The sequence below is a fragment of the Chryseobacterium scophthalmum genome, from assembly GCF_900143185.1.
In the GTDB taxonomy this organism is placed as follows: Bacteria; Bacteroidota; Bacteroidia; order Flavobacteriales; family Weeksellaceae; genus Chryseobacterium; species Chryseobacterium scophthalmum.
The window spans coordinates 519043-576713 of record NZ_FSRQ01000002.1; the positions used below are offsets into that span (position 1 = coordinate 519043).

At 33.5% G+C, this 57671-nt stretch carries 54 protein-coding genes (2 of these 54 only partly in view); 35 read left to right on the forward strand and 19 right to left on the reverse strand.

The features are described from left to right. From BUR17_RS12620 to BUR17_RS12685, 14 genes are all read left to right on the forward strand, one after another. Window positions 1-1323, forward strand: partial view of a DUF6909 family protein gene (locus tag BUR17_RS12620; RefSeq protein ID WP_074230716.1) — the 3' portion only. It extends 369 nt beyond the left edge of the window; 1323 of the gene's 1692 nt are visible here — the last part of the coding sequence; its start codon lies beyond the left edge, outside the window; it ends in the stop codon at window positions 1321-1323. Between the two features lie 275 nt (window positions 1324-1598). Continuing rightward, complete coding sequence (locus BUR17_RS12625; protein ID WP_074230717.1) at window positions 1599-2072, forward strand: DUF1572 family protein; 474 nt, start codon at window positions 1599-1601, stop codon at window positions 2070-2072. 190 nt (window positions 2073-2262) lie between these two features. After that, the gene (locus BUR17_RS12630) at window positions 2263-4104 is read left to right on the forward strand and encodes a M1 family metallopeptidase (RefSeq protein ID WP_074230718.1); all 1842 of its coding nucleotides are present in this window, start codon (window positions 2263-2265) and stop codon (window positions 4102-4104) included. 95 nt (window positions 4105-4199) lie between these two features. Beyond that, on the forward strand, window positions 4200-4679 hold the full coding sequence (locus BUR17_RS12635; RefSeq protein WP_074230719.1) for a hypothetical protein: 480 nt from the start codon (window positions 4200-4202) through the stop codon (window positions 4677-4679). Between the two features lie 34 nt (window positions 4680-4713). Next, entirely contained in the window at window positions 4714-5262 is a 549-nt protein-coding gene (locus BUR17_RS12640) for a hypothetical protein (protein ID WP_074230720.1), read from the forward strand. 2 nt (window positions 5263-5264) lie between these two features. Beyond that, on the forward strand, window positions 5265-5690 hold the full coding sequence (locus tag BUR17_RS12645; RefSeq protein ID WP_074230721.1) for a hypothetical protein: 426 nt from the start codon (window positions 5265-5267) through the stop codon (window positions 5688-5690). Between the two features lie 88 nt (window positions 5691-5778). Beyond that, complete coding sequence (locus BUR17_RS12650) at window positions 5779-7242, forward strand: DUF5687 family protein (RefSeq protein ID WP_074230722.1); 1464 nt, start codon at window positions 5779-5781, stop codon at window positions 7240-7242. A 169-nt stretch (window positions 7243-7411) separates the two neighbouring features. After that, window positions 7412-8143, forward strand: a complete 732-nt coding sequence (locus tag BUR17_RS12655) for an ABC transporter ATP-binding protein (protein WP_074230723.1) — start codon at window positions 7412-7414, stop codon at window positions 8141-8143. Window positions 8144-8190: 47 nt separating this feature from the next. Beyond that, window positions 8191-8571, forward strand: coding sequence for a hypothetical protein (locus BUR17_RS12660; RefSeq protein WP_074230724.1), 381 nt, complete (start codon window positions 8191-8193; stop codon window positions 8569-8571). Between the two features lie 7 nt (window positions 8572-8578). Continuing rightward, on the forward strand, window positions 8579-9298 hold the full coding sequence (locus tag BUR17_RS12665) for a DUF3667 domain-containing protein (protein WP_074230725.1): 720 nt from the start codon (window positions 8579-8581) through the stop codon (window positions 9296-9298). Between the two features lie 124 nt (window positions 9299-9422). Next, window positions 9423-9983: an RNA polymerase sigma factor gene (locus BUR17_RS12670; protein WP_074230726.1), complete on the forward strand. Its 561-nt coding sequence runs from the start codon at window positions 9423-9425 to the stop codon at window positions 9981-9983. After that, window positions 9970-10572 carry a hypothetical protein gene (locus tag BUR17_RS12675; RefSeq protein WP_074230727.1) on the forward strand — a complete coding sequence of 201 codons (603 nt, stop codon included), beginning with the start codon at window positions 9970-9972 and terminating at the stop codon, window positions 10570-10572. Before BUR17_RS12670 ends, BUR17_RS12675 begins: the two co-directional genes overlap by 14 nt. 28 nt (window positions 10573-10600) lie before the next feature. Continuing rightward, the gene (locus tag BUR17_RS12680) at window positions 10601-11638 is read left to right on the forward strand and encodes an outer membrane beta-barrel protein (RefSeq protein ID WP_074230728.1); all 1038 of its coding nucleotides are present in this window, start codon (window positions 10601-10603) and stop codon (window positions 11636-11638) included. Window positions 11639-11658: 20 nt separating this feature from the next. Next, window positions 11659-12687: a S41 family peptidase gene (locus BUR17_RS12685; RefSeq protein ID WP_074230729.1), complete on the forward strand. Its 1029-nt coding sequence runs from the start codon at window positions 11659-11661 to the stop codon at window positions 12685-12687. Between the two features lie 129 nt (window positions 12688-12816). Here the strand turns inward: BUR17_RS12685 and fumC are convergent, their stop codons facing one another. After that, window positions 12817-14211, reverse strand: a complete 1395-nt coding sequence (gene fumC, locus BUR17_RS12690; protein ID WP_074230730.1) for a class II fumarate hydratase — start codon at window positions 14209-14211, stop codon at window positions 12817-12819. Window positions 14212-14530: 319 nt separating this feature from the next. On the opposite strand from fumC, the gene BUR17_RS12695 reads away from it, so the two are divergent. Both BUR17_RS12695 and BUR17_RS12700 read left to right on the forward strand, forming a co-directional pair. Further along, window positions 14531-16138, forward strand: coding sequence for a fumarate hydratase (locus tag BUR17_RS12695; RefSeq protein ID WP_074230731.1), 1608 nt, complete (start codon window positions 14531-14533; stop codon window positions 16136-16138). Window positions 16139-16318: 180 nt separating this feature from the next. After that, window positions 16319-16609 (forward strand): hypothetical protein, encoded by a 291-nt coding sequence (locus BUR17_RS12700; protein ID WP_074230732.1) that lies wholly within the window; start codon window positions 16319-16321, stop codon window positions 16607-16609. A 99-nt stretch (window positions 16610-16708) separates the two neighbouring features. Here the strand turns inward: BUR17_RS12700 and BUR17_RS12705 are convergent, their stop codons facing one another. Further along, window positions 16709-17575, reverse strand: coding sequence for a helix-turn-helix domain-containing protein (locus BUR17_RS12705; RefSeq protein WP_159437600.1), 867 nt, complete (start codon window positions 17573-17575; stop codon window positions 16709-16711). A gap of 147 nt (window positions 17576-17722) precedes the next feature. Here BUR17_RS12705 and BUR17_RS12710 point away from each other — a divergent pair, with 147 nt between their 5' ends. The 3 genes from BUR17_RS12710 to BUR17_RS12720 all read left to right on the forward strand — a co-directional run bounded on the left by BUR17_RS12710 (window position 17723) and on the right by BUR17_RS12720 (window position 22087). Further along, the gene (locus BUR17_RS12710; protein ID WP_074230734.1) at window positions 17723-19531 is read left to right on the forward strand and encodes an NHL repeat-containing protein; all 1809 of its coding nucleotides are present in this window, start codon (window positions 17723-17725) and stop codon (window positions 19529-19531) included. After that, complete coding sequence (locus BUR17_RS12715; RefSeq protein ID WP_074230735.1) at window positions 19522-19803, forward strand: T9SS type A sorting domain-containing protein; 282 nt, start codon at window positions 19522-19524, stop codon at window positions 19801-19803. The genes BUR17_RS12710 and BUR17_RS12715 overlap by 10 nt, the downstream gene beginning before the upstream one ends. Window positions 19804-20005: 202 nt before the next feature. Continuing rightward, window positions 20006-22087, forward strand: a complete 2082-nt coding sequence (locus BUR17_RS12720) for a T9SS type A sorting domain-containing protein (protein WP_074230736.1) — start codon at window positions 20006-20008, stop codon at window positions 22085-22087. Window positions 22088-22183: 96 nt separating this feature from the next. On the opposite strand, the gene trxA is transcribed toward BUR17_RS12720, so the two are convergent. The 5 genes from trxA to BUR17_RS12745 form a co-directional block, all read right to left on the reverse strand. Continuing rightward, window positions 22184-22483, reverse strand: coding sequence for a thioredoxin (gene trxA, locus BUR17_RS12725; protein ID WP_066678943.1), 300 nt, complete (start codon window positions 22481-22483; stop codon window positions 22184-22186). A gap of 15 nt (window positions 22484-22498) precedes the next feature. Next, window positions 22499-22864, reverse strand: a complete 366-nt coding sequence (locus BUR17_RS12730) for a rhodanese-like domain-containing protein (RefSeq protein ID WP_074230737.1) — start codon at window positions 22862-22864, stop codon at window positions 22499-22501. Continuing rightward, window positions 22865-24274, reverse strand: a complete 1410-nt coding sequence (locus BUR17_RS12735; RefSeq protein ID WP_074230738.1) for an MBL fold metallo-hydrolase — start codon at window positions 24272-24274, stop codon at window positions 22865-22867. A gap of 349 nt (window positions 24275-24623) precedes the next feature. After that, a complete protein-coding gene (locus BUR17_RS12740; RefSeq protein WP_143747585.1) occupies window positions 24624-25793 on the reverse strand; it encodes an autotransporter outer membrane beta-barrel domain-containing protein in 1170 nt (389 codons plus the stop codon). 552 nt (window positions 25794-26345) lie between these two features. Further along, window positions 26346-26972: a helix-turn-helix domain-containing protein gene (locus tag BUR17_RS12745; RefSeq protein WP_159437601.1), complete on the reverse strand. Its 627-nt coding sequence runs from the start codon at window positions 26970-26972 to the stop codon at window positions 26346-26348. 503 nt (window positions 26973-27475) lie between these two features. Here BUR17_RS12745 and BUR17_RS12750 point away from each other — a divergent pair. From BUR17_RS12750 to prfA, 14 genes are all read left to right on the forward strand, one after another. Further along, window positions 27476-29002 carry a helicase HerA-like domain-containing protein gene (locus BUR17_RS12750; protein ID WP_074230741.1) on the forward strand — a complete coding sequence of 509 codons (1527 nt, stop codon included), beginning with the start codon at window positions 27476-27478 and terminating at the stop codon, window positions 29000-29002. 125 nt (window positions 29003-29127) lie between these two features. Next, window positions 29128-30351 carry a 3'-5' exonuclease gene (locus BUR17_RS12755; RefSeq protein WP_074230742.1) on the forward strand — a complete coding sequence of 408 codons (1224 nt, stop codon included), beginning with the start codon at window positions 29128-29130 and terminating at the stop codon, window positions 30349-30351. A gap of 258 nt (window positions 30352-30609) precedes the next feature. After that, window positions 30610-31809 (forward strand): diaminopimelate decarboxylase, encoded by a 1200-nt coding sequence (gene lysA / locus BUR17_RS12760; protein WP_185116691.1) that lies wholly within the window; start codon window positions 30610-30612, stop codon window positions 31807-31809. A gap of 179 nt (window positions 31810-31988) precedes the next feature. Beyond that, a complete protein-coding gene (locus BUR17_RS12765; RefSeq protein WP_074230743.1) occupies window positions 31989-33230 on the forward strand; it encodes an MFS transporter in 1242 nt (413 codons plus the stop codon). A gap of 60 nt (window positions 33231-33290) precedes the next feature. Beyond that, window positions 33291-33773 carry an energy transducer TonB gene (locus BUR17_RS12770; protein WP_074230744.1) on the forward strand — a complete coding sequence of 161 codons (483 nt, stop codon included), beginning with the start codon at window positions 33291-33293 and terminating at the stop codon, window positions 33771-33773. A 3-nt stretch (window positions 33774-33776) separates the two neighbouring features. Continuing rightward, window positions 33777-34190, forward strand: coding sequence for an energy transducer TonB (locus BUR17_RS12775; RefSeq protein WP_074230745.1), 414 nt, complete (start codon window positions 33777-33779; stop codon window positions 34188-34190). 71 nt (window positions 34191-34261) lie between these two features. Next, window positions 34262-34984, forward strand: coding sequence for a hypothetical protein (locus tag BUR17_RS12780; RefSeq protein WP_074230746.1), 723 nt, complete (start codon window positions 34262-34264; stop codon window positions 34982-34984). A 170-nt stretch (window positions 34985-35154) separates the two neighbouring features. Further along, window positions 35155-36594: a tRNA (N6-isopentenyl adenosine(37)-C2)-methylthiotransferase MiaB gene (gene miaB, locus BUR17_RS12785; protein WP_074230747.1), complete on the forward strand. Its 1440-nt coding sequence runs from the start codon at window positions 35155-35157 to the stop codon at window positions 36592-36594. Window positions 36595-36663: 69 nt separating this feature from the next. Continuing rightward, window positions 36664-37095, forward strand: coding sequence for a hypothetical protein (locus tag BUR17_RS12790; protein WP_074230748.1), 432 nt, complete (start codon window positions 36664-36666; stop codon window positions 37093-37095). 84 nt (window positions 37096-37179) lie between these two features. Beyond that, window positions 37180-38472: a sigma-54 interaction domain-containing protein gene (locus BUR17_RS12795; protein ID WP_074230749.1), complete on the forward strand. Its 1293-nt coding sequence runs from the start codon at window positions 37180-37182 to the stop codon at window positions 38470-38472. A gap of 15 nt (window positions 38473-38487) precedes the next feature. Next, window positions 38488-39195: a hypothetical protein gene (locus BUR17_RS12800; protein WP_074230750.1), complete on the forward strand. Its 708-nt coding sequence runs from the start codon at window positions 38488-38490 to the stop codon at window positions 39193-39195. Between the two features lie 19 nt (window positions 39196-39214). Continuing rightward, window positions 39215-39739, forward strand: a complete 525-nt coding sequence (locus BUR17_RS12805; RefSeq protein ID WP_074230751.1) for an LptE family protein — start codon at window positions 39215-39217, stop codon at window positions 39737-39739. A gap of 1 nt (window position 39740) precedes the next feature. Next, window positions 39741-41873, forward strand: coding sequence for a hypothetical protein (locus BUR17_RS12810; protein WP_074230752.1), 2133 nt, complete (start codon window positions 39741-39743; stop codon window positions 41871-41873). A gap of 105 nt (window positions 41874-41978) precedes the next feature. Beyond that, the gene (gene prfA / locus BUR17_RS12815; RefSeq protein ID WP_074230753.1) at window positions 41979-43064 is read left to right on the forward strand and encodes a peptide chain release factor 1; all 1086 of its coding nucleotides are present in this window, start codon (window positions 41979-41981) and stop codon (window positions 43062-43064) included. 345 nt (window positions 43065-43409) lie between these two features. Here prfA and BUR17_RS21010 read toward each other — a convergent pair whose 3' ends face one another. Beyond that, window positions 43410-44243 (reverse strand): M23 family metallopeptidase, encoded by an 834-nt coding sequence (locus BUR17_RS21010; RefSeq protein ID WP_317043315.1) that lies wholly within the window; start codon window positions 44241-44243, stop codon window positions 43410-43412. 161 nt (window positions 44244-44404) lie between these two features. Between BUR17_RS21010 and BUR17_RS12825 the strand changes: the two genes are divergently transcribed. Next, on the forward strand, window positions 44405-45163 hold the full coding sequence (locus BUR17_RS12825; protein WP_074231223.1) for a type III pantothenate kinase: 759 nt from the start codon (window positions 44405-44407) through the stop codon (window positions 45161-45163). Further along, window positions 45163-45705, forward strand: a complete 543-nt coding sequence (locus tag BUR17_RS12830; RefSeq protein WP_074230754.1) for a GNAT family N-acetyltransferase — start codon at window positions 45163-45165, stop codon at window positions 45703-45705. Before BUR17_RS12825 ends, BUR17_RS12830 begins: the two co-directional genes overlap by 1 nt. Here BUR17_RS12830 and BUR17_RS12835 read toward each other — a convergent pair. From BUR17_RS12835 to BUR17_RS12885, 11 genes are all read right to left on the reverse strand, one after another. After that, window positions 45694-46125, reverse strand: a complete 432-nt coding sequence (locus BUR17_RS12835; RefSeq protein WP_074230755.1) for a nucleoside deaminase — start codon at window positions 46123-46125, stop codon at window positions 45694-45696. The genes BUR17_RS12830 and BUR17_RS12835 overlap by 12 nt on opposite strands. Before the next feature lie 55 nt (window positions 46126-46180). Further along, complete coding sequence (locus BUR17_RS12840; protein ID WP_074230756.1) at window positions 46181-46732, reverse strand: hypothetical protein; 552 nt, start codon at window positions 46730-46732, stop codon at window positions 46181-46183. A 57-nt stretch (window positions 46733-46789) separates the two neighbouring features. Continuing rightward, window positions 46790-47335 (reverse strand): energy transducer TonB, encoded by a 546-nt coding sequence (locus BUR17_RS12845; RefSeq protein ID WP_228418722.1) that lies wholly within the window; start codon window positions 47333-47335, stop codon window positions 46790-46792. 115 nt (window positions 47336-47450) lie between these two features. Beyond that, window positions 47451-48371 (reverse strand): helix-turn-helix transcriptional regulator, encoded by a 921-nt coding sequence (locus BUR17_RS12850; protein WP_074230757.1) that lies wholly within the window; start codon window positions 48369-48371, stop codon window positions 47451-47453. A 183-nt stretch (window positions 48372-48554) separates the two neighbouring features. Beyond that, window positions 48555-48959: an SMI1/KNR4 family protein gene (locus tag BUR17_RS12855; RefSeq protein WP_084550602.1), complete on the reverse strand. Its 405-nt coding sequence runs from the start codon at window positions 48957-48959 to the stop codon at window positions 48555-48557. 187 nt (window positions 48960-49146) lie between these two features. Then, window positions 49147-49518 (reverse strand): hypothetical protein, encoded by a 372-nt coding sequence (locus BUR17_RS12860; RefSeq protein WP_074230759.1) that lies wholly within the window; start codon window positions 49516-49518, stop codon window positions 49147-49149. A gap of 18 nt (window positions 49519-49536) precedes the next feature. After that, window positions 49537-50238, reverse strand: coding sequence for an EndoU domain-containing protein (locus BUR17_RS12865; protein ID WP_074230760.1), 702 nt, complete (start codon window positions 50236-50238; stop codon window positions 49537-49539). 8 nt (window positions 50239-50246) lie between these two features. Next, the gene (locus tag BUR17_RS12870) at window positions 50247-51986 is read right to left on the reverse strand and encodes a hypothetical protein (protein ID WP_143747587.1); all 1740 of its coding nucleotides are present in this window, start codon (window positions 51984-51986) and stop codon (window positions 50247-50249) included. Window positions 51987-52101: 115 nt separating this feature from the next. After that, window positions 52102-56190 carry a hypothetical protein gene (locus BUR17_RS20660; protein ID WP_074230762.1) on the reverse strand — a complete coding sequence of 1363 codons (4089 nt, stop codon included), beginning with the start codon at window positions 56188-56190 and terminating at the stop codon, window positions 52102-52104. 285 nt (window positions 56191-56475) lie between these two features. After that, window positions 56476-56907: a hypothetical protein gene (locus BUR17_RS12880; RefSeq protein WP_228418725.1), complete on the reverse strand. Its 432-nt coding sequence runs from the start codon at window positions 56905-56907 to the stop codon at window positions 56476-56478. A gap of 152 nt (window positions 56908-57059) precedes the next feature. After that, window positions 57060-57671 carry the 3' end of a hypothetical protein gene (locus BUR17_RS12885; protein ID WP_074230764.1) on the reverse strand. It continues 1698 nt past the right edge of the window, so only the last 612 of its 2310 coding nucleotides appear in the window; its start codon lies beyond the right edge, outside the window; its stop codon occupies window positions 57060-57062.

The following is a 57671-nucleotide window of genomic DNA, read 5'->3' on the forward strand; positions in this document are numbered from 1 at the left end:
TCAGAAATCTATGATATTCTTACGCATTTAACATTCTTATTTATAGAAGCAGATAAAATTCGTAACCTCGCATTTATTCAGGATGAAAACTGGAAGCCGACAAGAGCTTTCAAAATCATCGAAGAAGTGGTAAAAGGGGAGAAAAAATTCAGCAGAAGAGAAAAAGAAGTGGCGTTAATTCATCTTTCTTCTTTAATAGGAAGAACTTTTGATGAAACTTTAAATGCTTACAATACTTTTGGCGATGATGAAAATCCAGACAGGTTATTCAAAATTATTTACCATTTAGGAAAAGTAAGTCTTGAAGATGCTAAACAAAGCAGAGAGAGAGAAATTTATTTCAGTGCAATTCTTAAAGAAAGAGTAGGACACCATTATTTTGGAGAAAAATGGGCGAATAAAGTGAAAGAAGTTTTATTTGAAAATGATCTTCACATGCGTCCGTTACATATTATTTCGGCAAACATGCATTCCGTAAAAAATATGCTGTACGGGAATGATGCTTTAAAGAAAAAAGATACTAAAGAAGTAGATTACAAACTTTACGGAGATATTTCAGACAAAAAAGATCTTCGTGATAAAGTTTCAAAATACGCTTTGGAAGAAGGTTTAATTTACATCAACGATAAGAGCGGAAGTAATATCGATGTTCAGATCATTGATCTAAGCAAAACAAATCTTAAAAATACTCCTTTCGGACATTTGAAATATGACGGAGATGATGTAATTATGGTTTTCGATTATGCATTTGGCGAACAGGCTTTTGAGGTAATGGATGAATTGTTGAGACCTTTCGAGCAAAAAGGCGAAGTCTATATGATGAAGGTAAAATCAGTTTCTATTATGGGGAAAGCCGGAATTCTTGAAGGTGGAAAAGGAGACATCATGATCCCTACTTCTCATATTTTTGAAGGAACGGCAGATAATTATCCTTTTGAAAACGCTTTGAAATTGGAAGATTTTAAAGATGATGAGTTAAAAGCTTTTGAAGGACCGATGATTACCGTTTTGGGAACATCCCTTCAAAACAGAGATATTCTTCAGTATTTTATGAATACTTCTTGGAAAGCAATTGGTCTTGAAATGGAAGGTGCACATTATCAGAAAGCAATTCAGGTAGCATCAAAGATCAGACATCACATTGCGCCGGATCTTTTTGTGAGTTACGCTTACTATGCTTCAGATAATCCTTTAGAAACAGGAGCTACACTTTCTTCGGGAGGTTTGGGATTGACAGGTGTAAAACCAACTTATCTGATTACTTTAAGGATCCTTGAAAAGATTTTACAAAGCGGAAAGAAAGAAATTACTGCTAAAAAATAATTTATTTTTAAATTAAATATGAACCTCGAATGTTTTGCATTTGAGGTTTTTTATTTAACCACGAATAGCAAAAATATTTTTCACAAATGACACTAATTTATTTGTGCTAAAAATTGTGTTTCTTAATTTGTGACATTTATAATTATTAGCCTTGTCAAGGTTCAAAACCTTGACAAGGCTTCTTGAAAAAAATATACGCAGTCATCTGTGAAAATCTGTGCAATCTGTGAGAGATTTAAAAAATATTATCTTTAGAAATCACAAAATTTAAAACAATGAGCACAACTTCACAATTAAGCAAAAGATTTCGAGAAGTTTTACTGGATGGAAAATGGATTGCCAATACCAATTTTAAGGAACAGCTTTCAGATGTTACATGGGAACAGGCAACTACAAAAATTGATTCTTTAAATACAATTGCAATGCTCACTTTTCATATTGATTATTACATTGCAGGATTGGTGAATGTCTTTGAAGGAGGTGATTTGGAAATCAAAGATAAGTTCAGCTTTGATCTTCCTCCGATTGAATCTCAACAGGAATGGGAAAATCTTTTAAATAAACTTTGGCAAGATTCTGAAAAGTTCGCCACTTTATTAGAGCAAATGCAGGATTCTAAATTAGATGAGGTTTTTGTTGATGAAAAATACGGAACTTATTTAAGAAACATCGACGGGATGATCGAGCATGCTTATTATCATTTAGGTCAGATTACTTTGATTAAAAAGATGATTTTATCTAAATACTAATAACACGAATGTTTTCACTAATGACGCAATTATTAGTGTCTATTTGTATTTTCATTTGTGATATTTGTGTTTAATCTAATTTAACAATCAAAACTAAAACTCATCTAAACTTCAACGAAAAACCTCATCAACGCTCCGTATTTGAGGTTTTTTCAAAAATTACCTACCTTTAGAAAAATAAAATTTATCAATGAGAAAATCGTTTATCATCCTTTTTGCATTTGTTATTTCGCAGTTTCAGGCACAGCAAAACGCCTATTACCAGCAAGCTGCACAATATAAAATGGATATCGACGTCAATGCAGAACAATTTACTTATCAGGGAACTCAAACTTTAAAATACCGCAACAATTCGCCCGACGAACTCAATGTCGTGTATTTCCATTTGTATTGGAATGCTTTTAAGCCTAATTCAATGATGGATCAAAGAGTGGCTTCACAAGGGAAAAATGGAGATTCTAGATTACAAAAAGATGGAATTTCAAGATTGGCTTCAATTCCTAAAAGTGAAGAAGGCGCACAAAATATTCACTGGATTAAACAAAACGGAAAAGAACTGAAATATGAAATTCAGGAAACAGTAATGAAAGTGTATCTGGATAAACCGATCAAAGCACATTCAAAAACAACTTTCACCATGGAATGGGATGCTGTGATTCCTCAGCAGATCAGAAGAGCAGGAAGAAACAATAAAGAAGGTGTTGATATGACGATGACGCAATGGTATCCGAAAATCGCAGAATATGATTATGACGGTTGGGCAACTTTCGATTATGTGGGAAGAGAATTTCACGCGCCGTTTGCAGATTTTGATGTAACGATCAAAATTAATAAAGATTATGTTGTTGGAGCAGGAGGTACGCTTTTAAATCCAAAAGAAGTAAAAGGGTATGATGCATCAGCACAGATTAAAGCTGATCAAAATAAAGCAACCTGGAAATGGACCGCCAAAAATATGCTCGATTTTGCCTGGGCTGCAGATAAAGATTATTCGGTAGAAAGTTTTGATGTTCCTCAAGGTCCGAAAGTATATTTTGTGTATCTGAAAAATGATAAAACGAAAGCTTGGGGTGAAGCAAAATCCTATGTCACCAAATATTTCCAGATTATGAATTCTAAATTTGGGAAATACGCTTATCCTTCTTACGCTTTCATTCAGGGTGGCGATGGCGGAATGGAATACGGAATGTGTACCATGATTTTGGGTGAAGCAAAAAACATTGAGGATTTGATGGGCTTAATGGCTCACGAAGGTTCTCACTCTTGGTATCAGCAAATGTTAGCAACTAACGAACCTGTGAGACCGTGGATGGATGAAGGTTTCACAAGTTATGCAGAAAGCTACGTGATGCATCAGTTATTTCCGCCGAAAGACAACAGACCGAATGCTTTCGTTGAAAAGATTGATGCTTATAGAAAGTTTCTAAAAAAACAAATTGAAGAGCCTGCAGTTTGGTTAGGCGATCATCACGACAACGGAACAGCATATTCTTATGCAAGTTATGTGAAAGGTGAATTGTATTTGGTGCAATTAGGATATATTGTTGGAGAAGAAAATTTATCTAAAATCATGACCGAATATTTCAGAGAATGGAGCATGAAACATCCTACCGATAGAGATTTTCTTCACATTGCACAGAAAGTTTCGGGAATGGATCTGAAATGGTTTCATCATTATTGGATCAATACGACCAAAACCATTGATTACGCAATTAAAGACGTTCAATACGGTGACAAATCAACAACGATCACTTTAATTAATAATGGTCAGATTCCGATGCCTATTGATTTCTCTGTGATGACTGCAGATAAAAAAATGGTAAATTACCAAATTCCATTAAATATGACGCATGCATGGAAAACCGAATATACTTTCGGACCGTTCACGACGTTACCATACTGGCCGTGGACGCAGAAAGAATATACGTTTACCATACCTTATAACAAATCTCAATTGAGCGTTTTAGGAATAGATCCTAGTCAAAGATTGGCAGATGTGAATCCTGAAGATAATTTTGTTGAAGTGAAATAACTTTTAGTTTAAATAAATAATAATCAATCCCCGAAGAGTTTTTCTTTGGGGATTATTTTTTGATAAGTTTGTATATTAAAAATCTATAATTAAAAATGAAAATTTTCCCTTCCAGTATTTACGAATTTAAGCTTAATGATAGTAAAGAAAAAACTTTAGAAAGATTAAAGAGAAGAACAGAAACTTCAGAAAAAAGTATCTCAACATTTATAGATAAGTCTTTTACAGGAAACATAAATCAGAATAAATTTCAGCTTTTTTTATCGAATATTGGAGGAGGCTCGTTTTGTAAATTGACAGGATTTTTGGATGATTCTGAAGGAGAAGTCTTGGTAGAAATCAAACGCAACTTTAAAATGTTACTATGTGTTTTGTATTTTCTTCCTATTTTAGGTTTGATCATTGAATTGATTTCAAATTCTAAAGCATTTCATCTCATTTTACTTTTAGTTTGTCCTTTGCAGATTTTAGCAATAAGATTTATTTTCATTGGTGTCTTTTTTAAAGTTTCATCCAGACAGGTTTTGGCAAGATTTTCAGATGTCCTTGATGCGGGTGCGATGATTAAGAAGTGATTTGTTTCTATATTAGAGAAAAATAAATTATAGAATGAAAAAGATAATTTTTTTGATTTTAATATTTCTATCAACTCAAATTTTTTCTCAAGGGATTACTAAAGAAAATTGTGATGGATATTTAAAACAAACAGGTTTAAAATATTTAGAATGTATTTATAAGTTTGAAAAAACGGATTCAAAAGATAAAATTTATCAATTCTATAAGTGGTCTGCATTTGGGAAAACAATTTTCACCAATGTCGAAAAAAGAAAATCTGGGTATTTTTTGACTTCTCATGAGTTAAATCAGCCAATTTATAACGAAAAAACATCTGAGTTTGAATATCCTATTACTGTATGTCAAAACAGAAAGCTTACCGAAAAAGAATTCAAAAATTTTGAAAATATTCTAAATAAGAATAAATTTTGGGAAAAGCAGACTTATAATTTGAAACCAATCTGTACAGACGGATTCGGAATTGTTTTCCAAGCGCTTCATAATGGAGATTACAGGAATTATTCTAACGGTAACTGTGCTGCGCAAAATGAGTACTTAAATGTATTGTATGCTGAAATTAAAAAACTTTTAAAACTATATTAGTGATGAAAACCTATACTTACTCTATTTGCCATCCGGATAAAAAAGAGATTGAATATAAAAAAGAAATACTCTCGCCGAAAAATGTTTTAGACATAGCAAAGAACTATCCTTGGATGGAGCGGTTGAAATTTTCAGACAGCCTAGATCAGGAATTGGTTTATTACAATCCGTCGTTAGATTTTACATGCATTCAGAATGGGAGATCTTTTTGTTTAACATCGGATTATAATAAAGAAGAGGATTTAGAGTTTTCTTTATGGTATAACAGACCTAAAAATGTAAAAATCTTATTCGGTCTTTTGGGAAGGCGAGAAAAAATGGCTCTTGATGTGGTTTACTCAATTGATTTTGAAACTTCGTTACAACATCTTCAGTATTTTATAGATGGAGAATATGATAAAATTGAAAGTCTTTTTCTTAAACGTTAATTATCGGAAATTGCAACTATCCCCATATTTAGTGACAAATTCTGTAACATTTTTAAACTTTTCTTTACTAATATTCAAAAAGTAAATTATGTTTAAAAGATTTTTGAAGTTGGAATGGAAAAGTTTTTTTAGAGGATCTTCGGTAGGGATCAATCTTGCCATGAAGATTTTCAGAATTATCGGGATTTGCTTCTTCATTTTATGGCTTGCAATGATGTCTTTTATTGCGTACTTCTATGTACAGGAAGAAATGAAGGAAGATCCGTTGAAGGTTATTTCGCGTTTTATGATCATCGGCTGGTTGATCGATCTGGTTTTCAAATATATGATTCAGCAGATTCCGACGCAGAATATCAAGCCTTTTCTTACGCTGAATATTCCTAAAAAAGTCGTTGTTAATTATACTTTAATTAAAACATTTCTTACGCCACTGAGTTGGTTTAATTCTATATTTATTGTAACCTTTTGCGGGATTTTGGCTTTCAATGGTTATGGTTTTCTGGGGATTTTCACTTGGTTTATAGGTGTTTCTTCGTTGTTTTACCTTAATAATTTCATCAATCTTTTATTTAATGATAAAGAAAATATTGCAATCGGCGTAGGAGTTCTGATTGCTGGTTTTGCCGCTTTAAATTATTATGAAATTGTTCCTGTTTTATCTTACTCAGAAAAGTTTTTCTATAATCTTTACGAGAGACCTTATTTTGCGGTAGTTCCAGTAATACTCTTTTTCAGTCTTTGGAAGATCACCTTTAATTACATCCGAAAAAGCTTTTATCTGGATGAAGGTCTTGAAGCTAAAAAAGAAATCGGAAAAACCGAAAACATTGCTTTCCTTAATAAATACGGAGCCATCGGAACTTTTATCAATAACGATATTAAAATGCTGAAACGTAATAAAGTCACAAAAGGCGTTCTTATCGGAAGTTTTATGTTTATTTTTTACGGACTTCTGATGTTTTCTAATGACATCTACAGAACACCAACCATGATGATGTTTATGGGGCTTTTTGTAACGGGAGGTTTCCAGTTTACTTTCGGGCAAAGGGTTCCGGCTTTTGACAGTGCATATTATCCGTTGATGATGACGCTGAACGTTCCTTATAAAGAATACCTTAAAGGAAAATGGTGGCTGATGAATATTGTTACTGCAATTTCGATTGTCATTGCTTTGTTTTACGCCTATTTTGGCTGGAATGTTTACTTCGCATTTTTTGCTGCAGGATTATATAATATTGGTGTGAATTCTCAATTTACACTTTGGTCGGGAGCGTACAATAAAAATTTAATTGATCTTAATTCTAAAGAAAAAAGATTCGGACAAAAAAATACAATCACTTTCAAAGCATTTATTTTAATGATTCCAAAAATGCTTTTACCAATGGCTGTTTACGGATTGATGAATTATTTCTTCGGAATTTCTGTTGCCGTAATTTCTGTCGGAATTTTAGGTCTTTTAGGATTTATCTTCCGTGAAAAAATATTCGATATTATAATTACAAAATATAAAACTGAAAAGTACAGCACTTTGGAAGCGTTCAAAAAAGATTAATTTTTGAAGACCCAAGGCAAAAGTTAAAAGAGCCAAGTTTAAAAAATTAAATATAAGACTTTGGGGACCTCGAAGAGGTCAAACTGAAATAGCCGTGGGTGGAACCCATGGTAATTGAAATGTAAATTAATTATTTAATATCATCACCCATAATCAAACATTCAACAACATGATTACAATACAAAATTTAAAGAAAACTTACGGTACAGCAACCGTTCTTAATATAGAAAATCTTGAAATTACTAAAGGCGAAACCTTCGGTTTGGTAGGAAACAACGGAGCCGGGAAAACAACGCTTTTCAGCTTAATGCTTGATTTGATTCAGCCTACAACAGGATTTGTAAGCGTTGATGGCATTAAAGTAAACGAATCTGAAGCCTGGAAAAACAAAGTCTCTGCCTTTATCGATGAAACCTTTTTGATTGGATACCTTACTCCTGAAGAATATTTCTATTTCATCGGCGAATTGAGAGGGCAGAATAAAGCTTCTGTAGATGAGTTTTTAAAGCAGTTTCATGATTTATTCAACGGCGAGATTGTAAATGCAGGAAAATATGTTCGTGATCTTTCAAAAGGAAATCAGAAAAAAGTAGGAATTGTCGGTGCGTTAATCGGAAAGCCTGAGATCATTATTTTGGATGAGCCTTTTGCTAATCTTGATCCTTCTACACAGATCAAACTTAAAAATATGATCCGTGATTTTGCAAATGAAAACGGAGTAACATTTTTAATTTCGAGTCACGATCTTGCGCATACCACAGAAGTTTGTAATAGAATTGTGGTGGTAAATAAAGGCGAAGTTGTACGTGATATTCAGACAACTCCTGAAACATTACAAGATCTTGAAAAATATTTTGCAGATCAGGTGAAGCCTGTTTCTAATGTGGTGAGTGTTGAGTAATTTGTAAAAATAAATTCTTATTTTTATGAAATCTTAATCACAATACCATGAAGATTTTAAACCTGATTCTTTTTTGCGGAATCTTTTTTATTCCTTTAAAAATATATTCTCAGTCTAATTGCAATATGTCGGTGACGTATTCTGAAATGGCTTTTGAAAAATTTAAAAACGCTTACAAGTCAGATAATTTAGATAATGCGAAAGTCTTTATCAAAAAAGGGGTAGAAGATGCCGAACAAGCTTCTGCATACGCTTTGATTTGCGATTGCCCTTTAGCGAAGAATTATGCTTTAAATGCTGTTACCTTCGGAATAAAAGCAAGTAAAGCTGAAAATTTGGACGAAGCCAAAAAGCAGTCAAAAAAAGCGATGGATATGTCTTTGGATGTAATGACAGCAACACCTAATTGCAACCAGGACAAGAAATAAATATTGAATGACCACAACCTGTAAAAATTGCGGACATATTTTTGAAGGAAGATACTGCAATCATTGCGGTCAGTCTGCAAATACGCATCGAATTGATGCTAAATTTCTTTGGGAAGATATCGAGCACGGTCTTCTGCATTATGATAAGGGAATTCTCTACACCGCAAAACAGCTTTTCCTGAAACCTGGATATATCATCAAAGATTATATCAAAGGAAAAAGAGTTCACCACTTCAAACCGATTTCTCTGTCGATTGTTATGGCAACGCTTTACGCATTGGTGTATCACTTGACAAATGTGAATCTTGTCGTTAAAGATAACGGAACTTCAGGAGCTGTTTTTGAAGAAATTTTAGAACATTATTATTGGTTTGTCTTTATTACCATTCCTATTTTTGCTTTAAGCACAGCGGTGTTTTTTAAGAAAGTAGGATATAACTTTTGGGAATATTTTATTTTTGAAGCACTAAAGGTTTCGCAGCGATTGATTGTGCATATCTTGTTCTTACCCATTATTTTACTTTTTAATGATCCGGTTGCAACAAATTTTATTGTTAAATTATTATTGTTCATTGATCTTGCTTTAATTTTCTGGACCAATTTGCAGTTCTTTAATCATCTTCCTAAATTCAAAGTATTTTACCTTACCATATTCAGTTACTTGTTATATTTGTCAATAACGACGGTGCTTTTAGCCCTGTTTATTCTTGCTTTTTTTAGAGAGTAATTCCTTGTTCAAGTTAATTTAAAACAATTTAATGACGTGTTTTTTTAATGTTGTTTAAAAAAAATAAAAAAGTTTGTAACCTTTTCAAAATTTCACTGTCTTTACTATAGAAACAGAATAAACCATGAAGCTTTTGTTTAAAAATAAAAAAGAAGATTTGCTGAGCCGGCTGAAGAAGCAGGATCCTGCTGCGCAGAAAATCTTTTATGACCAAAGTGTAAAAAAATTCCTGAGTGTGGCAAAAAGCTACGTCAGCGATTTGTATCAGGCGGAAGATTGCGTGATCAAAGCATTTTGTAAAATTTTTAAACATATCGAAAGCTTTCGCGGTGAAGGAAATTTTGAAGGATGGGCAAGAAAAATTGTAGTCAACGAATGTCTCAATTTTATCAAAAGCCGTAAGACAGTTTTCTATCTGGATGATGTTCACGCCTCTGTTTTGGAAGATTTACACGAAGAGGCAATAGATTTTGATTTTAATGCTCAGGAACTTTTAGATCAGCTTCCGGATGCGTACAGAATGGTTTTCAACCTTTATGTGATTGAAGAATATTCGCATCAGGAAATTGCAGATACGCTAAATATTTCTTTGGCAGTAAGCAAAACCCAACTCTTCAGAGCAAAAGAAAAATTGAGAAAGATCTACTTTCAACAACAAAAAAAACTGAAAAATGAACACGTTTAAAAATAATTTAGAATATCAGATCAAAAAGCAAATCGATGAGCGGGAAGTCGCTCCGTCAAGAGATCTGTGGTCGGAAATTCAGGCTCAAACTGAAAATACAGGTTCAAAAAAATCTAAACTGAACTGGGTTTTGCTTGCCGCATGTTTTGTTTTGGTATTTGGCTTGGGAGTAGTTTTGTTTTTTAATAATGAAGCCGAACCAAAAATACAGGTTGCTGAAACGGTTAAAACTCCTTCTTTAAATAAAGAAAGTACAATAACACAACCTGAAAAAATAAATTCACAGGAAACTATTGTAAAAGAAGATCAGGGAAAACTGACTCAGATAAAAAATAGTTCTTCGGAAGAAAAAATAGTTCCTGTAAAGAATAATTTACCATTAATTAAAGAAAATCCTTCAGGAATTGCTTCTCAGATAACACTGAATCCGCCAACGAAAATTATGGCAAAATCTGATTCTGCGAAAATTCAGAAGAAAAAAAGATATGTAGATCCTTCTACACTGCTTTTCTCGGTAGAGCATAAAGATGTCATCGAAAAATCTAAGGATGGAAGCAATGTTGCGACGATCGACCTCAATACAAAATAATCCAATTTAAACTAAAAAATATAATATCATGATTAAGAAATTTATCATCACAGGAATGTTGTGCCTTGTTGCGACCTCAATAAATGCACAAAGAAAATCGTTAAGTTTAAATCTTCAGTCAAAAGAAGATACTACGGTAAGCCCGATTGTAAAAGAGAAAGTAGAAGAGTACGCTGCGAAAATCAATACCATTATTCAGGAAGAAAAGAAACAGATGGAAAGTGAATTGTTGATTCTGCAGGCTAAAAATTTAGATAAAGCAGAATTCGACAAGCAAAAAGCTCAGGTTGCAGACAGCTATTCTCAAAAAATTGATGCAAGAATTGAAAGCTTAGGATTTGATTTAGATCAGGTAATTCAGAAGCAGGTAAGATATTCTCTTTTGAATTCTGATGTAACTTCAAACGAAGAATTAAAAGAAAAATTATTGAAGAAGTTCCGTCCTACAAAAAATCTTGATGGATATTTCTCTTACGGAATCATGACGTTGACGAATGATAAAGCAGATAATGATTTAGATAAAAATTTGGGTTACGCCAATAATCTTGAATTTGGTTTGAAATTCAATTATCAATTCAGCAGAACCAGTCCGTGGGGATTGATTTCAGGTTTAGGTTTTTCCTGGAGAACCGTTCGTACAGATAACAATATGATTTTTGCAAAACAAAACGGAGATGTTTTTCTTACAAAATATGAAGGAAGTCTTGATAAAGCTAAATTAAGAACTGGCTACATTATGGTTCCGCTGGGTTTTCAATATAATTTTTCCAAGCTGAAAAGTGCAGGAATGGATGTTCAGTACAGACCTTATTCAGACGGTTTCAGAGTGGGAGCGAATGTTTATGGCGGAATTAAAATGGCATCGAATAATATTGTGAAAGGAGATAGTCAGGGTTTCAGAGATAAATCAAATTATCAGGTAAATCCTTTTGTTTACGGAGCGCAGTTTACGCTTTCTTATGATAATCTTTCTCTTTTCGTGAAAAAAGATTTCAGCAATTACTTTAAAGACTCTTATTTTCCAAACGACAAAGCTTTGGTTTTCGGAGTTGCTTTGGGATGGTAATTTAAGCTAACAAATAAATAATGAAAAAAGCTTTAGGATTAATTTGCTTGTTGTGTTTTGTGCTGAATGTAAATGCACAAAAGTTGAAAACTTCGCAGGACAGTACAAAAGTATTTTATGATAAAATTTTTAAATCTTTAGAAGTTGCGTATCTATATAAGAAAGATTACGATTGGAAAAAATTAAAGACTGAGACCTTTAAAAACCTTGAAACGGCAAAAGATTTTAAAAGTTCTTTAAAAGAAGTGAAGGTTTTATTTGAGAAAATTGGGGCAGATCATTCTAAAGTAACTTATCAGGGGAAAAATTACGGTCCTTCAGTAGAAATTTCGTGGGAAAATTTTAACAAGCAATGGATGACAAAGTTTGCTACTAAACCACAATTCGAAGCAAAAGTTTTAGATGAAAAGTATGGTTATATTTTGATGCCAAGTATTTCATTTAATGATTTTAGTTCTGAAAATGTTCATAAAATTGCTCAGCCTTTATATGACAAAATAGCAGAATTGAAAACGAATAATAAATTGGAAGGTTGGATTGTAGATCTTCGTTTTAATACAGGTGGAAATTCTACACCAATGTTGTTAGCTTTATATGATTTGTTGGGAGATAATGTGGTTTGGGGAACTCTTGGTATAGATAAAAAGTTGATTAACTCGACTAAATTGAATAAAGGAGTTTACGATCAGGGAGAAAAGAAATCGGCTTATATAAAACCCAAAGGTGAGTTGATCGATAAATCTAAAGTTGCTGTACTTATTGGTGGATTAACGGCAAGCTCAGGTGAAGTGACCGCTTTAGCTTTTAAAGGAAGATCAAACACAATTTTTATAGGAGAAAAAACCTTAGGAAAAACTACTTCCAATATGGTTGTAACACTACCTTTTGATGCAATAATGCCAATGAGTACAGGGTATGATTGTGATAGAAATGGAAATTATTACAAGCAAATACCTCCGGATATTATCATTTCGAAAGAAGATAATTTTGATGATTTAATGCAAGACAAAAACATTCAGGAAGCCATACAATTTTTCACTAAAAAATAATTTCATGACAAACTAACGAATATCTCAATTTGGCATAAGAATTGAGTAATAAAAATCAACATTCACATTAACAAACAAAAACACTCCGCAGAATCTTCTACGGAGTGTTTTTGTTTTATGTTGTGAGCCTTATTTCAAGCTTCCCACCATGTCTTCTGGTTTTACCCATTCGTCAAATTGTTCAGAAGTTACAAAACCAAGATTGATAGCTTCTTCTTTTAAAGTTGTTCCGTTTTTGTAAGCTGTTTTAGCAATCTTTGCGGCGTTTTCATAACCAATATGCGTGTTTAATGCGGTTACCAACATCAAAGATTTGTCAACCAGTTCTTTAATTCTTTCATGATTCGGCTCGATTCCCACTGCACAATGGTCATTGAATGAAATACATGCATCGGCAATCAATTGGGCTGACTGTAAGAAATTGTAAGCCATTACCGGTTTGAAAACATTCAGTTCATAATTTCCCTGAGTTCCTGCAAAAGAAATTGTGGTATCATTTCCTAAAACCTGTGCACAAACCATTGTTAACGCTTCGTTTTGAGTAGGATTTACTTTTCCCGGCATAATAGAAGAACCCGGTTCGTTTTCAGGAATATGAATTTCACCAATTCCTGAACGAGGTCCAGAAGCTAATAATCTTATATCCTGAGCAATTTTATATAAAGAAACTGCCAATTGTTTTAAAGCTCCGTGAGTTTCTACAATAGCATCATGAGCAGCCAAAGCTTCAAACTTATTTTCAGCAGTTACGAAAGGAAGGTTGGTGAATTTTGCAATATATTCCGCTACTTTTACATCATAACCTTTTGGAGTGTTCAATCCTGTTCCTACCGCAGTTCCTCCTAAAGCAAGCTCAGAAAGATGAGGTAGTGTGTTTTTCAACGCTTTAATGCCGTAATTTAATTGGGCAACATATCCTGAGAATTCTTGTCCTAAAGTCAACGGAGTTGCATCCATCAAATGCGTTCTTCCGATTTTTACAATGTCTTTAAAAGACACTGCTTTTTCGTTCAACGTATTTTTTAGTTTCTCAACTGCAGGAAGGGTTACTTCAACCACTTTTTTGTAAGCTGCAATATGCATCGCAGTTGGATAAGTATCGTTGGAAGACTGAGATTTATTTACATCATCATTCGGGTGAACTTCTGATTTGTCGCCTAAAGTTCCGCCATTATTTACATGTGCTCTGTTTGAAACCACTTCATTCACATTCATATTCGATTGTGTTCCAGATCCGGTTTGCCAAATCACCAAAGGAAATTGGTCATTCAGTTTACCGTCTAAGATTTCATCGCAAACTTTTGCGATCATATCTCTTTTTGAAGCCGGAAGAACTCCCAAATCCGTGTTGGTAAATGCTGCCGCTTTTTTTAAATAAGCAAAAGCTTCGATAATTTCGTGAGGCATAGAACCTTCCGGTCCGATTTTGAAATTGTTTCTAGAACGTTCTGTTTGTGCGCCCCAAAACTTATCTGCAGGAACCTGCACTTCACCCATGGTGTCTTTTTCTATTCTGTAATTCATTGTGATTGAAATATTTGTTTCTGTTTAGTTTTAAATTTTAATCATAAACTGAAAACACAAAAATTATCTGTTCAGTTTGTCATTCCGTAGGAATCTAAACGATTTACATTAAATTCTTTGCTGAGATTCCTGCGGAATGACAAACTCGATGTCTATTAATTAAAACTTTCTTGATTTTATGATTAAAAAATCTTCCTATAAAATTACTCAATAATAAAAAACCTCGCAATTTATAATCATTATAAATACGATGATAAGTCGCTGATTTTGCTCATGTTTTTTTTCGTAAGCCGTATTTTTGCACTGAAATAGAAAGTAAATGGATTTTAAATATCAAGATCCGTATCCAATTTTAAAAGATGATACGGAATACAAAAAATTGACTTCAGACTACGTGAAGGTTGAAAAGCATGGGGAAAGAGAAATTTTAACAGTAGATCCGAAAGGATTGGAATTGCTGGCTGAAGAAGCAATGGCAGACGTTTCTTTCATGCTTCGTTCTTCGCATTTAGAAAGTTTGAGAAGAATTATCGATGATCCTGAAGCTACGGATAACGACAGATTTGTTGCTTATAATTTATTGCAAAATGCTGCAGTTGCAGTGGAAGGTGCTTTGCCTTCGTGTCAGGATACCGGAACGGCGATTGTGATGGGTAAAAAAGGCGAAAATGTTTATACCGGTGTAGAAGACGGTGAATATTTAAGCAAAGGAATTTACAATACCTACCAAAAAAGAAACTTAAGATATTCTCAGGTGGTTCCTTTAACGATGTTTGATGAGAAAAATTCTGGTTCAAATCTTCCGGCACAAATCGATATTTATGCTAAAAAAGGAAATTATTACGAATTTTTATTCCTGACGAAAGGAGGAGGTTCTGCTAACAAAACTTTCCTTTATCAAAAGACAAAATCTTTATTGAACGAAAAATCTTTGGAAGCTTTTGTAAAAGAAAGAATTTCAGATCTGGGAACTGCGGCTTGTCCGCCTTATCACTTAGCTTTGGTGATCGGAGGAACTTCTGCAGAAGCCAATTTGGCTGCTGTGAAAAAAGCATCAGCAAAATATTATGACAATCTTCCAACTGAAGGAAATGAAGCAGGTCAGGCTTTCAGAGATTTGGAATGGGAAGCAAAAGTTCAGAAGATCTGCCAGGAAAGTGCCATTGGAGCACAGTTTGGTGGAAAATATTTAACGCATGACGTGCGTGTGATCAGACTTCCTCGCCACGCGGCTTCGTGCCCGGTTGGAATGGGAGTTTCTTGTTCGGCAGACAGAAATATTAAAGGGAAAATTACCAAAGACGGCATCTTCTTAGAGCAATTGGAGCAAGATCCGAAAAGATTTTTACCGGCAACTCCGCCACATTTGGAAGAAGCGGTTGAAATTAATTTGAATAAGCCAATGCCTGAAATTTTGGCTGAATTGTCTAAATATCCAATCAAAACAAGACTGAAATTAAACGGAACTTTGATTGTTGCGAGAGATATTGCTCACGCAAAAATCAAAGAATTATTGGATGCCGGAAAACCAATGCCTGAATATTTCAAAAATCATCCGATTTATTATGCAGGACCGGCAAAAACTCCGGAAGGAATGGCTTCAGGAAGTTTCGGACCTACAACTGCGGGAAGAATGGATGTTTATGTAGACGAGTTCCAAAGTCATGGTGGAAGCATGGTGATGTTGGCAAAAGGAAACAGAACGGCAGATGTTACCAATGCTTGTCATAAATACGGAGGTTTCTACATCGGTTCGATCGGAGGTCCTGCTGCAATTTTGGCAAAAGACAATATTTTGTCGGTTGAGGTAGTAGATTTCCCTGAATTAGGAATGGAAGCGGTAAGAAAAATTGAAGTAAAAGATTTCCCTGCATTCATTATTACCGATGATAAAGGAAATGATTTTTTTGCAAATCTTGCCCATTAAAATTTAGGATTAAAAGGTAGATGTAAGAATTTTAGAGTAGCAATTGTTATCTAATATCTAAAATCTAACTTCTAATATCTCGATTAATTAGTTTAAAATAAAAATAAATTGCAAAATTTAGGTTCTATATCTTTTGATGAAAAAGAAAAAAGCCCTACTTTTGCTTAAAATTTAAGAAACATGATGTTATCAGCATTTTGGCCGTTTTACCAATTCCTTTGGACAATTTATTTCGTATGTATGTTCCTTGTAGGATTCTGGTGTATCTTAATGTTTTTCGGTTTTATCATTCCTTTGTGGTTAACTGAAGGTTTGAAAGAATACTTTGGTAAAGTAAAGCCTTTTGATCCGGAACAGATCAGAAGTAAATTGCTTACTGAGCAAGAAGGTGTTGAAGTAATTTTCAGCCAGCCTAAAGGTCACGGTCCTTTCATTCACGAAAGCCACGGACACGATCACGGACATCATTAATTGATTGTCATTGCTTTCTCACACGAATTCCGAGAAAGTAATATCAAAGCAAAACAACATATATTAAACCACTAAATTTATTTTAGTGGTTTTTCTTTTTTATCCCAATCTCAGTTTTTCCGGTGATACTCCGAATTTTTTCTTGAAGGCTCGGGTGAAATTCTGAACATATTCATAACCGCATTCTATTGCAATTTCTTTAATCATAATTCTATTGTTGACGATCATTTTTTTTGCTTTCAGCATTCTGAGTTCTGAAATGTAATTTACAATAGTCGTTTGATATTGTTCTTTAAATTCTTTTCTCAACTTATTCTGATTGATACCTATTAATTTAGAAATCTCTTCAATTTTTAGATTTTTATGATAGTTTTCATCTAAAAATTTCTTGATCGTTTCAGGAGTTTTAGATAGATCTTCTTCGATATCTTTTTCATTAAACTGTTCGAATATCAGAATTAAAAGTTTGATAATTTTAGCTTCAATAAAGAGTTTCTGCATTATTCCTTTTTTAGAATATCCCAAAATCTCCTTTAAGATCATATGCATTTCCACCGTCATATTTGGTGGAGTCTGTTTATGAAGAAAAATAAAATTATTATTCTTCATGTTTTCCAGAATTTCTGCACTTTCAATAGTAGAATGAGGATCAATTAAATCAAAAATGTATTTATAATTGACCTGTATCTGAATGTATTTTAAAACTTCCTGATTTTCTGTCCATAATTCAGCTCTGTTTTCCGAAGAAGAATAATGAAGGATGTACTGATTCTTTTTGAATTTAAATTGAGTGCCACAATCTGAAGCCTGCAAATTGATGTTCGGACTCAGCAAAAACAACAAATTAAAACTAGATTCTCCTTCAACAAAATGAGATTGTAAGTAATTTTCATTCGTTGCATCTTCATTAAAAATCACTTTAATGTCCTCAGATTTAAATAGTAAGCCTCTTTTCGTCTGTTTCATTGTTCGAAGCGTTTTTGTTTCCATATTACTCAAGTAAGAGCCTGCATCCGATAAGTGAAAATTTGAAAATGATAACTAGGGATTTAAGATGCAAGTTACTTTTGCAAAAGTAAATTAAATTTAGAATAAATAAAAACAATATGTATTATGTTTAGAAATTTATATTCTTCAGTTGCAAAACTCTGTTTAAGTGTTTTTGTGCTATCGATTGCATCAAGTGATTTTGTAAAAGCTCAACAATGGCAAAATGTGGGCTCATCAGCGAATGTTTCTGCAGGCGGAAGCAGTTATAATAATTTAGTGATTGATAATGTAGGGAACTATTATCTTTCGTATTATGATGTTTCAGTTCAGAAAGGTTCAGTTCAGAAATTTAACGGAACTTCATGGTCTTATGTGGGAGGAAGTCCAGGAATTACCTCAAGTTATGCAACTTTCAATTCATTATCGATTAATTCTACGGGAACAGATCTTTATTATACCAATCAAGGAAATGGTTTAGAAGTTCGTAAGTTTAACGGTACTTCTTGGACACAATTGGCAAGCCCGACAACTTCAACGATTAATTATCACGCTTCAGCGGTTGCTCCGTCTGGAACATTGTTTACGTACAGCACTCAAAGTTCAGGAATTGTAAAAAGATTGGTGAATGGAGCTTGGGAACAAGTTGGAAATGCTGGTTTTTCTAATGGAGCCGCATTTGCGGAAATGGTCATTGGCACAAATAATAAAGTGTATACTTGTAATGTAGCGAGTGGAGTAAGGGTTTATGAAAATACAACAACCGCTACAACTTCTGATAATTGGAACTTGGTAGGTGGAAGTATTGTAGATGCATCGTCATCAGGTGAACAGTATACTTCGGATATTGCAATCGATAACAATAACAATTTGTATGTTGCCTATGTCTCAAACTCTGCAAATTCTAGAAAAGTAAATGTAAAGAAATTCAACGGCATTAGTTGGGAGCAGGTTGGGAATGCTTATTTTTCATCAGGAGGAGTTCAGCATGTTGCAATTGCAGTAACATCTGCAGGGAAACCTTATGTTGTAGCAAGTCGTTGGGAAGATGATAATTTTCTGAAAAACACTGCCTATCAATTAGATATAGCTACCAATACTTGGTCTACGTTTGGGGGTAATTTTATTTCTGATGATGAAGCTACTTATAACGATTTGGTGGTTGATAATGTAAATAATTTTCTTGTTTTAGCTTATTCTCAGGATTTTACAAAGGTTAAAAGAATTTCTATTGCCCCTTCAACTCCGGTTTGTAATAATACAGATCCGGGAACCAATCCGGGAGATGTTGGTTGTGTAACCTTTAACTATAGAGGTCAATCGGTCACTTACACTACGGTAAGAGGAACGGATGGTAAAATCTGGCTTCAGCAAAATTTAGGAAGTACAAAGGTGGCAACTTCACTTACAGATTCAGATGCATATGGAGATCTTTTCCAATGGGGAAGATGGGATGATGGTCATCAGCTGAGAAATTCATCTTTATCAGCTACAGCTCCTTCACCAAATAATCCTTCAGGGTTAAATGGAGGAAATGCAGCTTTCCATTCTGCGGCATATAATTCGTCTTCAAACTTTTGGTCTGGAGGAACTGATTCTGATACCTGGACCGCAGAAAACGCTTCCGCTGCAACGGCAACAAAGGGGGCAGACCCTTGTAAAGCAATCGGCTTAGACTGGAGACTTCCAACCGTTGGGGAAATTGACGCAGCTATGACCGCAGAAAATATTTCAGAATATAATTCGGCACTTTCAAGTCATTTAAAACTGATTCCTGCAGGAATGAAGGATTATAGCGGTATTTTCTCTCCTGGAACACGACTTTATCTTTGGTCTTCATCAGCATCACCATATACAGGATCTGGTCAACATTTATATATCAGTGGATTTCAACTTTATCTAACAGCGCAAGCAGAGATGCGGGAATGTCTGTAAGATGTATAAAAGATGTTACCACCGGATTGGGAACTTCAGAAATTAAAAAAGTAACCATCGGAGTTTATCCTAACCCAACCAATGGAATTTTAAATATTAAAACAGATTCTGAAGTTAATGCCGTAAACGTAACCAATGTTGTCGGGCAAAGATTGAAAATTCAGTATTCGAATAATCAAATTAATATGCAAAACTTACCAAGTGGAGTTTATATTGTAGAAATGATATTGAAAAACGGACAAAAAATTTCTAAGAAAGTAATTAAAAACTAACATTCATTTAATATTTGACTCGCTTTAGACGGTTGTTTCTTTTTGAAATTGCCGTCTAATACTTTTATATTCAGATGAATGACAATCATCATGTTTGATATGATAACTAAAAAATGGGAAATGATAACTCTTTGTTTGTTTTCAAGATTAATTTTGCCGAAAATTATAAAATAATTTAGAATAAATAAAAATAGAATTATTTATGTTTAAAAATTTACAATCAAAAATAAAAAGAATGGGAGCCGGATTTGGTGTCCTTTATATCGCAGTAGGTTTACTGAATGCTCAACAATGGGTTGATGTAGGTTCTGCAGGAAGTATTTCCACAGGTGGAAGTAGTTATAATAATCTGGCGATTGATGTACAGGGAAATTATTATGTTTCTTACTATGATGTTTCAGTTACAAAAGGCTCGGTTCAAAAATTTAATGGAACTTCTTGGTCATATGTTGGAGGAAATGCAGGAATTACAACTGCCACAGCAACCTATAATTCGCTTTCATTAGATACGTCAGGAAATGTATATTATACCAATCAATGGGGTTATCCCAACTCAGGAATGGAAGTAAGAAAATTTGACGGAACATCATGGAGTTTACTTTCTCTTCCATTTACAGATACAACAAATTATCAGGCATCAGCAGTGGCTCCGAATGGTATTCCGTATGTGTATGCATCTGTGGGTTCAGGAACTGTGAAAAGATTGGTTAACGGAGCTTGGGAACAAGTAGGTCCTACAAATATTGCAGGTGCAAATCCAACTCATGCAGAAATGGTTATCGGAACAAACGGAAAGGTTTATGTTTGTCATATTGCATCCGGAGTAAGAGTTTTTGAAAATAATTTAACAGCTTCTTCAACGGATGCGTGGTCTTTAGTTGGTGGAGCTTCAGTGGGTAGTGCATTCACAGAGGGTGCAAATGCAACTTCAGATATTGCAATTGGATCAGACAATACTTTGTACGTTATATATTCATCCACAGCAGCAAATAACAGAAGGCTGAATGTGAAGAAATTTGACGGAACAAACTGGGTGCAAGTTGGTAACGCCGATTTTGGAATTTCAAACGACTTGTATAATGTTTCTATTGCGGTTACTCCTTCTGGTAAACTGTACACTGTAGCAAGCGGATGGGCTGTAAATGGTGGGAAAAACACAGTTTACGAATTTGATTCAGCGAACAATACTTGGACAGCTTTTGGTGGAGATTTTGTATCAGATGGTACCGCTTTATATAATGATTTACAATATGACGCAGTAAACAATACTTTGGTCCTTACTTATTCTCAAAATGGAGTAAGAGTGAAGAGGGTTCAATTGCCTACTACAACACCTACATGTAATAACGCAGATCCCGGAATGAATCCAGGAGATACAAGCTGTGTAACTTTTACTTACAAAGGTCAGCAAGTAACTTACACGACAGTAAGAGGATCTGATGGTAAAGTTTGGCTTCAGCAAAACTTAGGAAGTAGACAAGTGGCGACTTCTATGGCAGATTCAGAATCTTTCGGTGATCTTTTCCAGTGGGGAAGATGGGATGATGGCCATCAAAACAGAAATTCTGCTACAACAACAGTTCCGACAATCAATAATCCTACAGGTCTTTCTGGTATTACATCATTTATTTTAGGAAATAATCCTGCGTGGTGGTCAACAAATGCTTCAAATGATCTTTGGAATGGAGCGAATACTTCAGCAATAACCTCAGAAGTAAGTGTTGATCCGTGTAAGGCAATCGGTGCAGGCTGGAAATTACCTTCTCAGGCAGACTGGGTTACTGTTGTAAGTGCAGAAGGGATGTCTAGTGCAGCAAATGCATTTACCAGCAAATTAAAATTACCTGCAGCAGGCTATAGAAGTCAAAGTTCAGGAGGATTCACTTATGTTGGTGAAAGAGGATATTATTGGAGCGGAGATGTAGCCAATTCTGGGGGGAAATATTTATATAATTCTACAGCTTTGGCTAATCCAAATTCTGGTGGACCAAGAGCTCAGGGTCAATCGATAAGATGTATAAAAGAGGTTACTACAGGCTTAGGAACTTCAGATATCAAAAGAAATGTTATTGGAATTTACCCCAATCCTACGAACGGAATTTTAAATATTAAAACAGATTCTGATATCGATAAAGTAAACGTTACCAATGTTGTAGGACAAAAAATGAATGTACAGTTTTCAAATAATACAATCAATATGCAACAGCTTCAGAAAGGAGTTTATATTGTTGAATTACAATTGAAAAATGGGCAGATAATTTCTAAAAAAGTAATTAAAAACTAATTCGGTTTTTAGAATTAAATACTGTTTCAAAAAAAGTAAAGGCTTAGATTATATAATCTAAGCCTTTTTATCAGCCAATATGTAGGCTTAATATTTTTACATATACTGTTCCAACAGTTGCGTCAATCGGTTCACGTCATGTACGCCGCTTTCTTTATATAACAATTCTCCTTTTTTGAAAACTGCTAAGGTAGGAACTCCACGCACTCCATACTGAGAAGCGATTGAAGGATATTGATCGACATCAATTTTTATAATTCTGGCTTTTTCGCCAACATTTTCTTTCACTGTATTCAGAACCGACGACTGTACTTTGCATGGTTGACACCAAGTAGCAAAAAAATCGATTAAGACCGGTCTTTCAGAATCTATTATTTCTTGGAATTTTTGTGACATCGTATTTCGTTTTTATTATTTTTCTTCCTGAATGGCTTTCACATTTTTCCAGGTGGTTCCGTCATAAACCTCAACTCCGTTTTTCTTCAAAATTTCTACAGCCTGATCCGCCTGTATACCTTTGTTGCAGAAAACCACTACTTTTTTTCCTTTCAGATTTTCAATATTATTTTGAAGTTCAGCCAAAGGAATATTCACGGCGTCTTTCGCTGTTGCCTCAGAATATTGTTCTGGAATTCTTACGTCAACCAAAACCATGTCGGAGCTTTTTACAACCTCCTTGATATTGGTTTTAATAGTATTGTCTGATACTGCTTTTGTTTTACAACTATTTAACGCAAATACTGAAATCAGAATTAGCGCACCTATTTTTACTTTCATCTACAATGTTTTAGATTGACATACAAAATCTGAAACAGGAAGTTTTTCTGTTTTTTTGATGCCGTTAAAACCGCCTTCTATTTCTGTGAAATTTCTGATTCCGTGTGAGTTAAGGATGCTTGCTGCAATCATGCTTCTGTAACCTCCTGCACAATGCAAAAAGAAATGTTCAGAATCATCAATGGTAGAAACCCAGTCGCTGATTGTATCCAAAGGTCTGCTGTAAGCGTTGTCGATATGTTCCGCTGAATATTCTCCGATTTTTCTTACATCAATCACTTTTGAATTTTCATTAAATGCTTCTGCAAATTCGGCAGGGGAGATTCTTTTTACTTCGTCGATTTCTTTTGTTGAATTTTTCCAGGCTTCAAAACCACCTTTTAAATATCCTAAAACATTATCAAAACCAACTCTGCTTAATCTTGTTATAACTTCTTCTTCAGTTCCTTCGTCAGAAACCAGTAATAAAGGATGTTTTACATCTACGATAAGACTTCCTACCCACGGTGCAAAATCACCTTTTAAACCGATATTGATTGCATTTGGAATATATCCTTTATGAAAATCTGCAGGTCCTCTTGTATCTAAAATCAAAGCTCCTGTTTCTTCAGCAAAACTTTCAAAATCTTCTACCGAAATAGGGTTTAAACCTCTATCCATCACCGTATCTAAGCTATCGTAACCACCTTTATTCATGGCAACATTCATCCCGAAATATTTGGGTGGCGCAGTTAATCCGTCTAAAACTTCTCTTATAAATGATTCTTTATCAGGCTGATTCAGCGCATAATTTGTTCTTTTTTGATTCCCTAAAATATCTACGGTCTCTTTCTGCATATTTTTTCCGCAAGCCGAACCCGCTCCATGAGCCGGATAAACCGTAATACTGTCATCTAAAGGAAGAATTTTATTGTGTAAACTTTCATATAAAATTCCTGCAAGATCTTCCTGCGTAACGCTTCCCGCTTTCTGAGCAAGATCAGGTCGCCCTACATCACCTAAAAACAAAGTATCTCCTGTGAAAATAGCAGTTTCTGTACCGTTTTCATCAATTAAAAGATAGGTTGTACTTTCCATCGTGTGACCCGGAGTGTGAAGTACTTTTATTTTGATCTTTCCGATTTCAAAAATCTGGTTGTCTTCAGCGATAATTGCTTCAAATTCAGGCTGTGCAGTGGGTCCGTAAACAATAGGAGCATTGGTTTTTTTACTTAAATCTAAGTGACCCGAAACAAAATCTGCATGAAAATGAGTTTCAAAAATATATTTTAAAGTGACATTGTCTTTTTCAAGACGGTCAAGATATGGTTTTACTTCTCTCAGCGGATCTATGATTGCTGCTTCATTTTCTGATACGATATAATATGCGCCTTGTGCTAAACAGCCTGTATATATTTGCTCAATTTTCATCTTTAGGGTGAGAATTTTTTTTGTTCTTTAATCTACAAAAATCGGATTTTATTTTTTAATACCCGCTAAAATAAAATATCTGTTGTAATAGAATAAATCTATAAAGTCTTATTTAGTCTAAATTATAAAATAATATCGGTGTTTTAATGCTTCTTATTTAGCTTTTCAATCCTTGAATTAAAAATTATTTTATGTTAAAGATTTGTTTAAATCAATTGAATACTATGTTTAGATATATGACTTTTGTCTTCAGTTATTACCAAAAAAGAACTTTCAAAGTAAAAAACTCAAGTGTATGTTCTTTTTTACTTTGAAAGTTTTGATAATGGATGATGTATAAGAATTAATTTTAGTTATCCAGTTGTTTCCAGGCAGACCCTGTCCAGCCGAAAAAATGCTGATCTTGAAAAACAATTGTTCCTTCACCACCATTTGGAATAGGAGTGACAGCGCCATCGGTCAAAGCATTGTCGGAATAATCTGTGGAAATTTTTAGAGCACCATCTATATCCAATGTCTCTGCGGGATCTATATTATTAATACCTATTTTTCCTGATGGTGCAGCTTCTGTTCCGGTAAGTTCTGTTCCGAAAATTGCACCTCCAATGTTGAGTTGATTGCTCCCAGAGCTAGAGGTTACATCTTGTTTAGCTCCGATAATGATATTATTGGTCGTACCATCTGCAATTTTATTTCCTGCTGTAAATCCGATTGCTATATTGTGGCTTCCTGTTTTATTATTGATGTTTGATAAAGTGCTGTGTCCGATCGCAATATTTTCATAACCTGTTGTATTAAAAAGAAGGCTGCTTTGTCCTACTGCGATATTTCCATTGCCTGTCGTATTCGCAACCATAGCGTTATTACCTATTGCTACATTTAAGGCTCCTGAAGTGCTATTATATAAATTGTAACTACCTACCGCAACATTATGTGTACCTGTGGTGTTTTTTGTCAAAACCTGATTCCCTAATACTGTATTACTGCTTTTATTACCTGTTCCCCTTCCTACGGTAATGTCATTCACGATTAAATCACCTCCTGTAATGGCTTTAATCTCATTCTTTGAATTTTTTGTATGATAAATTCGCACCTTTTCGGTATTATTAGTTTTCATTACAAAATCACTAGAATTTGTAGTTCCTATAAAATTATCTGCTGAAGCTGTGTTCCCAGAAATAGACCAATTGTTTCCTGTGTTTACTTTTTGCCAAACATCACCATCAAAATAGAAAATTCCTATACTCGTTACATTTTTTGTTTTGAGACTTACATCTGCAATATTTAATGGTGAGGTTACATATACAATAGCGGATTTTTGGTCAACGTTGTAAAGGCTATCCTTTGCTTTTAGTTCGGTTCCTGTAAGCCTTGGAACAATGACTCCATCAATTTTTGAAAAATCTGATGGAGTTGCCATAATGTCTAAGGTTGCTTTTGGGCTTTCGGTGTTTATTCCCACTTGGGCAATCGAAATAATAGAACCTAACATACTTATTATTAGTATTATTTTCTTCATTCTTTTTTATAAATTAAATTACAATACATGATAAATTACAAAAATCCATAATCAAGGTTTGTTTTTTTGAAGATGAGATTTTGAAATGACTTAGAGGTTTGCAAATTTAAATTACTGATAAACAGATTATGTGGTGTGATTTTGTTCTTGTGTGGTATTTATTTGATGAAAATCACAAAATATTGAAAATGTATAAAAATTAATTATTTTAAAAATTTATTTCGGTATCAATAAATAAATCTGTTTTTTTTGATTAGGAATGAAAGGTTGAATTCAAAAAAAAGTATTTTAAGTATACCCGTTGTGCATTTTGTAAATTAAATAATTGATATTTAAACGATTGTATTTCTTTTCTAAATGAAATGCCTTTGTTTATCTTAAAGAAAGCATTTATTGTAAAAACTTTGTCTGTCTTGGCGATTAAAAAAAGCACAAGGATATACAAAGAGTTTAAAAAACTGAAATAAAGTTGAACAAAGCCGTTTCACTTATTTTCGAAAAACAAAGATTCAAAATACACAACGGTTTCTAAGTATATAATTGTATGTTGTGTCACACAAGGTGATTCTGCATTTCTACATCACGTGACCTTTCATTACGAAACGCTTCAGGAGTACAGTACATATATTTTTTAAAATATTTGTTAAAATTAGACTTGTCTGAAAAACCTAATCTCCCTCCGATTTCGTTTACCGTAAGGTCGGTACTCTTTAGTAGCCTTTCTGCCTCCAAAATTATACGTTCTTTAATAATTGTTCCTGTAGACTTTCCAAATTTTGCTTTAGAAATTGTGCTTAGATAATGAGGTGTAATACACATTTCGTTTGCATATTCTTTTGGGAGTTTCCATTCTTTGAACTTCATGTCAATCAGTTCTTTAAAGTTTTGTGCCAATGTACTTTTATGGTTTTTTTTCAGTAAAATAGAATCGGTTCCTAGATTAAAATACCTTTTATACTTTACCAAGGCAGCTTTCAAATAAAGACAAATCAATTCTTTATATTCATTTTTAGACCTGCGATATTCGTTTTTAACAAGATTTGCCAAAGAAATCCATTCTTTAATAGAAGATGCATCAACATCTATATATGGTACATCTCCAAGATTTATCAGATCGCTTTTTATCTTTCGGTTTCCGGTATAGATATGATTGTAAAAAGATTTTGTAAAATTAATCATAAAACCCTTCGCGTTTTTTAATTCTTCCCAAGAATGTATTTGTCCGTAAGTCATTAAAAAAATACGATTTTTTTAATTTTATAGGAAATTGAATCGATTGTGTGAGAGCCAAATCCAGACTCAATGATTAACAATGAATAAAAATCATGACGATGATTATGCCTTAAGCTTTTTACATGAACTGAAAAATCTTCTAAGCTACAGATATTAAAACCTTCTAATTGTTGGATGGTAGGAACTAAATTATTTACCGAGTATGTACATAAGTCATTGCTTTCTTCCACTATCAAAATTTTTTGTTAAAGATGCAGGTTATTTACTTCGGCAATTTACTGATAAGTATTTTATCGACATTTAGAAAATTGAGAATTGATTTAAACTAATGATATTCAAATTCATATAGATCATTTAGCTATTTTTGTTTTTTTATAGAGTATTGCAATAATATAGTTGTTTTTTTAATATTCACTAAAAATCATATCTTTAAATCATAAAAATATCAAATGGCAGACAAAACAAAATTTATCGAAGAACTTTCTACAAGATATACTCCAAAAGGAGAACATATTATTTTAGGAAAAGGAATGTTGGATGGCGAAGTAGTTACTGAAGTCAATGTTACGATTCCTTTAAAAACTATCAACCGTCACGGTTTGATTGCCGGAGCTACCGGAACTGGAAAAACAAAAACACTTCAGGTTTTCGCCGAACAGCTTTCTCATGCAGGAATTCCGTCTTTGGTTTTAGATATCAAAGGTGATTTTTCGGGAATTGCAGAGGCGGGACAAATGAATTCTATCATTGAAGAACGATATGCAAAAACACAGCTTCCGTATAATCCGCAGGCTTTTCCTGTTGAATTGATGAGCATTTCGGGTGGAAAAGGTGTGAAATTACGTGCAACGGTTACCGAATTTGGACCTGTTTTGTTAAGCAAGATTTTAGAATTGAATGATACTCAGCAAAGCATCATGTCGATTGTTTTTAAATATTGCGATGATAAAGGTTTGCCTTTAATTGATTTAAACGATTTAAAGAAAGTTCTGCAATATGTAACCGATAATCCGCAAGGTAAAGCAGAATTGTCTGCCAATTACGGTTCTATTGCTCCAGCTTCTTTAGGGGCAATGTTGAGGTCAATTGTTGCTTTAGAGCAGCAAGGTGCCGCAGATTTCTTTGGTGAACTGAGTTTCGATGTTCACGATTTGTTGGAAACACGTGATGGAAAAGGTGTTGTCAATATTTTAAGAGTTGCTGATATTCAAAACAAGCCACAACTGTTTTCAACATTTATGCTTTCGCTTTTTGCTGAAATTTATATGAGTTTCCCTGAAGAAGGTGATAGTGGAAAACCAAAATTGGTTCTCTTCATTGATGAGGCGCATTTGATTTTTGATGAATCTTCAAAAGCACTGGTTTCGCAAATCGAAACGATGGTAAAACTGATTCGCTCTAAAGGTGTCGGGATTTACTTTATTACTCAGATTCCTGGTGATGTTCCTGAAAATGTTCTTTCTCAATTGGGTTTAAAAATCCAGCATGCATTGAGAGGTTTTACCGCAAAAGATAAAAAAGAAATTTCTAAAGCGGTTGAAAATTATCCTACAACAGAGTTTTATAATGCTTCTGAGTTGATACAGAATTTAGGAATTGGGGAAGCTTTTATCACCGCTTTGGATGAAAAAGGAATTCCAACACCGCTTGTTCACACGTATCTGATTTCTCCTGAATCAAGAATGGATGTGTTGAATGATGCCGAAGTTTCAGAATTAACATCAAAGTCTGCATTGGTTTCAAAATATGAAAAACCAATCGACAGCGAGTCTGCCTACGAAATTTTAGTAAGAAGAATGGAACAGGCTGTTGAAAATTCGGCTCCAACTCAAAAAACAAAACCAGTGAAAGAAGAACCGGGAATGTTTGAGCAGGTTCTTAAAAGCAGTGCAGGAAGAACTTTCGCCAATACTCTGATGAGAGAAGGTGCAAAAGCGATTCTGGGAATGTTTGGCTTGGGTGGAAGAAAAAGATAGTGTTTTGAGTGGTCGGTTTTTGGATTTCTTAAAGTAATTTCATTATTTTAGCAGAATTGCCTTTTAGTAAAATCAAAATTTCAAAAGGTTTGATTTTTGATTATAGAAGATTAAGTTAGATTATAATGTATTCAATTATAGATATAGAAAGCAATGGTGCAGGTTTTAGAAAAGAATGCATTATAGATATCGCCATTTTCAAATATGATGGTCACAAAATCGTAGACCAGTTTATTTCGCTCGTTAATCCGGAAAGCGAGATTACTCCCTTTGTACAAAAGCTGACGAATATTAGCCCGAAAATGGTGAAAACTGCTCCGAAATTCCATGAATTGGCAAAAAGGGTAGTGGAAATTACAGAAGGGACGACTTTGGTAGGACACAATATAGATTTCGATTACAGAATGCTTCGTCAATCTTTTCAAAGGTTGGGTTACGATTTTAAAATCAATACTTTAGATACAATTCCTTTAGCGAAAAAGCTGATTCCGGATGAGGTAAGTTATTCTTTGGGGAAACTGGTGAAATCATTAGGGATTCCGTTGGTTAACGCACATCGTGCAGAAGGTGATGCAAGAGCAACTTTAGAATTGTTTAAATTATTACTTTCAAAAGATACGAATAACGAGATTATTCAGGAGCAACATGAGGAAACAAATGCTAAAACTTACATCAATAAAATCAAGTTGTTAACTCAGGATTTACCAAGCGAAAAAGGGTTTGTTTATTTCCAGAATGAAGCCGGAAAAATTATTTTTTCAGATTATGTGCAGGATATTAATAAGTTTTCTAAAAAGCTTTTTAATTCTAAATCAAAAAAATGGGAAAATATTCAGACTGAGGTTGAGCAAATCAATTTTGAACTGACGGGAACTGATATTATCGCCAAGTTGATTTTAAATTCAAAAGGAATAAAAAAGAGAGAAACATTGCCTTTCGGGCTGTATTTTAGAAATGATAAATATTTAGTAGAAAAAAATACTTTAAATAAAACCGAAAAACCGATTCTTAAATTTAAAGCTTTCACACAAGGCTCAAAAGCGGTACAGTTTATCAGCAAAATTGAAGAATTTAAAGATATCAATGTTTTCAAAAAGAAAATCGATTTTAGAAAAAGAAACGAGCTTTGGCTGGGAAGCGGAAGAAAGCTTGGTGAAAAACTTTTCCTGATCATTGATAACGGAAAAGTAACGTCGTATGGTTTTTACGAATTGTTTACTCAAATTCAGACCATGAGTAAAATTTCAAAACTGAAAATAGACTTGCCTTTGCCGACTGGCGACCTCATCAATGATTTACAATTGGCGCTGCTTCGAGGTGATTTTGAGACGTTACCGTTACCAAAATAAAAGAACTTTTTTAGATGAATCTGTATTTTTGTCAAGAAGAAAAATTTTTTCAAATTAATGTTTTCGCAAAATAAATAGTACTTTTGCAAAAGAATAAAAAAAGCAATGCAAAATTTTAAACAAAATAAAACTGGTAAAAAGGGAACTGTAAGGTTCTCTAAGGTTTGGAATATTTAAGGAGTTGCCTTGCATAAAAAATAATTATTGCGGCAGACTCTTTTCGGAAGAATCTGCCTTTTTTTATGTAAAATTGAAATTATGAATTCAAAAGAATTATTAAAGATCGCCAGCGAATTTGGCACACCGGTGTATGTTTACGATGCAGAATCGATTAAAATCCAATACGAGAAACTTACATCTTCTTTTTTAAAACACACAAAGTTCTTCTATGCTGCAAAGGCATTGACCAACATTAATATTTTAAAATATGTAAAGAACTTAGGTGCTTCTTTGGATTGTGTTTCAATAAATGAAGTTAAATTAGGTCTAAAAGCAGGTTTCCCGAAAGAGAAAATCTTGTTCACTCCAAACTGTGTTGATTTGGCTGAAATTGAGGAAGCAATGACACACGGAGTTCATATCAATATCGATAACATCTCTACTCTTGAGCAATTCGGTAACAAATACGGAAACACCTATCCAATTTTGGTAAGAATCAATCCGCATATTTTTGCCGGGGGTAATTACAAAATCTCTACAGGTCATATCGACTCTAAATTCGGAATTTCTATTCATCAGGTTCGTCATATTGAAAGAGTAATGAAATCTACCAATCTGAATGTAGAAGGTCTTCACATGCACACCGGAAGCGAAATCAAAGATCCTGATGTTTTCCTTCAGGCTCTTGATATTATGCTTGAATTATCTGAACATTTCCCGAATCTGAAATATCTGGATATGGGAAGTGGTTTCAAAATTCCTTACCAAGACAGCGAAGAAGAAACCGATGTGAAAACTTTAGGTAAAAAAGTAGAAAAAGTAATCGCAGAATTTTCAAAATCTACAGGGAAGAAATTCGAACTTTGGTTTGAACCTGGAAAATTTTTAGTTGGAAAAAGCGGTTATTTATTAGTGAAAGCTAATGTCATCAAGCAAACTACTGCAACCGTTTTTGTTGGAGTAAATTCAGGATTTAACCATTTAATTCGTCCGATGTTCTATGATTCTTACCATCAGATTGAAAATTTATCTAATCCAAAAGGAGCGGAAAGAATTTATACTGTTGTTGGAAACATCTGTGAAACCGATACCTTTGCTTGGGACAGAAAACTGAATGAAGTAAGAGAAGGCGATATTTTAGCATTCCATAATGCAGGAGCTTATGGTTTTGAAATGAGTTCAAACTTTAATTCAAGATTAAAACCTGCGGAAGTTCTTTTCTTAGACGGAAAAGCGCATTTAATCAGAAAAAGAGATGAATTTGAGGATCTTTTGAGAAATCAGATTGAAATTCTTTAAGAATAATATGACTCCACAAGAAATTGTGGAGTTTTTTGTTTAATTTAAATCTCAGAAAACAATCATTGATTCTTTTGGAAGCTTAACAATTGCTTACATTTGATTTCTATAAAATGGTTTAAAAATTTTGGTAAATAACTGCCAAAATATATCTACAAATACAATAAAGAATAGTTATAATGAGTAGTTCTCTGAAGAAATTCTATATCATCGCTTGGGCATTCGGTTTGGTCTTTTATTTTTTAGATTATGTGATTCGGTCTGCTCCTGCGGTAATGATCCCTCAATTGGTTGATAATTTCAATACCACCGAGCTGAAACTTATCAGCATGATAGGAACTTATTACTACACATATTCTACCTGTAGCTTGATTGCGGGGATTGCTCTAGACAAATTCGGGGCAAAAAAATCTCTTTTTGTAGGAACTTTAATTTTAGGAATTGGATGTCTGTTATTTTTACTTTCAACCCAGTTTGCGGGAGTTTCAGGAAGGCTTTTACAGGGAGCAGGTTGTGCTTTTGCTTTTCCGGGATGTGTTTATCTTGCGAGTAAAGGATTTTCTTCAAAATCTTTGGCAACAGCAATTGGAGTCACTCAATGTATAGGAATGTTGGGTGGAACAGCGGGACAGTTTGTAGTTGGACCATGGATAGAATCAGGAGTGAGTATTCATACTTTTTGGCTTTGGTCCGGAGTGGCAACTATTATTACAGCATTTTGTTTATTTTTTGTTATTCCTAAAGACCAGAAAAGCGAAAATTCTACCGATAATCAACCGAAACATTTAGGATATTTGGAACCATATAAAATCGTTTTTAAAAATCCTCAATCCTGGCTTTGCGGAATTATTTCAGGATTACTTTTTGCTCCGACAACTATTTTTGCGATGACTTGGGCGGTTGCTTTTTTCGAAAAAGACAAACAGTTTGCTTTTCATGATGCGGCAGTAACGAGTGCAATGGTTGCTTTTGGTTGGGTTTTCGGGTGTCCTTTGCTCGGTTTTATTACAGATAAAATAGGGCGAAGAAAACCTGTTTTGATTGGTGGTGCAATTTTGATGATTTTAAGTTTGCTGCAGATGATTGTATTGCCAGATTTATATTCTGCAAAAGTGAGTATGTTTATTTTAGGATTAGGTTCGGGAGCGGCAATGATTCCGTATTCTGTGATAAAAGAAACCAATCCGGATTACGTGAAAGGAAGTTCTACAGGAGCAATTAATTTTATAACTTTTGGCGTGACTACATTGTTAAGTCCTGTGTTTAGTAGCTTTTTTGGTAAAGATTTAGGTTTATCTGATGCAAATATTCATTTTCAAAATTCACTTTTTTTCTGGATTGGAGGAATTGTTTTAGCAATTGTTATTTCACTAATGCTTAAAGAAACAGGAAGTAAGGTTCAGGTTGAAAATAAAATTTAGATAAAAAAGATAAGCTACTTTTTTTGGCTTAATTTTTTATGTAGTTTTAAAAAATATTTTATGAAAACACTAGTATTATTTATAGGGCTTTTTGTGGCAAATTTCGCGTTTGCTCAGGATCTTGAAGACAGAGATGAATCTTTCATCGTAGAAAATAATAAAAATCTATTAAAAATAGACATTAAAGAACCTTTTATGCAGGTTGCTGTGAAAGGTTGCAACGATTTTCAGGCAGCAAGTTTTGAAGGAGGAGCTGCAGCTTACAAAACTATTCTCAGAAAATACATGTATACGTATCTGAATTCAGATTTTTATACTTTAACAGGCGATTTTACATTTACACTCACCATTGATGCGATGGGCAGAGTAATTGATGTAGCCGGAGATCCCAAAGTTTTGAACAGTGATGTTTTCTTTGATGATATGCAATATGTGGTAAGAAGAATTAAAAAAGACTGGAAACCTGCAATGTGTAACGGACAACCCGTAAAATCTGAAATGAAACTTAAGATGAGCTTCTCATCATTATCTGCCGATATGTAAATTATGAAGAAATATTTTTTTGTATTTATTCTGTTAATAGGGTTTAAAAGTTTTGCTCAAGAACCTAAAGCTGAATCTGAAAAATTTACTGTAACAGAGAAAGCTGAATTTCCAGGAGGTGATGATGCTTTCAGTAAAGAGTTTTTAAAAATGATTCATGGCTATATTGATATGGATAAATATGCGGTGAATGGTAAGTTTACTTTTCTTTTTGATGTCAGTACAGAGGGAAAAGTTGAGAATCTTAAGGTTTTGCCTAAAGTAAAAGACAGCGAATTGTTTATAGATGATATGAATTTCGCCATTAAAAGAGTTAAGAAAAAATGGAAACCTGCAATGCAGGATGGAAAACCTGTCGTTTCAAAAAAAGTAATTAAAATTAATTTTACTTCAGATCATTTTGATCATGGAGATTAATTATTTTAAAATATATTAATAATTGAATTAGTCGTTGTATTTTGCAATGACTTTTTTAATATTTTTTTATCATGAAAATTAAAATTTTTATTCTCGCTTTATCAATTTTTTGTAGTGCTATCAATGCACAGGTTTTATACAGTCATCCAAAAGGTCAGGATTTTTATGAAGGAGGAAGACAGGGCTTCAATAATGATATTAGAGAAGCTGTAGTAAAGAATAACATGAAACCTTGCGACAAAACAGAAGCATTATTTATGAGGTTTATTATTTATCCGGATAATAAAGTGAAATATGTTGCAGATCCTGATACAATTGCTGTTGGAAATAATAAATGTATGAAGAATAAGGTCTTGGAGGTTATGAAACATGTGAAAAATTGGAAAGCGGCAGAAGTAAACGGAAATAAAACACCAGCCATGTTCTGTAGCCTTTTTACAGATGACTTCTTATTTGATAAAGGATTTAGTGAAGAGGAATTCTCAAAACCCGTTTACATGTATAAAGATAAAGAAAGTGATATTAAGAAGTTTAGAGAAAATTTTGCTAAATGTTTTGATGTGAATGGGTATAAATCTAATATAGATTATTCTTTCACCATTAACTTTGATGTAGATACAAGCGGAGAAGCCGGCTTTTTTTATATTGATAATCAGTCTAACTTAGAAAAGTTTAATAAAATGGTTGTAGATTGCGCATCTAATACGAGTAAATCTTACTGGAAGCCAGGTTACTATAAAGGTGTGCCCATAAAACAGGTTTTCAGAATGCCAATTAGATTTAATGCCAATTAATTCTATTTTATTTAAAAAAAGTCTTTTTAACTCTAAATCATTTGTCTGACAATCTGTCATAAGATTTTGTATCTTTGCAAACTAATTTAATTTGAAATTAAAAATTTGCAGCCTGAAATTATTTTATTAGTTTCAAAAATTACTAATTTCAAATCTCAAATTTTGAAAAAGTGCAGGAAAAATATATAGACGAAACCAAACAGGGAGAAGCTTTTGCGATTGCAGAAAAAGATGGAAATTCTAAGAAGTTATTCTTGGAAAGCTATGGTTGTCAGATGAATTTCTCTGATTCTGAAATTGTTGCGTCAATTCTTAATGAGCAAGGCTATAATACCACTCTTAAAGTGGAAGAGGCTGATTTAATTCTTCTTAATACCTGTTCTATTCGTGAAAAAGCAGAGCAAACCGTAAGAATGCGTCTTGCTCAGTTTAAAAATCTAAAAAAAGAACGACCAAACATGACGGTCGGTGTTTTGGGTTGTATGGCTGAAAGGCTTAAAACCAAATTTTTAGAAGAAGAACAGCTTGTAGATTTGGTTGTTGGTCCCGATGCATACAGAGATTTACCTAATCTTTTAAAAGAAACTGAAGATGGAAGAGACGCAATCAACGTTATTCTTTCAAAAGAAGAAACGTATGCAGATATTAATCCAGTTCGTTTAGGCGGAAATGGCGTTACAGCTTTCGTAACGATTACAAGAGGTTGCGATAATATGTGTACTTTTTGTGTAGTTCCTTTTACCAGAGGTCGCGAGAGAAGTCGTGATCCGCATTCGATTATTGAAGAATGTAAAAGTTTGTGGGAAAACGGTTATAAAGAAATTACTTTGCTTGGTCAAAATGTCGATTCTTACCTTTGGTACGGAGGCGGTCCGAAAAAAGATTTTGCAAAAGCATCAGAAATGCAAAAATTAACAGCGGTTAATTTTGCTCAGCTTTTAGATATGGTTGCGGTTGCAGTTCCGCAAATGAGAATCAGATTCTCAACTTCCAATCCTCACGAAATGACGGAAGAGGTTTTCAAAGTGATTGCTAAGCATGATAATGTTTGTAAATATGTTCATTTACCGGTACAAAGCGGAAGCGATAGAATTCTGCAATTGATGAACCGTCAACATACGCGTCAGGAATATTTAGATTTAATTAAAAGAGGAAAAGAAATCGTTCCGGATATTTCGTTTTCACAAGATATGATTATCGGATTTTGTACCGAAACCGAAGAAGATCATCAATTAACGATGAGCTTGATGCGTGAAGTAGAATACGATTACGGCTATATGTTCTCTTATTCTGAGAGACCGGGAACTCCGGCTCACAAGAAGATGGAAGATGATATTCCGGCAGATGTGAAGCAAAGACGTCTCGCAGAAGTAATTGCTTTGCAGGGCGAGCTTTCAAGAAAAAGAATGGAAGGTTATGTTGGAAGAGTTCACGAAGTTTTAATTGAAGGAATTTCTAAAAAGAACAAAAACCAATGGAAAGGAAGAAATTCTCAAAATGCGGTTTGCGTTTTTGATATGCAGGAAGGTCAGAAAATGGGTGACATTGTGAACGTTTTTGTATTTGACAATACACAAGGCACACTTTTAGGGGAAACTGTAAAAAATTAATTAGTTTTTAGTTGATCAGCTTTAAACTTTAGAATAAAAAATATTATCAATTAACAAATAAACAAGACAATGGAAAAGTTTCAGAAGTATTGCCTTAGTGTTTTATTGGTAATTATCTGCAGTAATATTTCGGCACAAATCAGCAGTGGGAATCTTCGAAGTGAAGATTGCAAACAGCTGTATGAAATTTACAATCAATTTCTAAATTCTAAAGAAAGTCATGCGTTAGAAAAGATTTTTTTAAATGAAAAATCGAGACGCAAGTTCGCAATCAGTGACAAACAGAATGCGATAGATCTTTTAGGGAATATTTTCTCTAAGAAAAATCAAAACTATTCTCATCATAAAACAGGCATCGCATTTTCTGAAAAAGAAAAGCATTGTCAGATTTTAATCAATTTTTTAAAAGAAAGCAAAGAGAATGTCTTTGCTGAAGTTTTATATTTTAAAAGTAAAGTTTCGAAGATTAGAAACAAAGATTATTTGGATTTGGTTGCTTAAAATTTAAATCAAATTATTTCAACTAATTAAGAATCTACGATGATAAAGTAGACGAAATTTAATCAAACAATCTAAATTTTACTCATGAGTAACGAGCTTCAAAATATAAAAAACCGCTTCGGGATTATCGGAAATTTTCCGGCTTTAAACCGAGCTTTAGAAAAATCTATTCAGGTAGCACCCACCGATATTTCCGTTTTGGTCGTCGGGGAAAGTGGTGTCGGGAAAGAATTTATCCCAAAAATCATTCATTCAGAATCTAAAAGAAAACATCAGCCTTATATTGTCGTTAACTGTGGCGCAATTCCGGAAGGAACCATCGATTCTGAGCTTTTCGGGCACGAAAAAGGAGCTTTTACAGGAGCAACTGCAACCAGAAAAGGATATTTTGAAGTTGCCGATGGCGGAACTATTTTCCTTGATGAAGTTGGGGAATTGCCTTTGCAGACGCAGGTTCGTTTGTTGAGAGTTCTGGAAAGCGGGGAGTTTATGAAAGTAGGTTCTTCACAGGTACAAAAAACCAATGTAAGAATCGTTGCCGCAACCAATGTGAATATGATGAAAGCAATTCAGGACGGAAGATTCCGTGAAGATTTGTTTTATCGTTTGAATACGGTGCAGATTGATATGCCTGCTTTGAGAGAAAGAAAAGGCGATATTCATTTGCTTTTCAGAAAGTTTGCAATCGATTTTGCCGAAAAATACAGAATGCCGGAACTTGAACTAGAACCAAGTGCAGTACATTACATCGAAAATTATACTTTCCCGGGGAATGTGCGTCAACTAAGAAATTTGGTTGAGCAAATGACGGTTGTAGAACGTGAGCGAAATATTTCGGTTGCAAAATTGACAGAGTATATTCCGATGGATGCCCATTTGCCAATGGTTGTGAACCAACCAACCGGACAAAAACAGACCGATTTTGGCAACGAAAGAGAAATTATGTATAAAATTCTCTTCGATATGCGGAATGATATTAATGATTTAAAATCCTTAACTTCGGAACTCATTAAGAATCGGGGAACTGCAGATCTGAGCAATCAGGAGAAAAATTTAATAAGCAGAATTTATACACCTGAACCTCAGCAAACTGCAAATGCTAATTCGTTGCTGTATTTTGAAAATAACAACAACGGGAATCAGAATGTTCAGAATCCTACAATTATCTCAAATTCTGACGATACTTACGAAGATTTTGAAGATATTGAAGTGGAAGAAAACAGACCAGAATCTTTATCTCTTCAGAACAATGAGAAAGATCTAATTGTGAAAGCTTTAGAAAAGCACAATGGAAGAAGAAACAGAGCGGCAGATGAATTGGGGATTTCTCAGAGAACTTTATATAGGAAAATAAAACAATATAACTTAGAAGAATAAACAACACCTAAAATCATGAATGTAAATTTAACACCTAAACCAATAAATTTTAAATTTGGCGAGTACATCAACAAAGGCTTTGAACTTTTAAAGAAAGACTTTGGAGGAGTTTTCGTAGGCTTTTTAGTCACTTTCTTAATGTCTATTATCCCGTTTTGCGGTATTTTGGCAATGGGGAATTTCTACAAATATCTGCGTAAATTAAAAAATAATCAAAACCCAAGCGCAGGCGAAATTTTTGATTTTAAAGACTTTATGTCTTATTTTACTTTACAGTTAATTATTATTGGAGGAGTAATCGTTTTATACATTCCTTTTATAGTTTTCGGAGGTATCGCTGGTGCAACTGCAGATTCAAATGGAGAGGTAAGTCCTGTTTTTCCAATCTTGATGTTCCCATATATGTTCGTCATGTTATTTGCGATTTATTATTTCCTGTTAAAAGGATTTTATATTTTGCCACTAATTAGCTTTAAAGGAATTACAGACATTAAAACCGCTTGGAATATCTCTAAAGTAATGACAAAAGGAAATCTTTTAAACATTTTCCTATTCTCATTAGTAGTGAGTATTTTGGCACAAATAGGTGTTATAGCTTGTGGAATTGGACTTTTCTTAACAATTCCTTTCGCATATACAGCGAATTACTTTGCTTACGAAGATGCGATTCAACAAATTGAATACGACGAAATTACCGAAATCGGTATTACCGAAAAATATTAAGTTTAAAATTATTTAAAAAATGAATCAGTTGAAAAATCTTTTCCTTTTAATCATATCTGTAGGATTTTTAAACTCTTGCTATTCTTTTACAGGTTCATCTCTTACAGATGAAAAGACCGTACAAATCAATGAGTTTCCCAATAATGCAGCTTTAGTAAACCCTACTTTGGCGCAGCAGTTTTCTACAGATATTCAAAACAGATTTTTGCAGCGTACCACTCTGAAAGGGACAAAACAAAATCCGGATATTTTGATTGAAGGTGAAATTACAGATTATTCAATTTCCCCAACTACGATCAGCTCTACAACACAGCAGACAACTGCGGGTGGAACGATTCAGGAATCTCAGAATAAATTGACAATCACGGTGAAAGTTCGTTACGAAAACAAACTGCACCCAGAATTGAGCTTTGATAAAAATTTCTCTGATGAAGCAGTATTCAACAGTAATCTTTCTCAAAGTCAGATTGAAACTTCTCAGGTAAAACTTGTTACGGATAGAATTATCAATAAAATATTTAACGACATTGTAGCGAACTGGTAATATGATGAATACTAGAGTTTTAGAATTATTAAAAAATCCGAAAAACATACAGTCAGAAGATCTGCATCTTTTGAAAGAAGAAATTAATTCTTTCCCTTATATTCAAAACATCCGTGCTTTGCATTTGTATGGTGTTCACCTTTTTGATAAAGAAAATTATCAGAAAGAATTGTCTACAACTGCGGCTTATACCACAGATAAGAAGATTCTGTATCAGTTGATTAACGGGAAAATTCAGCAAAGAAAAGCTGAATCTATTGAGAAAGAACCTCAAATTATTGCTGATAAACCTGAGGAAAATAAAACTCAGAATACCAAAGAGCCTTTTTGGTGGGTAAAAGAGAAAAAAACGTTCCCAAAACATGATTATAAAGCTGCTTCAGAAGATTTGGCTACTCCAAAAGCTGAAATAAAACATGTGGTTGTTAACGGTGAACGTAACAGAATTTTATTTGAAGGTGAAGAAAATTACCTGGAAGAAAAAAATGCAGATACCATCGATTTGGAATCTACGCTCGAATCTGGAGTAATTGTAACTCAAAAATCTTCTTTCCCGATTAAACGTACTGTTGAAGCGGAAGAAACAACAAATGAAACACCTTCTGTAGAAACTTCTAATGAAATTATTCATGAAGATATGGTTGATTCTGAAAAAAGTGCAGAAACTGAGGTTAATGTTCTTGAAACAGAATCTTTTGAACCTGAAACACAAGTTCTTAAAGAAGAACCTGTTGAAAATGAAATTCCAACGGAAAATATTGATAAAGAAAATGTTTTAGAAGTTGCAAAATCTGAAGTGATTATTCATGAAGATACAATTGATTCTGATAAAGTTACAGAAAAAATCAGTGATGAATCTGAAGTAAGCTTCCTTGAAGTAGAATCTTTTGAACCTGAAACGGAAGTTAAGACAGAAGAATCTATTGATAATGAAAATTCAGAAGAAAATGCTGAAAAAGAAGAAACTACTGAAGTTTTAAATCCGGAAGTCATCATCAATGAAGATGAAATTAATTCTAAAGATGTTGCTGAAAAAATCAATGATGAATCTGAATTAAGTTTCCATGGAACAGATGCTTTCTTACCGGAAGTTAAAATTGAAGCTCCCGTTTCAGAACAAATAAATCCTGCTGAAATAACAAATTCTAATATCAATAAGCATGAAGACGAAATGCGTCGTCTGATTGAAGAAGTTGAGAAAAAGATGAAAGCTGCTCATAAAAAGGAAGCTGAAGCAAAAGCAAACGAACTGGAAGAAGAAAGTGGAAAAGAAATAAGTTTTGCTGTAACCCAGGATTTTGTTGTTTCAAATGAAAATGAAACTAAAGCTGAAGAAAAAGCAGAGGTGATTCAAGCCGGAACTTCAGAAGAAAAAAATGATGCACCTGTTTTAGAAGAGGTAAAAGAAGAAAATTCTGGTTGGAAACCAATGAGTTTTGAATCTCATACACCAGATTCATTCAGCAAAAAAATAGAAATAGAATCTGTACAGGAAGAAAAGCCTGAAGAAGTAAAAGAAGTTTTGGAAGAGATTATTTTAGAAGAAGAAAAATCAGAAACTGTTGTAGAAAATATTTCAGAGGAAACGGTAAATGAAGTTGAAAATTCGGAACCTGAAATCGCTGGTTCTACTGAAAAAGAAGAAGCTCGTGTGATGAATGTTTCTTTCTTTGGAACAGATATTTCAAGTTTAGCCATAAAAAAAGAAGAAGAGAAACAACAAGATTCTCCAAAAGAAAAAGTTGAAGAATTATCTTTAAAAGAAGAAAATCAAACGCTTTTAGACAGTAATGTTCCTGGCTTTATCAATACTTGGCAAAGCTGGCTGAAAATTGACAGAACCGAAGAAGTTGAAAAGATAAAAATTGAGACTAAAAATAAAGTGATTGAATCTTTCATAGAAAACAATCCTAAAATCAGCCAGTTAAAAGATGAGGTAAATTTTGTTGTTAAAGAAAAAACAGACGACATTTCTCACCTGATGACCGAGACTTTAGCTAATCTTTATATTGAGCAGAAATTGTACACCAAAGCAATCAATGCATTCCACACATTAATAAAAAAGCATCCTGACAGAAAAGAATATTTTGAAAACAGAATTCAGGAAGTAAAGGATAACAGAGGGAAAAACTAAAATTTATCCTCAATTTGGATTAAAAAAATTAAAAATCAAAGCTCATGAAAATGGGCTTTTGTTCTTCGTTGTCAATTCCGTATCTTTGCAAACTAAATTTTTAATATGTCTAAGTCATTAATTCCAAAATTAGAAGCGATAAAGCAGAGATATAATGAGGTTGCGGATCTTATTATTCAACCTGATGTCATTTCAGACCAGAAAAGATATTCTTCTTTAAACAAAGAATATAGTGATTTGGGGAAAATTGTAAGAGTTTACGATCAATATAAAGGAGCTTTAGATACCATCGAAGAATCTGATGAAATCATTGCAGATGGTTCAGATAAAGATTTTGTAGAATTGGCAAAAATCGAAAAGAATGAAGCTTTAGAAAAGATTCCAGGTTTGGAAGATGAGCTGAAAGTTCTTTTGATACCTAAAGATCCTGCAGACGATAAAAACGTTATTGTAGAACTTCGTGCCGGAACTGGTGGAGACGAAGCTGCGATTTTCGTGGAAGATGTCTACAGAGCTTATACTATGTATTTTAAAACCAAAGGTTGGAAGCACGAGATCACAGATTCTAGTGAGGCAGCTAAAGGATACAAAGAACTAATTCTAAGAATTGAAGGAGACGGTGTTTACGGAATCATGAAATTTGAATCTGGTGTACACCGTGTACAAAGAGTTCCTGAAACAGAATCTCAAGGTAGAGTACACACTTCTGCGATTACTGTTGCCGTTTTACCGGAAGCGGAAGAAATAGATTTTGAATTGAATCCTGCAGATATCGAAATGCAGACCTCACGTTCTGGTGGAGCGGGTGGACAAAACGTAAACAAGGTTGAAACAAAGGTACAGTTAACGCATAAACCATCAGGAATGGTTGTTGTTTGTCAGCAAGCTCGTTCTCAGTTAGCAAACCGTGAGTTGGCAATGGAAATGCTTCGTACCAAATTATACGATATAGAAGTTCAAAAAGCGGTGGGAGATATCGCTGCACAGCGTAAATCGATGGTTTCTACAGGTGACCGTTCTGCAAAAATCAAAACCTACAACTATCCTCAAGGAAGAGTTACCGATCACAGAATTGGTAAATCTATGTACAATCTTGATGCCTATATGAATGGTGATATCTCTGAAATGATTGATGCCGTAATCATGGCAGAAAACGCCGAAAAAATGAAAGGAGAAGAAGATAATTACTAAATTATTTCTTTTAATAAATACAAAGCTTCTGAGTAATCGGAAGCTTTTTTTTTAACAATTCCTTAAAAGTCCTGAAGGGACGATCTATTAAAGGATAGGATAAAATCCTATCAAATTTATTACGTTTAATAAAAATGTATTTAGTTACAATTACCATTGTTTGTAATCAAAGTAAAAGTTATTTGGTCATAAACAGGATTGTTTTAAACCAAATGCAACTGTATTTTATCACAAACAAGGTTGTTTTAGCTTAATGTAAAACAAATTTGATGACAAACAGTATTGTTTCAACCCAAATTAAAATATATTTAGATCTAAACAGACCTGTTTGAGTAAAAACGAAACCTAATACGCTCTCGAATACGATTTTCTCTCTTCCAAATATTCAACTTTATCCCCGTATCCGGTTTTAAAAAGTGTTTTTACAGTAACTCTGTTTTTATCCCCTGTTGCACTTGGTAAGTAAGTGACGAAATGTAAATGCGGACCGCTGCTCCAACCCGTATTTCCGCTTAGAGCGATGAGTTGCCCTTTCGTTACAGTATCACCAATTTTCACCTGCGCTCCGTTTTCCTGTAAATGATAATACTGCGCAATCGTACCATCCGAATGCAAAATTGAAACATAATTACCATAAGAAGCACAGTTTCTGGTTGGGCAGCCCTGATTATTGTTTTCTACAACATCGATGACTAAGCCTTCTCTGGAGGATAAAATTTCTGTTCCTTCAGGCATGATAAAGTCTAAAGAATTTTCGTTCTGATGAGAAAATGTTCCATTATACCCTTGATGTATCCAAAAAGCTTTTCCTTTGCCAAATGGTAAGTCGTAGGTGTAGTTTTTATCGTAATTTTTAATGGTGATGTCTCCAATATAACTATTATAACCGGGCATTTTCTTTACGCCCCAACCTTTTTGATTGTCATTCACCACAAAATAGGCTATTCTCATTTTTGTGGTTTTTGCAGGAATTACCTGTGTCGTTTTAAAAAGCTCAGGCTTTTTCATATTATTTACTTCAGGTTGACCTCTAAAAACCAAAGAGACAGGATAAATTTCGAGATTGTCTGCATAGTACGTAATAGAGTCGCCATTTCTTTCGGGATACATTTTTATATTTTTCTGAGCCATTATTGTTACAGCCTGAATAATAAGAATAAATGCAAAAATATTTTTCATAAGTGTTTGGTTTAAAACAAATCCATTACAAGTATAGACCATTTTCATTGATTTTAAAAGCTTATTTTAATGAAAAGTATTATTTTTACCTCTGAAAAATTAATAGGGCATTCATCTTTCGTTAATAGATTTTGATGAGTTTCCGGCTGAAAAATATGTCAATGAATTCTATCGTAATCAATGTTGGAAACAGCAATATCAGATTTGGTCTTTTTGATGACGACAACTGTGATATTTCATGGATAATCAATACAAAACCTTACCGTACCGCAGACGAACTGCATGGTCAGATGTTGATTTTATATCAAACCTATAAAATTGATCCTAAAGACATTAAAAAAGTAATTATAGGTTCCGTAGTGCCACAATTAACGAGAGAAATAACTTCTGCAATCAGAAAAATTCACGGGATCGCTCCTGTAATGGTTGATAGAACGACTCCTTCTGAAGTTATTGCGAAATCTAAACAGATGGGAACCGATATTTATGCGAATCTCGTTGCAGCACACAATATGTATCCCGGAAGAAAAAAAATTGTTTTAGATTTTGGTACAGCACTTACTGCAAGTTGCGTTGCTGAAGACGGTGAATGTTTAGGTGTAATTATCGCTCCTGGAATTGTAACTTCTTTAAATTCTCTGATCAGTCAGACCGCTCAGCTTCCCGAAATTGAACTGGTAAAGCCAAAATCTGTTTTAGGTTTAGATACGATTACTTGTATGCAAAGCGGAATGGTGTACGGTTTTCTCGGAATGGTAGAAGGTTTTATTGACAGAATAAACAATGAAGTGAATGATGAGTGCTTTGTCATCGCAACTGGTGGAGTTTCGCATGTTTACAAGCCTTTAACGGAAAAAATTCATATTGCAGACCGGTTGCATACTTTAAAAGGATTGTACTTTTTAGGAAAAGATTTGTAATGAAAAAATTCCCAAGAATAGAAACAGAACGACTTATTTTATCTGAATTAAAAGAATCAGATTTGGCTTTTGTGGTTGAATATCTTCAGGATAAAATTTTCTCCGATCTTACTTCCAATATTCCTTATCCTTATCATATAGAAAATGCAGAATTTTGGTTGAAAATATCAAGAGAAGCTTTTGATAAGAAGAAAGGGTTCACGTTTGCAATTCGAGATAAAGAAGAAAAAATTATAGGTGCAATCGGACTTCACGACGAAGGTTCTGATAAGGCAGAACTGGGCTATTGGATGGCAAAACCTTTTTGGAGCAAAGGTTATGTAACCGAAGCAGCAGTAGCCATTATTGACTTTGGCTTTAAAGAATTAGGCTTTAATAAAATATATGCAACTTACTTTCCCCACAATCCCGCATCAGGAAGAATAATGCAGAAAGTAGGAATGAAACGGGAGGCTATTTTGAAACAGCATATGAAGAAAGATGGAAAATATTATGATATTCCGATGTATTCTATTTTTAAGAATGAAGTTTTAACGCTTTGATTTAAAGAAGTCCTTCACAATCGTTGAACATTCATTTTCCATAACTCCTGAAACAATTTCTGTTTTGGGATGAAGGCTTAAATTTTTATTGATAAAACCACGCTGTTCGTCTCTTGCGCCAATCACCACTTTTGAAATCTGCGACCAGGAAAGTGCTCCGGAACACATTACGCAAGGTTCTAAAGTCACATACAAAGTACAGTTGATTAAATATTTTCCGCCCAAATAATTCGCTGCTGAAGTGATCGCTTGCATTTCGGCATGTGCTGTTACATCGTTTAACGTTTCGGTAAGATTATGAGCTCTTGCAATCACACGATTGTTGGCAACGATGACACATCCAATAGGAACCTCATCTTTTTCTAATGCAATCTGGGCTTCCTGAAAAGCCATTCTCATAAAATATTCGTCTGTAAACATAAAAATAAAAGCTTAGTGCAAAACTAAGCTTTTCAATATAATGTTTTTTGGAAATTTAGAATCTATAACCAATTCCGCCCATTATTTTCCCGGTAACTTCCTCAAAATAATGTTTATCTCTGTCACCAAATCTTCTTGCAATACCGCCACTTGCTTCAATGACAAGATTGTTTTTCATTACCCATTTTCCTCCGACTCCAAAACCAATGCCTACCGTTGTAAAATTATTTTTTCTTACAGAAGAAGTATAGAAATATCCGTTAACATCGTCATAATTATAAGAATAAATGTCATTCGTTTCAGTGGTAACTGGTATAAAACCTTCAAGGAAAAATCCCGAAGCATATTTTTTACCAAAATACATTCTGTAAAATGCTGAAAACTGTGTAAACCTATCATCGTTACGATCTAAATTAATCATCGCATTAATACCAATACCTTTATTATCTGAAATTAATCTTTCGTAAGAAACGTTAGCTAAAGGGACTGCGATCAATAAAATAGGATCTGCGAGGATGTCATTTTTTCTTTGCTTTTCTGTGTTTTCCTGAGCCTGTGCTGCAAATGTTCCGAAAATTAAAGATAATCCAAGTAAAATTTTATTCATGTAGCTTTTTTCGCCAAAGATAAATAATAAAACAACATCTGGTGATAAAATTATTTATCATTCAAAATTAAGTACTAAAGGCAGTCTGAAACGATATCTTACAGGATTTCCGTTAGTGTAGGCCGGAAAAAATTTTTCAGAAACAGAGTACAATGCAATTTCTGCCTGTCGGTTGAAAGTGAAATTATCACCTTCAGCTTTTACATCGCTGATCGTTCCGTCTTTTTCAACAATAAATGCAACGTTGGTTTTTAAATTTCCAGTTTCAGAAAATACGCCGTCTCCATAAAAAAGCTGTGCAACTTCTTTTCGTAAAGCATTTATTCCGCCGGGGTAATCTGCAGTTTTTTCAATCGACTTTGGAAAATCCTGTTGTGGTAAGAGAATCGTTTTAGAATTAATTTTTTTTAAATCTTCAAGATTTTTTACTTTAAGCAAGGCTGCAATCAAGGCTACATTTTCAATGCTGTCCATTTTTTTCATAAAAAAAAGGAAGTCATTTTTTACTGCAGCTTTATATAACGGATTTTTTTCGGCATCAAACTTTTTCTTAAACTCAGTATTCAGCATTGTTCTGTGCTGATTATAATATTTTTTCACCATCTTGAATTCCTCGGTTTGTTGAGAAAAACAAAATGTTGAGATGAGTATAAAGAGAAGATATAAAGCTTTCAATACATGATTATTTATGTAAATGTAATCAAAAAGATGCAAAATTCTACTCTTTCAAATAACTGTTTAGTGATTCCTGTAAATGTTTTTTGATGTCTTCAACTAAGTTTATAGGTTCAAGAACTCTTACCTCTTTTCCATACGATAAAATTTCCTGCATAAAATCGTAAGTAGGGTGGAGGAAAAACTCAAAATAAATATCTTCCGGAGTTTCTTTAGTCTCTTTCTGAGATTGGTGTAAAGGGAAACTTCTGATGTATTCTCCCTGATGTCGGCTGCATTTCAACACAATTTTTTGAGGGTTTTGCTCGGTAAGATTCATTACACCAAAAGCATTTTTAAAATGTTCTCTAAAGTTGTATTTGTATTTTTCTCTGAATGTTTGTGGAGAAACATCCAGATAATTGATCCTGTCTAAACCGAAAGATTTCAATGCTTTGTCTTTGGTGTCAATCGCAATGAGATACCATCGATCCTTAGATTCTTTTAACGCTAAAGGATGAACTTTTCGGGAAGTCATCAGTTTGTTTTTGTAATTGTAATGTTCAAACAATACAATTCTTTTGTTTCTGATGGCAAAGAAAAGATCATAAAAATGCTCAACTCCGGTAGGTTTTCTGCTTTCAAAAAAGATAAAATTGGCAAAATCGGGATGATTGTTTAACGCATTGCTTACCTGAAAAGATTCGAGTAATTTTTGGTTGTACTCATCGACTTCCATCATCGGGCGACTTTCAATATAATACCGATTGTCACCTTTCTTTTTGTTGTGAATAGAAAGATTAAAAAGATCTGAAATCTCACGAATATCTCTTTGCAAAGTACGAATAGAGTAGCTCTTAATTCCCGCATCCTGAAATTCGAAAGAATTCAAAAGATAATCTTCTATCTGCGAATACGTAGCCGGAGCACTCTCTAATTTCTTAATGATTAAGGCATATCTCGTAAGGTAAAAATCTTTTTTCATTTCGTATCGTTTTCTAAAACAAATATATGCGGTAAATGCGACAAATAGTGTCGTGTTTTATTTTTTCTTTGAAAGTTTTTTGGAATTTGTTTTTTAATGATGAGCGGTTGTAATTAAAAAGCCGCACGATACAATCGTGCGGCAACAAAAGGAAACTATAGTTATCTTTGGTTTAAATTAATTTTAATCTAATAGGTTAAAAGGATCTTTTCCATCTTCTAAGTACAGTTCAAAAAATTCTAATAAACTATTTGTTAGTTTTGGAAAAGAGTTTTTTTCTTGACCTTCAGCATAACCATAAACAGGAGGATTATCTCCTCCATTCAATTTAAAAAAAGCAAATAAATACCCTTGATGACTGTTAAATACAAATATATTTTTATCATTAATTTGAGAAATTAAGTTTGTTTTATTGTCTTCTTGTAATTGTTCTATCAATCCATCTTTATTGGTATGATTTCCAAAAACATTATCAAAGAAAATAGATTCACCAACAAAACCGCCTCTTGAGTAGTCATCCTTTCTCTCCATATTGTATCCAAAATTTTGTAAAAATTCTTTATAACATAATGGTAGTTTTTTATTAATATTTTTTCAATTCTATTTAAATAATTCATTTCTTTTACCCAAACTTTAATTATTTCAATATTAGGAAAGTCTTTTTTTAAAAGAATAATATCAGCACAATTATCACAAATTTTTAAATCTGAAACAATTTATTTTCGAAGTTAATTTAATAAAAAATACGGCAACTTGTGGTTGCCGCTAGGTAATTTTATTTCCGATTTTCAGTGACAAATTTTTTAAAACTTTCCAAAATTTCTAACATTTCATCTAACGAAATTGTAAGTATTGCATTTTCATCATTTCCATGCATATCATAAATATCTACTCCTCCATTTGGTAATGTAGGATCTGCAGGATCGGGTTTCAATGCGATTGCTTGAAAGCCTGATTGATTGCCAAAGCCATAATCATCCAATTGTAAGTTTTTTGTCTTTTTTACACCTTCTATTATTTCTATAATATAATCCGATGTTTCATTTCCTTCAAAAATTCTTGACAAAAAAGAATATGGTTTATCGAATTTCATTAATAAAAATTCTTTGTCAAATGGTTTCCATTTATAACATTTATATTTTACCATAATTTATTATTTAAATATTTAAAATATAGGAAATGCAGTTCCTATCTCTCTAGTTGTATTGTTAATATAAAAAGTAACTTCTATATTATTTGTAGTTGTTCCAATAAACTTATCAGCATTACTCGGATCTACAATTTTATTTTTCCATGCAACAGCTACTTCTTCTAAAATTCTTTGCTTATCCCAGTTTTTAGGAAACATTGTAGTTTGGATAACATTTCCATTAGGTGCAAGTTTATCTATCCAATTTCCACCAACATCTTTCATTTGGACTTCTGCATGATAAATTTCATCATCTAATGGATTTGGAGGTCTTCTACTTCCTGGCTTAATTCTATTAATGATATTATCTAAGAACTCCTCACTATGTACTCCTTTTGTTGAAGGTAACCGTCCTCTTCTACGCACAAGTGTTGTTCTCAAATGTCCGTGAAAAATATGATCTATTAAATCATTAAGGTTTCGTCTTGAAATTTCATTTATAAAATCTCTGTAAGCTATTTTTCTACTTTCACTTCGTGCTAATTCATCCAAATACTCATTCGCCGTTTTCCCTTCCTTTTTGGCTTTCTTCTCAATATCATCTAAAAGATAATCAAATTTTTCTTCTGGAATATCTTCAAAATAAGTAATTGTTCCCTCTTTATTTTTAAGAGTACATAATTTTTCTCCGTCCTTTATTTTTGTATCAAAAATAATACAATTCCACATATTTCCCATAGTTTCATTTATTTTATTGGACACATATTAAATACGCCGTTTTCGTACTTGGTAGGTCGAAGTCCTATTTTCTCAAAGAAGTCCCGCGACTTTTGGCCAAAGAAATCTTCGTACGCTTCTTTTAGGAAATCTCTCAGTTTCTTTCCTACATTAAAGATTTCTTCTATCCAGATTTTTAATTCATCAAATAGCGCTTTAGCACCTTTTTTCAATTTGATAAAAATCTCACTTACAAAATCGATCAGAGAAACCAATATTCCTCCTGTAAAACTGATTCCAGCAAACATTGCTTCCTGCATTTTTTTAAGAGGACTTCTCATAAATTCGAGCGTTTTATCAATTAGCCTAACCGCAGCTGCAGTACCTCCGGTAAGTAAGGTTTCAAGGATAATATCTATAATTAAACCTATAATATATCCTGCATAATAATATACCTGCTCAAGAGAGATATTAGGTGCCTGTGTAGTGATCCACTGATATATTTTTTGGGTTGTAGTTATCTGAAAACTTACCCATTCAAATAGAAATTTATCGATCTCAAATTTTTCCATTGCTTCAGAAAACTGCTCAAAAAATTCTAATACATAATCTGCTACTATTGATGGGTCTTTATGAATGTCTTGCAAAGCGGCTAAGCCTTTAAAGAGTAAAGCTATGATTGAAAAAATACCCGCAATAATATCTATCAAGCTATTATAAATCCCACATAGCAATGCATTCACACAACTGATAGATTTGGCTGCTAAAAACTGTAAATATGGTGTGTACTTCTGAAGTTGCCCTTTTAGAGAATCCAATCCATTAAGAAAGTTTTGTGAAATTTTATGAAGCATGGTTGCAAAACTTTCGGGAAGCTTACTTGTTATTGTGGAAATAATTTTAGTAAATTTTGCCTTTTTGCTATCTACAATCTCAAAGAATTTATCGAATATTCCTTTTATAATATTTTCACCAGCATTAAAATTCTTTTGGGGTTCATCATAAACTGAATGATTGTAGAAAGGTTTTAGGTTCTCCCAAACTACAGCCGGAACAATAAATGGGTTGTAATTTTCGACAGCAGGATTCCAATCTACTTCTTCCAGTCTCAATTTTTGAATTTCTTTTGCGATATCTTTTTCAAAAAAATCACCTAATTTATTGAAGGCTGCTCCCTGAAAAAATTCGACTATGTTTTTAAAAGTTGAATCTTTGATTCTTAATAACCAACTTAAAAATGATTTTCTATTAGCCAATGCTCCTTTTTCAATAAGATTTTTAAAATTTTCTGCGGTAATTCTTACATTGCGCATATTAACAAAATACTGCAGCTTAACAAAGGGTATTTTAGATACATCTTTTATTTGAGGTGAAACTTTTATCCGCATTATGGTATTTATATTAGAATCACTATGGATTTCTAGAAAAATATTTACAGATTCTTCTGTAGGAACAAATGAGTTGTACATACTAAGAAGCTGTAAGCCATTTTTAGACATATAAATATTTACTACAATATCATCAAACTTAGATGTATAGTTGGGAATAATGACTGGGTCAATTGTTTTTTCATCAATCTGTAGAGTTTCGTCGTCAGTGTAAACATTATAATTATTTGTAGAAATATCTGGAACTCCATTATAAAATTTATCAGCTAATTCTCTTTCAGAATAAGTAGTGAAGATGTTTTCTTCTTGGTTTTTTGATAGCTCATTCCATTTGTTTTTTGAATATTTATTAAAAGAAGGAGCGTTTATATTACTTTTCATTTCTGTATTTTTAGTATTAAACATTTTATTAATTTTCTTTTTTCAAACCCATGAGAATATAAGGCAGCACAGAAAAGTGCTGCCGAATACATGGGTTTTATAGTTTAAAAAAAGCTTAGACTAAAAACTTAGAAAAAGAAGCTTGGTTCTCATATTCTTCAGCGGATAATGGTTGCCCTTGTTTATCCAGAATTCTTGGAAGCCCGAAATCTACTTTTGGCAAAGTAACTTTCAGATAAGTGTCTGCATCGGTAGTAAAAGCAAACTGCTTTTCAGGTTCTGCTTTTACATCAGCAAAGTCAAAGTTTTTAATCAGTCTTGCGTTTACTTTAAAGGTAATTCCGTTTTCTCCGGTAGGATAGGCTTCTACACCTTCAATTTGTGAAAGTTCTTCTGCAATACGTTTGTAAAGCTTTATTGAAGATTCAGATTCAGGAATGCCATCTATTTCAAATGTATTTCCAAGACATTCAAATGTTTTAGGATAAACACCGGCATCTTTAAAATCCTGAATAGTTTTAAATGAAATATCATCCATTTCATTAAAACTGATTTCCATCCATTTGTCTGCAGACTGACCAATCTGATTGTTGTTAAGCGCAAAATTAGTTGTACACATTTCACCTAACTGATCGTCAAACTTTACTCCTGGTTCGCAGTTGCAAGGCAATGCTTTTTCTACTTTTAAACCGATAGAATCTGCCTGAAGAATTGTTAGCGAAGTAGGAATTTTTTCTCTCCACGGTTCGCCTTGTTTTTTACCTAATGCAGAACGCATTTCGTCTACAATTGATAAGAATAATGGGTCGTCGATTACAGGAACTTCACCACCGTTCCAGATTTGTCCGGTTGCAAGGAAATGTCTTACAGCTTCTTCAAATCCTGGTCTTACCGTAACAATTACTCTCGCCATACCCGACTGCATAAATGCCCTGAATGTTGGGTCGTTATCATCAAACTGATACATTTTATCCCAGTTATTTCTATTACCCCAATAGTAAGGATAGAAATAGTAGCTCATAATATCCCATTCGAACGCCTGTTCCATAAACTTAACAAAAGCAGCATACTGATCTAATTTTGCATCTACTTTAATATCTGTATTTAAGAATGTTTCTTCCCCTGAAGAATAACCGTTGTTATGATATTTACCTTTACCAAATGTTAATTCAACATTTGTATTTTGATTAATCATATAAGAGATACAGTTTCTTCTTAAAATTGTATTCTCAATTTTTCTGTAGAAGCCAGGATTTGAACCTTTGATTTGTACCCCTAAAGCTTTTGCTTCTGCTAAAGCCTGATTGTATTTTTCTAATTCAACTTCGTAAGCTTCGATAATTTTGTTGAAAATAATCTGTAACCCTTCCTCATTCAGGGTACAAGTAAGTGTAACGTTAGCTTCTAAAGAGTAAAATCTGTCTGTTGAAATGCTTACAGGAACTACACCTGATATATTAGATATTAATCCATTTGAAGAGAAAATTCCATCTGTAATGTTAGTTAATGCTCTAACATTACCAACATTTATGTTTAAAAGAGTATTGCCATCTTTAGTATATTGCTTCCCACCTCCGCTAATGGAGAAATAATTAGCGCTATATCCCACAGGTACTTCAATTTCTTTTTGTAGACCTACAGCACTGGTCATATGATTGCTGGATCCAATATCGGTAACTAAATCTCTTCCATATGCGAAGCCTTTAGATAAAAATATTTTAGTCAAAGGAAACTGACCTAATTCAACATTGTAGACCCCTATCCAATGTTTCAAAATTGTTTCTCCTAATGCTCCATTTAGGTATGAAAAATCTTTCATTCTCATTTGGAAAGCTTCCTCACTTCTTGGATCAATAGGTTTTACCAATTTTTCAGAGGCATCAATCATTTTTACTCCTAGAGAATGTAATTTTGCAGGCTCAGGAATCATAAATTCAAACATCATACGTTTACCGTAATTATAGATTTGATTTTTTACTACTTTATCTACCCATCTGTAAACTCCTACGACATGATTGCTTCCTTTAGTATTGTCGAAACCATGTTTGTTGTTTTCTTCATATTCTTCTAAAACTTTGTCAATGCGTTCTTCTTTTATCTTAGTTACAATTCTGTCTAAAGCTCTTGCTGTAATATCCTTGGCTTCTGTAACCGCCTGTCGGTTACTTTCCTCTTTAGAATTGTGAGTAGCAAACCCTGCGGAAATACCATAATTAACCGAACCACTTGGGTATGTGTTAGAACCATTTACGAAGGTAGAAAGATTCATGTCTCTTGCTTCTTGTGCCATTTTAGAGATCTCACTCTGCATTTCGTGTCTTTCGGTAGTCGTGGTATCTGTAAGCTTTTCTTTTTCAGATTCTGTAGACTTTGTGGTTTGCGACTCGCTTCGTTTTAATCTTCTGGTAGAACGCTCTTTGTATTCACGAGCCATAATGTTTTCGATGTGCGCAACATCTCCTTCTACATAGCAATATGTGCTTTGTTCTACTTTTAAATAATCTGCGACACCAATATTTTTCATTCCAAATCCTGAAGGAATGAAAGAAGATGTTTCAGAAGGATGATATGGTGGGTTCTCTGGATTTTCAGGTGTTTCTGTTTTTGGTGGTTCAACAGGCATACATCCATCAGCTCCTCTGAAGGCGTATTGTTTAGTAATTCTGTCTAAATTATCCGGATCAATAACTAATTTAACATTAAAACGATAAGTAATCCCATCTTTTGATGTCAATTCTCCTTCTATAACAAATTCTTCAACTTGGTAGGTTTTAGAAGTGGGGATTCTAGGCAGATCAAACAATAGATAAGATCCTCCGCCCAGAGAAGATAAGCTTGTTGATGAAAGTTCTATATCTTTCACAAACGTCTTATATTTTGCTGAAGCGATTTCAATATTGCTATTTAAAGCTAAAATTATGCTCCATTCTGTTGAACTTCGTCCGTAAGTTTTTACGCTGAAAGGAATATATCCTGCAGTAGCAAAATTATTATTTACAGGGATTACAACACCTCCAACTGTGGCAGAAACCTGTTGGTTAAGTACTGTGTTATTCAATACCGTTTGCTGTAAAGCTTGATTATTTTGAGTGATGTGCTGATTCAATTCTTCAAATGAAGTAATTTCAGCTACAGCATCTGTAAGAATAGCTGTTCCAAATAATCTATTTAATGTGTTTTGATCATGCGATTTTAAGGATCTGACTAATTGTGCTGAATCAATTTCCGGAGTTTCAAATTGGAAATCAAATTCCGGCATTTCTGCATACGGAATCGTGATTTTCATAATTTCATCTTTGATACGATGCAGTTCCATATCCAGTTCACTGTTTGCGTAGAATTTTTCAGGATTGGCAACGCTAAGCTGAGTTAGATAATTAATTCTGTTCTCTAGAATTGATTTTTTTCTGTCTGCTTCAGCCGAATCTTTTCGAACGGACTCAATAATAGGTTTTACCTCTTTTTCATATTGAGTATAAGCTTCCTTATAAGTTTTGTCATAGTTTTTTTTGTACGTTTTTTCTAATTTTAATAAAGATTCTGTAAGGTTCTCATTTTCTTTAAGCATTAAAGTGGCTTCTGCAAACTTCATTGCTTTGTTATCGAACATAACTTTCTGAGATACAGAAGATGTTGATGTTCCATTAGAATCTGCAGAGGATACTTTAAATAGTTCTTTTGGTAAAACTACTTTTGCTTTTTTCATATCTTCAAAAGCTTCTTCAGACTGATCGTAGTTTTCAAGAATATGCGCCAAATGAAGAAGTTGCATAATCAGTTCTTTTGCATAAAAATCTTTTTGAGTAACTACCTGATAAGTAAGATTATCCCAAAGAACATGATCAACGGTTAAAGCTCCGAACGTTTTGCAAAGCGCAATCTGTTTGTCAAATTCTTCTTTTGTAGCCGTAGATTTATTTCTTGCAACCCAGATCGCAAAATCGTAAAATTTAGGATAAAGAGTTTTTAAAGAATCTTCAGAATGTATCGTAAACCCACTAATTGCTGAAGGATTTTTAAATACAGATTGTAAGTTTGTTGTGGAATTTACTAAAGGATCGATTTTACTTGATGCTTTTGCCTGTTTGCTTCTGAAGATAAATCTTCTTTCTTTATTTTTCGGATCTGATAATTCTGGGTTTCTCATTGCTGCAAATCTGAATAGCGTTTGCGAAGAGTTATTTGTGTTTAAATTTGTTGACATTTTAAAATTGTTTTGGTTTTTAAGATTAAAATTTTTGGAAGCTCTTTTTAGTAGAAATCTTTCCGAAATAGGCTTATTTTTTTAAGTGGTGTAAGGCTATGAAATATCCACTCAGATTCTTAATCATAAATAGGTGGAATGATGTATTGTGAATACAATAATAGTGTCTGAAAGCGACAAAACTTGACGCAGAATAATAGAAAGTAGCTTTTAAATTAGTGTTTTGGCACTTTTGTAAGTCCCTTTTTTAACTAATCTTCTTTCTTTGTATTAATTATAGTTTCGTTAAATTATAGTTGCATAATTTGCATCGGTTCTGATAATATCTCCCTCAGAATCTACGTGGAATTCAGCCCAATTTTTTATATCTACAGCGGTACTTACACTTCCATTATTAAAGTTCACATCAATAGTTTGTCCTGTCGTATTACTTACCTTAACAGTCATTCCTTTTTCAAAACCATCAATATCTAAACTAAATCCACCATTACCTTTACAGACTATATTTGTCATTTTAGGGCTACCATAACCAGATAAATCATAGGTGGCAGAATTGGAAACTGAACGGGTTAAAAATCTTGTATTGGTTGCATCTAAAGCTAGCTCTGTTGCTTGACCATAATTAACCGCTTCATCATTATTAATTGCTTCCGGAAGTCTAACAGGGTTTGTAAATCTTTTACGACCATCAATATTTTGGTCACGTGACAAACTCACAAAATTATTATAAGACCATTTTTCAGTAGCTAATGTTATAACCTCATCTGTACTTGTTCTTATATAAGGTGCATTAGCAATATTAGCTCCAGTAAATCCTAAATATTTAGCTAATCCATCATAGTTTTTAACTGTATACCAATCAAGTGCCTCTAAAAGTTGATTGTAAGGAACAGCTTCATCACCATCATAAGCCGGAGGTACTTTAACGAAACCAGTAAATATTTTATCACCAGTAATTGATAAGTATCTAAAGTTGCATAGTTTGTTAATTCTGAAGATGTTGCGAAATTAGAATTCACAAAATCTTGTGTCGCTAAAGCTACATAACCTGTGGTTGAACCATTATCAAAATACATGTATGGATATTCTACACCATTTAGCGTTGGATAATTGCCTGAACTAAAACCAATAGCTTTTGAATTTTCTAATGCATTTACTTTAGTATTAGGATTAAAATTACCAGCATGATAAATATTATTTCCTTTATATTGAATTACTGAATCATTTACAGAAAGTGAATTTGCAACTGAGTAAGGATATTCTCCCCATCCCATAAACAAATACTCCAAATTACCATTACTTGTCAAAGAACCAACCCCTGCTATATTTTTAGTATCATCAATAGACTCCCAAAACATACCAGTAGCATTCCCTCCACCCTCTACTTGCTGTATTATAATATTTCCATTAGGTTTAATTTTACCACCACTTGTTAAAGTACCACCAGATAATGGTAGATAATTATCTAACTGACTTTGACT

Bases quoted from the DNA above. Each gene is read 5' to 3' on its own strand.
- BUR17_RS12625 (WP_074230717.1), top strand. From the start codon at position 1,599: ATGAGCACAACTTCACAATTAAGCAAAAGATTTCGAGAAGTTTTACTG.
- BUR17_RS12630 (WP_074230718.1), top strand. From the start codon at position 2,263: ATGAGAAAATCGTTTATCATCCTTTTTGCATTTGTTATTTCGCAGTTT.
- BUR17_RS12635 (WP_074230719.1), top strand. From the start codon at position 4,200: ATGAAAATTTTCCCTTCCAGTATTTACGAATTTAAGCTTAATGATAGT.
- BUR17_RS12640 (WP_074230720.1), top strand. From the start codon at position 4,714: ATGAAAAAGATAATTTTTTTGATTTTAATATTTCTATCAACTCAAATT.
- BUR17_RS12645 (WP_074230721.1), top strand. From the start codon at position 5,265: ATGAAAACCTATACTTACTCTATTTGCCATCCGGATAAAAAAGAGATT.
- BUR17_RS12650 (WP_074230722.1), top strand. From the start codon at position 5,779: ATGTTTAAAAGATTTTTGAAGTTGGAATGGAAAAGTTTTTTTAGAGGA.
- BUR17_RS12655 (WP_074230723.1), top strand. From the start codon at position 7,412: ATGATTACAATACAAAATTTAAAGAAAACTTACGGTACAGCAACCGTT.
- BUR17_RS12660 (WP_074230724.1), top strand. From the start codon at position 8,191: ATGAAGATTTTAAACCTGATTCTTTTTTGCGGAATCTTTTTTATTCCT.
- BUR17_RS12665 (WP_074230725.1), top strand. From the start codon at position 8,579: ATGACCACAACCTGTAAAAATTGCGGACATATTTTTGAAGGAAGATAC.
- BUR17_RS12670 (WP_074230726.1), top strand. From the start codon at position 9,423: ATGAAGCTTTTGTTTAAAAATAAAAAAGAAGATTTGCTGAGCCGGCTG.
- BUR17_RS12675 (WP_074230727.1), top strand. From the start codon at position 9,970: ATGAACACGTTTAAAAATAATTTAGAATATCAGATCAAAAAGCAAATC.
- BUR17_RS12680 (WP_074230728.1), top strand. From the start codon at position 10,601: ATGATTAAGAAATTTATCATCACAGGAATGTTGTGCCTTGTTGCGACC.
- BUR17_RS12685 (WP_074230729.1), top strand. From the start codon at position 11,659: ATGAAAAAAGCTTTAGGATTAATTTGCTTGTTGTGTTTTGTGCTGAAT.
- fumC (WP_074230730.1), bottom strand. From the start codon at position 14,211: ATGAATTACAGAATAGAAAAAGACACCATGGGTGAAGTGCAGGTTCCT.
- BUR17_RS12695 (WP_074230731.1), top strand. From the start codon at position 14,531: ATGGATTTTAAATATCAAGATCCGTATCCAATTTTAAAAGATGATACG.
- BUR17_RS12700 (WP_074230732.1), top strand. From the start codon at position 16,319: ATGATGTTATCAGCATTTTGGCCGTTTTACCAATTCCTTTGGACAATT.
- BUR17_RS12705 (WP_159437600.1), bottom strand. From the start codon at position 17,575: ATGAAACAGACGAAAAGAGGCTTACTATTTAAATCTGAGGACATTAAA.
- BUR17_RS12710 (WP_074230734.1), top strand. From the start codon at position 17,723: ATGTTTAGAAATTTATATTCTTCAGTTGCAAAACTCTGTTTAAGTGTT.
- BUR17_RS12715 (WP_074230735.1), top strand. From the start codon at position 19,522: ATGTCTGTAAGATGTATAAAAGATGTTACCACCGGATTGGGAACTTCA.
- BUR17_RS12720 (WP_074230736.1), top strand. From the start codon at position 20,006: ATGTTTAAAAATTTACAATCAAAAATAAAAAGAATGGGAGCCGGATTT.
- trxA (WP_066678943.1), bottom strand. From the start codon at position 22,483: ATGTCACAAAAATTCCAAGAAATAATAGATTCTGAAAGACCGGTCTTA.
- BUR17_RS12730 (WP_074230737.1), bottom strand. From the start codon at position 22,864: ATGAAAGTAAAAATAGGTGCGCTAATTCTGATTTCAGTATTTGCGTTA.
- BUR17_RS12735 (WP_074230738.1), bottom strand. From the start codon at position 24,274: ATGAAAATTGAGCAAATATATACAGGCTGTTTAGCACAAGGCGCATAT.
- BUR17_RS12740 (WP_143747585.1), bottom strand. From the start codon at position 25,793: ATGAAGAAAATAATACTAATAATAAGTATGTTAGGTTCTATTATTTCG.
- BUR17_RS12745 (WP_159437601.1), bottom strand. From the start codon at position 26,972: ATGATTAATTTTACAAAATCTTTTTACAATCATATCTATACCGGAAAC.
- BUR17_RS12750 (WP_074230741.1), top strand. From the start codon at position 27,476: ATGGCAGACAAAACAAAATTTATCGAAGAACTTTCTACAAGATATACT.
- BUR17_RS12755 (WP_074230742.1), top strand. From the start codon at position 29,128: ATGTATTCAATTATAGATATAGAAAGCAATGGTGCAGGTTTTAGAAAA.
- lysA (WP_185116691.1), top strand. From the start codon at position 30,610: ATGAATTCAAAAGAATTATTAAAGATCGCCAGCGAATTTGGCACACCG.
- BUR17_RS12765 (WP_074230743.1), top strand. From the start codon at position 31,989: ATGAGTAGTTCTCTGAAGAAATTCTATATCATCGCTTGGGCATTCGGT.
- BUR17_RS12770 (WP_074230744.1), top strand. From the start codon at position 33,291: ATGAAAACACTAGTATTATTTATAGGGCTTTTTGTGGCAAATTTCGCG.
- BUR17_RS12775 (WP_074230745.1), top strand. From the start codon at position 33,777: ATGAAGAAATATTTTTTTGTATTTATTCTGTTAATAGGGTTTAAAAGT.
- BUR17_RS12780 (WP_074230746.1), top strand. From the start codon at position 34,262: ATGAAAATTAAAATTTTTATTCTCGCTTTATCAATTTTTTGTAGTGCT.
- BUR17_RS12790 (WP_074230748.1), top strand. From the start codon at position 36,664: ATGGAAAAGTTTCAGAAGTATTGCCTTAGTGTTTTATTGGTAATTATC.
- BUR17_RS12795 (WP_074230749.1), top strand. From the start codon at position 37,180: ATGAGTAACGAGCTTCAAAATATAAAAAACCGCTTCGGGATTATCGGA.
- BUR17_RS12800 (WP_074230750.1), top strand. From the start codon at position 38,488: ATGAATGTAAATTTAACACCTAAACCAATAAATTTTAAATTTGGCGAG.
- BUR17_RS12805 (WP_074230751.1), top strand. From the start codon at position 39,215: ATGAATCAGTTGAAAAATCTTTTCCTTTTAATCATATCTGTAGGATTT.
- BUR17_RS12810 (WP_074230752.1), top strand. From the start codon at position 39,741: ATGATGAATACTAGAGTTTTAGAATTATTAAAAAATCCGAAAAACATA.
- prfA (WP_074230753.1), top strand. From the start codon at position 41,979: ATGTCTAAGTCATTAATTCCAAAATTAGAAGCGATAAAGCAGAGATAT.
- BUR17_RS21010 (WP_317043315.1), bottom strand. From the start codon at position 44,243: ATGAAAAATATTTTTGCATTTATTCTTATTATTCAGGCTGTAACAATA.
- BUR17_RS12825 (WP_074231223.1), top strand. From the start codon at position 44,405: ATGAATTCTATCGTAATCAATGTTGGAAACAGCAATATCAGATTTGGT.
- BUR17_RS12830 (WP_074230754.1), top strand. From the start codon at position 45,163: ATGAAAAAATTCCCAAGAATAGAAACAGAACGACTTATTTTATCTGAA.
- BUR17_RS12835 (WP_074230755.1), bottom strand. From the start codon at position 46,125: ATGTTTACAGACGAATATTTTATGAGAATGGCTTTTCAGGAAGCCCAG.
- BUR17_RS12840 (WP_074230756.1), bottom strand. From the start codon at position 46,732: ATGAATAAAATTTTACTTGGATTATCTTTAATTTTCGGAACATTTGCA.
- BUR17_RS12845 (WP_228418722.1), bottom strand. From the start codon at position 47,335: ATGGTGAAAAAATATTATAATCAGCACAGAACAATGCTGAATACTGAG.
- BUR17_RS12850 (WP_074230757.1), bottom strand. From the start codon at position 48,371: ATGAAAAAAGATTTTTACCTTACGAGATATGCCTTAATCATTAAGAAA.
- BUR17_RS12860 (WP_074230759.1), bottom strand. From the start codon at position 49,518: ATGGTAAAATATAAATGTTATAAATGGAAACCATTTGACAAAGAATTT.
- BUR17_RS12865 (WP_074230760.1), bottom strand. From the start codon at position 50,238: ATGGGAAATATGTGGAATTGTATTATTTTTGATACAAAAATAAAGGAC.
- BUR17_RS12870 (WP_143747587.1), bottom strand. From the start codon at position 51,986: ATGAAAAGTAATATAAACGCTCCTTCTTTTAATAAATATTCAAAAAAC.
- BUR17_RS20660 (WP_074230762.1), bottom strand. From the start codon at position 56,190: ATGTCAACAAATTTAAACACAAATAACTCTTCGCAAACGCTATTCAGA.